56 protein-coding genes, 1 tRNA gene and 1 other annotated feature (1 of these 58 only partly in view) are annotated in these 57,671 nt (G+C 41.2%); of the genes, 32 read left to right on the forward strand and 25 right to left on the reverse strand.

Annotation, left to right across the window (positions count from 1 at the left end):
• The 4 genes from V7K61_RS31900 to V7K61_RS31915 form a co-directional block, all read left to right on the forward strand.
• Nucleotides 1-497, forward strand: partial view of a hypothetical protein gene (locus V7K61_RS31900; RefSeq protein WP_229476184.1) — the 3' portion only. 124 nt of this gene lie to the left of the window's left edge; 497 of the gene's 621 nt are visible here — the last part of the coding sequence; the start codon falls outside the window, past its left edge; it ends in the stop codon at nucleotides 495-497.
• A 272-nt stretch (nucleotides 498-769) separates the two neighbouring features.
• Entirely contained in the window at nucleotides 770-946 is a 177-nt protein-coding gene (locus V7K61_RS31905; protein ID WP_335059859.1) for a hypothetical protein, read from the forward strand.
• A 112-nt stretch (nucleotides 947-1,058) separates the two neighbouring features.
• The gene (locus V7K61_RS31910) at nucleotides 1,059-1,571 is read left to right on the forward strand and encodes an outer membrane beta-barrel protein (RefSeq protein ID WP_335059861.1); all 513 of its coding nucleotides are present in this window, start codon (nucleotides 1,059-1,061) and stop codon (nucleotides 1,569-1,571) included.
• A gap of 204 nt (nucleotides 1,572-1,775) precedes the next feature.
• Nucleotides 1,776-2,069, forward strand: a complete 294-nt coding sequence (locus V7K61_RS31915; RefSeq protein WP_335059863.1) for a hypothetical protein — start codon at nucleotides 1,776-1,778, stop codon at nucleotides 2,067-2,069.
• Here the strand turns inward: V7K61_RS31915 and V7K61_RS31920 are convergent.
• The 4 genes from V7K61_RS31920 to V7K61_RS31935 form a co-directional block, all read right to left on the reverse strand.
• Nucleotides 2,066-4,975, reverse strand: a complete 2,910-nt coding sequence (locus tag V7K61_RS31920; protein ID WP_335059865.1) for a DUF3769 domain-containing protein — start codon at nucleotides 4,973-4,975, stop codon at nucleotides 2,066-2,068. The two genes, V7K61_RS31915 and V7K61_RS31920, sit on opposite strands and share 4 nt — an antisense overlap.
• A gap of 197 nt (nucleotides 4,976-5,172) precedes the next feature.
• Nucleotides 5,173-5,289: a photosystem II reaction center protein I gene (locus V7K61_RS31925; RefSeq protein WP_041566417.1), complete on the reverse strand. Its 117-nt coding sequence runs from the start codon at nucleotides 5,287-5,289 to the stop codon at nucleotides 5,173-5,175.
• A 347-nt stretch (nucleotides 5,290-5,636) separates the two neighbouring features.
• The gene (locus tag V7K61_RS31930; protein WP_335059867.1) at nucleotides 5,637-6,338 is read right to left on the reverse strand and encodes an acyltransferase; all 702 of its coding nucleotides are present in this window, start codon (nucleotides 6,336-6,338) and stop codon (nucleotides 5,637-5,639) included.
• A gap of 663 nt (nucleotides 6,339-7,001) precedes the next feature.
• Nucleotides 7,002-7,139 carry a hypothetical protein gene (locus tag V7K61_RS31935; protein ID WP_174707946.1) on the reverse strand — a complete coding sequence of 46 codons (138 nt, stop codon included), beginning with the start codon at nucleotides 7,137-7,139 and terminating at the stop codon, nucleotides 7,002-7,004.
• 609 nt (nucleotides 7,140-7,748) lie between these two features.
• On the opposite strand from V7K61_RS31935, the gene V7K61_RS31940 reads away from it, so the two are divergent.
• The 4 genes from V7K61_RS31940 to V7K61_RS31955 all read left to right on the forward strand — a co-directional run bounded on the left by V7K61_RS31940 (nucleotide 7,749) and on the right by V7K61_RS31955 (nucleotide 11,955).
• Nucleotides 7,749-8,072, forward strand: a complete 324-nt coding sequence (locus V7K61_RS31940; RefSeq protein WP_335059870.1) for a hypothetical protein — start codon at nucleotides 7,749-7,751, stop codon at nucleotides 8,070-8,072.
• A 635-nt stretch (nucleotides 8,073-8,707) separates the two neighbouring features.
• Nucleotides 8,708-11,275 (forward strand): alpha-glucan family phosphorylase, encoded by a 2,568-nt coding sequence (glgP, locus tag V7K61_RS31945; RefSeq protein ID WP_335059872.1) that lies wholly within the window; start codon nucleotides 8,708-8,710, stop codon nucleotides 11,273-11,275.
• 130 nt (nucleotides 11,276-11,405) lie between these two features.
• Nucleotides 11,406-11,681, forward strand: coding sequence for a BrnT family toxin (locus V7K61_RS31950; RefSeq protein WP_335059874.1), 276 nt, complete (start codon nucleotides 11,406-11,408; stop codon nucleotides 11,679-11,681).
• Nucleotides 11,662-11,955 (forward strand): hypothetical protein, encoded by a 294-nt coding sequence (locus tag V7K61_RS31955; RefSeq protein ID WP_335059876.1) that lies wholly within the window; start codon nucleotides 11,662-11,664, stop codon nucleotides 11,953-11,955. The genes V7K61_RS31950 and V7K61_RS31955 overlap by 20 nt, the downstream gene beginning before the upstream one ends.
• Before the next feature lie 36 nt (nucleotides 11,956-11,991).
• Here V7K61_RS31955 and V7K61_RS31960 read toward each other — a convergent pair whose 3' ends face one another.
• Entirely contained in the window at nucleotides 11,992-12,459 is a 468-nt protein-coding gene (locus tag V7K61_RS31960) for a DUF29 domain-containing protein (RefSeq protein ID WP_335059878.1), read from the reverse strand.
• A 37-nt stretch (nucleotides 12,460-12,496) separates the two neighbouring features.
• On the reverse strand, nucleotides 12,497-13,237 hold the full coding sequence (locus V7K61_RS31965; RefSeq protein WP_335060118.1) for a DUF429 domain-containing protein: 741 nt from the start codon (nucleotides 13,235-13,237) through the stop codon (nucleotides 12,497-12,499).
• Nucleotides 13,238-13,388: 151 nt separating this feature from the next.
• Here V7K61_RS31965 and V7K61_RS31970 point away from each other — a divergent pair, with 151 nt between their 5' ends.
• From V7K61_RS31970 to V7K61_RS32040, 15 genes are all read left to right on the forward strand, one after another.
• A complete protein-coding gene (locus tag V7K61_RS31970) occupies nucleotides 13,389-14,648 on the forward strand; it encodes a glycosyltransferase family 4 protein (RefSeq protein WP_335059880.1) in 1,260 nt (419 codons plus the stop codon).
• Between the two features lie 392 nt (nucleotides 14,649-15,040).
• A complete protein-coding gene (locus V7K61_RS31975) occupies nucleotides 15,041-15,907 on the forward strand; it encodes a calcium-binding protein (RefSeq protein WP_335059882.1) in 867 nt (288 codons plus the stop codon).
• 1,059 nt (nucleotides 15,908-16,966) lie between these two features.
• On the forward strand, nucleotides 16,967-17,335 hold the full coding sequence (locus tag V7K61_RS31980; protein WP_335059884.1) for a YqeG family HAD IIIA-type phosphatase: 369 nt from the start codon (nucleotides 16,967-16,969) through the stop codon (nucleotides 17,333-17,335).
• 385 nt (nucleotides 17,336-17,720) lie between these two features.
• The gene (locus V7K61_RS31985; RefSeq protein WP_335059886.1) at nucleotides 17,721-18,698 is read left to right on the forward strand and encodes a decaprenyl-phosphate phosphoribosyltransferase; all 978 of its coding nucleotides are present in this window, start codon (nucleotides 17,721-17,723) and stop codon (nucleotides 18,696-18,698) included.
• Nucleotides 18,699-18,794: 96 nt separating this feature from the next.
• Entirely contained in the window at nucleotides 18,795-19,178 is a 384-nt protein-coding gene (locus tag V7K61_RS31990; RefSeq protein WP_335059888.1) for a hypothetical protein, read from the forward strand.
• A gap of 5 nt (nucleotides 19,179-19,183) precedes the next feature.
• Entirely contained in the window at nucleotides 19,184-20,668 is a 1,485-nt protein-coding gene (locus tag V7K61_RS31995; RefSeq protein WP_335059890.1) for a GMC family oxidoreductase, read from the forward strand.
• Between the two features lie 4 nt (nucleotides 20,669-20,672).
• Nucleotides 20,673-21,725 (forward strand): NAD-dependent epimerase/dehydratase family protein, encoded by a 1,053-nt coding sequence (locus tag V7K61_RS32000; RefSeq protein WP_335059892.1) that lies wholly within the window; start codon nucleotides 20,673-20,675, stop codon nucleotides 21,723-21,725.
• Nucleotides 21,722-22,300 (forward strand): hypothetical protein, encoded by a 579-nt coding sequence (locus tag V7K61_RS32005; RefSeq protein WP_335059894.1) that lies wholly within the window; start codon nucleotides 21,722-21,724, stop codon nucleotides 22,298-22,300. The genes V7K61_RS32000 and V7K61_RS32005 overlap by 4 nt, the downstream gene beginning before the upstream one ends.
• Before the next feature lie 84 nt (nucleotides 22,301-22,384).
• Nucleotides 22,385-24,229, forward strand: coding sequence for a hypothetical protein (locus V7K61_RS32010; protein ID WP_335059896.1), 1,845 nt, complete (start codon nucleotides 22,385-22,387; stop codon nucleotides 24,227-24,229).
• A 12-nt stretch (nucleotides 24,230-24,241) separates the two neighbouring features.
• Nucleotides 24,242-25,273: an NAD-dependent epimerase/dehydratase family protein gene (locus V7K61_RS32015; protein ID WP_335059898.1), complete on the forward strand. Its 1,032-nt coding sequence runs from the start codon at nucleotides 24,242-24,244 to the stop codon at nucleotides 25,271-25,273.
• 15 nt (nucleotides 25,274-25,288) lie between these two features.
• The gene (locus tag V7K61_RS32020) at nucleotides 25,289-25,642 is read left to right on the forward strand and encodes a DMT family transporter (RefSeq protein WP_335059900.1); all 354 of its coding nucleotides are present in this window, start codon (nucleotides 25,289-25,291) and stop codon (nucleotides 25,640-25,642) included.
• A gap of 13 nt (nucleotides 25,643-25,655) precedes the next feature.
• The gene (locus V7K61_RS32025) at nucleotides 25,656-25,925 is read left to right on the forward strand and encodes a hypothetical protein (protein WP_335059902.1); all 270 of its coding nucleotides are present in this window, start codon (nucleotides 25,656-25,658) and stop codon (nucleotides 25,923-25,925) included.
• Between the two features lie 551 nt (nucleotides 25,926-26,476).
• Entirely contained in the window at nucleotides 26,477-27,487 is a 1,011-nt protein-coding gene (gene trpS / locus V7K61_RS32030) for a tryptophan--tRNA ligase (RefSeq protein ID WP_335059904.1), read from the forward strand.
• A 58-nt stretch (nucleotides 27,488-27,545) separates the two neighbouring features.
• A complete protein-coding gene (locus V7K61_RS32035) occupies nucleotides 27,546-28,475 on the forward strand; it encodes a methylenetetrahydrofolate reductase (RefSeq protein WP_335059906.1) in 930 nt (309 codons plus the stop codon).
• Nucleotides 28,476-28,601: 126 nt separating this feature from the next.
• Entirely contained in the window at nucleotides 28,602-29,429 is an 828-nt protein-coding gene (locus V7K61_RS32040; RefSeq protein WP_335059908.1) for an Rpn family recombination-promoting nuclease/putative transposase, read from the forward strand.
• A gap of 283 nt (nucleotides 29,430-29,712) precedes the next feature.
• Here V7K61_RS32040 and V7K61_RS32045 read toward each other — a convergent pair whose 3' ends face one another.
• The 3 genes from V7K61_RS32045 to V7K61_RS32055 all read right to left on the reverse strand — a co-directional run bounded on the left by V7K61_RS32045 (nucleotide 29,713) and on the right by V7K61_RS32055 (nucleotide 31,743).
• Nucleotides 29,713-29,958, reverse strand: coding sequence for a hypothetical protein (locus V7K61_RS32045; protein WP_335059910.1), 246 nt, complete (start codon nucleotides 29,956-29,958; stop codon nucleotides 29,713-29,715).
• Between the two features lie 225 nt (nucleotides 29,959-30,183).
• On the reverse strand, nucleotides 30,184-30,738 hold the full coding sequence (locus V7K61_RS32050) for a phosphate-starvation-inducible PsiE family protein (protein WP_190240812.1): 555 nt from the start codon (nucleotides 30,736-30,738) through the stop codon (nucleotides 30,184-30,186).
• A gap of 81 nt (nucleotides 30,739-30,819) precedes the next feature.
• Nucleotides 30,820-31,743 carry a tetratricopeptide repeat protein gene (locus tag V7K61_RS32055; protein ID WP_335059912.1) on the reverse strand — a complete coding sequence of 308 codons (924 nt, stop codon included), beginning with the start codon at nucleotides 31,741-31,743 and terminating at the stop codon, nucleotides 30,820-30,822.
• Between the two features lie 266 nt (nucleotides 31,744-32,009).
• On the opposite strand from V7K61_RS32055, the gene V7K61_RS32060 reads away from it, so the two are divergent.
• From V7K61_RS32060 to V7K61_RS32075, 4 genes are all read left to right on the forward strand, one after another.
• Nucleotides 32,010-34,055: an elongation factor G gene (locus V7K61_RS32060; protein ID WP_335059914.1), complete on the forward strand. Its 2,046-nt coding sequence runs from the start codon at nucleotides 32,010-32,012 to the stop codon at nucleotides 34,053-34,055.
• 396 nt (nucleotides 34,056-34,451) lie between these two features.
• The gene (locus tag V7K61_RS32065; protein ID WP_335059916.1) at nucleotides 34,452-36,506 is read left to right on the forward strand and encodes an ATP-binding protein; all 2,055 of its coding nucleotides are present in this window, start codon (nucleotides 34,452-34,454) and stop codon (nucleotides 36,504-36,506) included.
• Nucleotides 36,507-36,517: 11 nt separating this feature from the next.
• Nucleotides 36,518-37,213: a hypothetical protein gene (locus tag V7K61_RS32070; protein WP_335059918.1), complete on the forward strand. Its 696-nt coding sequence runs from the start codon at nucleotides 36,518-36,520 to the stop codon at nucleotides 37,211-37,213.
• On the forward strand, nucleotides 37,206-38,210 hold the full coding sequence (locus V7K61_RS32075) for a ComEC/Rec2 family competence protein (protein ID WP_335059920.1): 1,005 nt from the start codon (nucleotides 37,206-37,208) through the stop codon (nucleotides 38,208-38,210). Before V7K61_RS32070 ends, V7K61_RS32075 begins: the two co-directional genes overlap by 8 nt.
• 202 nt (nucleotides 38,211-38,412) lie before the next feature.
• On the opposite strand, the gene rplL is transcribed toward V7K61_RS32075, so the two are convergent.
• The 8 genes from rplL to rplS all read right to left on the reverse strand — a co-directional run bounded on the left by rplL (nucleotide 38,413) and on the right by rplS (nucleotide 42,737).
• Nucleotides 38,413-38,802 (reverse strand): 50S ribosomal protein L7/L12, encoded by a 390-nt coding sequence (gene rplL / locus V7K61_RS32080; RefSeq protein ID WP_335059922.1) that lies wholly within the window; start codon nucleotides 38,800-38,802, stop codon nucleotides 38,413-38,415.
• Between the two features lie 93 nt (nucleotides 38,803-38,895).
• Nucleotides 38,896-39,510, reverse strand: a complete 615-nt coding sequence (rplJ, locus tag V7K61_RS32085) for a 50S ribosomal protein L10 (protein ID WP_335059924.1) — start codon at nucleotides 39,508-39,510, stop codon at nucleotides 38,896-38,898.
• Nucleotides 39,511-39,573: 63 nt separating this feature from the next.
• Nucleotides 39,574-39,742 (reverse strand) — a sequence feature (ribosomal protein L10 leader region).
• 76 nt (nucleotides 39,743-39,818) lie between these two features.
• Complete coding sequence (gene rplA / locus V7K61_RS32090; protein WP_335011160.1) at nucleotides 39,819-40,532, reverse strand: 50S ribosomal protein L1; 714 nt, start codon at nucleotides 40,530-40,532, stop codon at nucleotides 39,819-39,821.
• Between the two features lie 130 nt (nucleotides 40,533-40,662).
• Nucleotides 40,663-41,088 (reverse strand): 50S ribosomal protein L11, encoded by a 426-nt coding sequence (rplK, locus tag V7K61_RS32095; RefSeq protein WP_099102703.1) that lies wholly within the window; start codon nucleotides 41,086-41,088, stop codon nucleotides 40,663-40,665.
• A 6-nt stretch (nucleotides 41,089-41,094) separates the two neighbouring features.
• On the reverse strand, nucleotides 41,095-41,745 hold the full coding sequence (gene nusG / locus V7K61_RS32100; protein WP_094348919.1) for a transcription termination/antitermination protein NusG: 651 nt from the start codon (nucleotides 41,743-41,745) through the stop codon (nucleotides 41,095-41,097).
• Nucleotides 41,745-41,966, reverse strand: coding sequence for a preprotein translocase subunit SecE (secE, locus tag V7K61_RS32105; RefSeq protein WP_099102704.1), 222 nt, complete (start codon nucleotides 41,964-41,966; stop codon nucleotides 41,745-41,747). Before secE ends, nusG begins: the two co-directional genes overlap by 1 nt.
• A 189-nt stretch (nucleotides 41,967-42,155) precedes the next feature.
• Nucleotides 42,156-42,228: transfer RNA gene (locus tag V7K61_RS32110), tRNA-Trp, on the reverse strand.
• 146 nt (nucleotides 42,229-42,374) lie between these two features.
• Nucleotides 42,375-42,737 carry a 50S ribosomal protein L19 gene (gene rplS, locus V7K61_RS32115; protein ID WP_196527330.1) on the reverse strand — a complete coding sequence of 121 codons (363 nt, stop codon included), beginning with the start codon at nucleotides 42,735-42,737 and terminating at the stop codon, nucleotides 42,375-42,377.
• 153 nt (nucleotides 42,738-42,890) lie between these two features.
• Between rplS and V7K61_RS32120 the strand changes: the two genes are divergently transcribed.
• Both V7K61_RS32120 and V7K61_RS32125 read left to right on the forward strand, forming a co-directional pair.
• Nucleotides 42,891-43,835, forward strand: coding sequence for a glycosyltransferase family 2 protein (locus V7K61_RS32120; protein ID WP_335059926.1), 945 nt, complete (start codon nucleotides 42,891-42,893; stop codon nucleotides 43,833-43,835).
• 368 nt (nucleotides 43,836-44,203) lie between these two features.
• Entirely contained in the window at nucleotides 44,204-45,262 is a 1,059-nt protein-coding gene (locus V7K61_RS32125) for a glycosyltransferase family 4 protein (protein ID WP_335059928.1), read from the forward strand.
• Between the two features lie 133 nt (nucleotides 45,263-45,395).
• Here V7K61_RS32125 and V7K61_RS32130 read toward each other — a convergent pair whose 3' ends face one another.
• Nucleotides 45,396-46,052, reverse strand: a complete 657-nt coding sequence (locus V7K61_RS32130) for a hypothetical protein (protein ID WP_335059930.1) — start codon at nucleotides 46,050-46,052, stop codon at nucleotides 45,396-45,398.
• Between the two features lie 343 nt (nucleotides 46,053-46,395).
• Between V7K61_RS32130 and V7K61_RS32135 the strand changes: the two genes are divergently transcribed.
• Nucleotides 46,396-46,578: a hypothetical protein gene (locus V7K61_RS32135; protein WP_335059932.1), complete on the forward strand. Its 183-nt coding sequence runs from the start codon at nucleotides 46,396-46,398 to the stop codon at nucleotides 46,576-46,578.
• A gap of 8 nt (nucleotides 46,579-46,586) precedes the next feature.
• Here the strand turns inward: V7K61_RS32135 and V7K61_RS32140 are convergent, their stop codons facing one another.
• Complete coding sequence (locus tag V7K61_RS32140; protein WP_335059934.1) at nucleotides 46,587-47,414, reverse strand: ABC transporter permease; 828 nt, start codon at nucleotides 47,412-47,414, stop codon at nucleotides 46,587-46,589.
• Between the two features lie 604 nt (nucleotides 47,415-48,018).
• On the opposite strand from V7K61_RS32140, the gene V7K61_RS32145 reads away from it, so the two are divergent.
• Nucleotides 48,019-48,558 (forward strand): DUF3172 domain-containing protein, encoded by a 540-nt coding sequence (locus V7K61_RS32145; protein WP_334840063.1) that lies wholly within the window; start codon nucleotides 48,019-48,021, stop codon nucleotides 48,556-48,558.
• A gap of 128 nt (nucleotides 48,559-48,686) precedes the next feature.
• On the opposite strand, the gene V7K61_RS32150 is transcribed toward V7K61_RS32145, so the two are convergent.
• Entirely contained in the window at nucleotides 48,687-49,451 is a 765-nt protein-coding gene (locus V7K61_RS32150; RefSeq protein ID WP_104906232.1) for a DeoR/GlpR family DNA-binding transcription regulator, read from the reverse strand.
• A gap of 295 nt (nucleotides 49,452-49,746) precedes the next feature.
• Here V7K61_RS32150 and V7K61_RS32155 point away from each other — a divergent pair, with 295 nt between their 5' ends.
• Nucleotides 49,747-51,666 carry a transketolase C-terminal domain-containing protein gene (locus V7K61_RS32155; RefSeq protein ID WP_335059937.1) on the forward strand — a complete coding sequence of 640 codons (1,920 nt, stop codon included), beginning with the start codon at nucleotides 49,747-49,749 and terminating at the stop codon, nucleotides 51,664-51,666.
• Between the two features lie 331 nt (nucleotides 51,667-51,997).
• Here the strand turns inward: V7K61_RS32155 and V7K61_RS32160 are convergent, their stop codons facing one another.
• From V7K61_RS32160 to V7K61_RS32180, 5 genes are all read right to left on the reverse strand, one after another.
• A complete protein-coding gene (locus V7K61_RS32160; protein WP_335059939.1) occupies nucleotides 51,998-52,132 on the reverse strand; it encodes a hypothetical protein in 135 nt (44 codons plus the stop codon).
• A 229-nt stretch (nucleotides 52,133-52,361) separates the two neighbouring features.
• Nucleotides 52,362-53,192 (reverse strand): AMIN domain-containing protein, encoded by an 831-nt coding sequence (locus V7K61_RS32165; protein WP_335059941.1) that lies wholly within the window; start codon nucleotides 53,190-53,192, stop codon nucleotides 52,362-52,364.
• A gap of 131 nt (nucleotides 53,193-53,323) precedes the next feature.
• Nucleotides 53,324-53,806, reverse strand: coding sequence for a hypothetical protein (locus V7K61_RS32170; protein WP_335059943.1), 483 nt, complete (start codon nucleotides 53,804-53,806; stop codon nucleotides 53,324-53,326).
• A gap of 4 nt (nucleotides 53,807-53,810) precedes the next feature.
• Nucleotides 53,811-56,000 carry a cation:proton antiporter gene (locus V7K61_RS32175; RefSeq protein WP_335059945.1) on the reverse strand — a complete coding sequence of 730 codons (2,190 nt, stop codon included), beginning with the start codon at nucleotides 55,998-56,000 and terminating at the stop codon, nucleotides 53,811-53,813.
• Between the two features lie 270 nt (nucleotides 56,001-56,270).
• Nucleotides 56,271-57,557, reverse strand: coding sequence for a cation:proton antiporter (locus V7K61_RS32180; RefSeq protein WP_335059948.1), 1,287 nt, complete (start codon nucleotides 57,555-57,557; stop codon nucleotides 56,271-56,273).
• Nucleotides 57,558-57,671 lie beyond the last annotated feature (114 nt).

Here is a 57,671-nt window from a genome sequence, read left to right on the forward strand (position 1 = left end):
ACTCAGGCGAATTGGATAGGTTAGTCGAATTGAGAGAAAGGATAGAAGAAGCACTTCCTTATGTAGAACTAAGTACCGAGTTGGCTAGAAGAGAAGTAATAATTTCTAGAATAGTACTAGAGTTGATTCATTACACGAAGGCAAAACTAAGAATAGAATTTAGTTTGAGAGTCAATAATCAACTTCAAGGTACACTAGATTATTTAATTAGAACTACCCAACCAAATCAACTATTAGTTATAGAAGCAAAACAAGCTGATTTAAGTAGAGGCTTCACTCAATTAGTAGCCGAAATGGTTGCACTGGATTTGTGGGACGATTCCCCAACTCTTGCAGAACAACCTATATTAACTGGTTGTGTCAGTACAGGGAGCTTATGGCAGTTTGCTTGTCTTGATAGAGTAAATAAACATTTTACTCTAGGGATTAATAGCTACAGAGTTGTCGAAGATATTGATGAATTGATGAGAATATTAGTAAGGTTGTTGAAAAATTGAATGACCCCACGCCTTGCTAAAACCTGCCCTAACATCATTCATTAAACCCAATCAATCATCCAATTCCCATAATTCAAATTTTTACCCAGTTAGCACGCATAGTGAATGTATCAAGCTGAAAACAAGACAGTCAAGGGTTCATACAAAACATCCTACTTTTCCCACTTTTCCCATCTACCAGAAGCTACAGGAGACACTAAAAGAGGCAGAATTGCCTAACGACCTCGATTAATACCCCATTCCCCCACCCACCCAACCTGGATTTCTCACAAGTGAGAAATCCAAGGGGTGTGGGAGGTGTGGGAGGTGTGGGAGGATGGGGAAGAAGTCTTACCCCCCACACTCCCCACACTCCCCACACTCCCCACACTCCCTCTGCCTACACTATGCGTGAGAAATCCGGGCCAATTCTCACCCCGTACCGCCTCATATTACACCCAGGTGGGTGAGAAATAATTCAACCACTTGGGTGAACCAGATGCGTGAGGTTACATTTTGTAAAAAAAGAGATTCTAGTACTAGAGAACATTGATTTTACTTAACTCTAGTGAGAATAATTCTATGAAATTTACAAAATTAGCTGCCTCTGCACTTGCTGTTGCTTCCATTGTCCTCTCAGCCGGTATTGCATCTGCTCAAACAGCAGGTACTAACGGTAACTACATCGGTGCTGGTGTTGCGGTTGGTGCAACCAGTGGCGGACAAGGAAACGATGAAGCCCAAATTGGTGGTAATATTCAAGGACGATACGCCGTACCCAATGCCCCTGTTTCAGTGCGGGGTTCTGTGTTGTATGGTGGCGATGCTGCTGCAATTATGCCCATAGTGACTTATGATGCGCCCATCGCCAAAAATACTAACGTTTACTTCGGTGGTGGTTATTCCTTTGTAACTGACGAAGGTCAAAAAACTCCATTGGGCAATCGGAATTCACCTGTAGTCACCCTTGGGATTGAATCAGAAGTTAGCAAAAATGTCATTGCCTACGGCGATACTAAATGGGGTATTGACGCCTACAAAAATAGTGATGCTGATGCCGTCAGCTTCCAAGCTGGATTAGGCTATCGTTTCTAGTGATTACCACCTAGAAAACGGCTTATTCGGAAGCTAAAGCAATGATCTTTTCCAGCCGTAATAGTAATTCATTCTTTCATGCCCAAGTATTAATACTTGGGCATGAATCATTTTTAGTGATTATTTTGATAAAAAATGATATTGGCTACTATTGATACTTTATCTTAAAGTTAAGCAAATACATATACGTATAAGATATTACTCATGAAAAAGATTAATCCCATTCCAGAAATAGTTGGTGAAACAACTGAGGTAGAATCCTGGCTGATGCGAGCAGGGCTAAGATTTTCAGACTTAGGTGATGATGCTGCAAGTATTGCAATCCGTAGGCAATGGCGAGAGTATCAAGCCGCAGTTCATAGATGCTGTGTAACCCTACACCAACCACCATCAGGCGTTCAACTAAGCGGCGACTATGCCAACTTGAGAATACCTGGCGCGGCATTTACTAATTGTGCGATCGATCGCCTGTCAAGTCGTCCCCAGTCCTTAGACTAATTATCCTGTTGCACGCCGTTCACTACTGGCTTAATTTCCGAAAATGGATCGGTGCCGCCACCCCAGTTAAAATCACTAATTCGGATGCTGAAGCCGCCTAACTCCAGCACCGGATTGTAACGTAAGGTAATGCCATAGGTGCGACGGCTATATTCCAAAATGTAGTCGGTGCTACTTTCTTTACCAGTATCTAAGTTAACAGATGTTTGAAAGCCTAAACGAACAGGCCCGTAGATTTGCTGTGATATTCCAGCAGTCAATACTGTGTTATCAACGGAGCGGTCAAACAAAAAGGGTGATAATCCGTTATTTAAGCCTTGAGAGTAACTAATATTAAAGGCGGTATAGTCGAAAAAAGGTCGAGAAAAATGACCAATTTGCCCTTGTAAGCCAATTGTACCAATTAGAGTGCTTTGGTTATCACCATTGCTGTAATAACTGGTAGTGCCTGTAAGGCTAGCGATCGCTTGCAAGTAAGGAACTACAGGGGTAGCGGTGTATCGTAATCCCTCAGTAGCAGTAGGTGGTAATGGTTTTCCCTGCCACAGCAACAGCCCTCTACTGAGGGTAGCACTGCCTTGTAAACGACCAAGTGAAATGCGATCGTTTTCCCGTACTGGTTCTAACAAGTCTTGGCGATCGGTGTTGGCATCAATATACTGGGCACTTGCCTGATAGTTGAGGTTGATGCCACTTTTTCCTAAAGGAATCACAGGAGAGCTAATAATGCCGCCAAAACTGCTCTGGACAGTTTGAAAACCCAGAGTACCGTTATAGAGGCGATCGCGGTAGTTATATTGCACATTCAATGTGTGGGGAAGAGAAGTACCTAATGTCTGGCGCACTCCTAAATTCATTCGCAAATTCTCTTCCACATCATTCAAGTTAAAACTAGTTAACTCCCCAGTTCCCTGAATTATCGTCCGTGGACTCAAAACAGAATTTATCTTGGTCTTCACACCAAACAGTGCGCCTAAGTCACCCGTGCCTTCTTGCACAGCTCTCTGTAATAATAACTGAGGCGTAATCGTCCAGCGTGTCTGCTCTGTATCGATTACTGGAAAGCCACGCTCAACATACAAACCACCCCGATCTTTTCCATCGTAGCCGGGGGAGACTATTGCAGGTGAAACGTCCCTCTCTCGGCGGTCAATAGTACGCTCATTCAGGGGAATTGGTAAGGAGACTTTTTGATCCAATACCAAACGCTGCCCCTGTGTCCTGATGCGGTCTACCAAGGGTGATTCTCGTGTCAAAGTTACTGTATTTGCACGTAATTCCAATTCAGGCGGCGAAAAAGGATCGTTGGTGATGCGGACATTGCTTGCTTGCCAACCTTGCGGATAAAAGTCAATTTGTTCGGCTTCAAATCTAAGCCGATTGACTACACCCCCTGATTTCGGTGCTGGTATGTTGGTAGCGCCTGCTTGACCACCAAATGTCACATCAATTCCTCCAGGGCTGCTGACACCGGAAAGGGGTTGATTGGCTCTAATGCGATCGCTGGGTGGACGTTTTGAAACTCCACCAGTACTTACAGCCGTGGGTGAAAAAGCAAAATCTGTTTGTGCTGAAGGTACGTAAATTTCTCCTCTACCATTTTCCAGTTCCCCACGATCTTGAACGAAGTTATAGGTAAAGCGTTGTCCACGTAGTATCTGATCGCCCCGTGTTAAGGTTACGTTGCCTTCTCCCGCAGCGATCAAGTTGTCCAAATTGACTTGTAAGCGATCGGCATCCACCACCGCCCCATCAAATCGCACAATTACATTACCTACAGCTGTAATAATTCGCTGTTTCTCGTCATACTCTTGCCGATCTGAAGTGACTTCTACAATTCTTGGCCCGGCTGGCGGTGTGGTAGCTGGCGCAGTTGTACCAGATGGTTGAGCTTGTGGCTGAGTGGTATTTACTTGTGGTGTAGGCGTTGGGACTTGGCTTTGTTGCTGGACTTGGGACTTAAATTCTACAGTGATCGGTACTGAGAGTTGGTTTGTGGGCTTACGAGATTTAAATGTTATAAAATTTTGTACTGATTGAGAACTCGGTGCTAGATCGGCAGCAGATACAGAGATATTGTCTTGTTTTAGAGACTGTTGTGCAGTAAGGTCGCGTTGCTGTTTTTGTTGAGTTAACTTCTCAGCTAAAATTTCTGCTTTGGATTTGCCTAACTTGTTGCTGTTGGTGACAGTTGGGGCAATTTGAAGAGGGTGTTGAGATTGGGCGACAACGGGGCTTGGAGAAACTCTATAGGTAAAGCTAGAAGAGTCCAAAAAGGTTGGTTTTTCTCCACCATTAGAGTTTGGATTTAGCGTAGATGCAAAGCAGCTTGTCGTCAGACATCGCTGACTGAGTTTTTGAGCAGGCTCATCTTTTGCGTCTTGGTCTAAAGCCTCCGCTCCAACTTTTCTTTGCAAGGCCGCAGTTTCTCTTTGCATCTCCCGTTTACGCAGTGCCGACATCAGAAGAAGTTCCGAGTGGCGGGGTTCGACGCTCGGACTTGTCTTTGTGTATTCTTTAACTTGGCCATTAGAGGTTGTAACCTCCTGCGTGGGATAACCAACAACCACCGGCTGTCCCAAAAGCCCAGCAGTTACAGAACCGGGGAGTGGGGAACTTTCTGGTGGAAAGGTTTCTGGTGAATGAGGTACAGAAGAAGTTTTGGCAACTACCAAGTCATCTTGAGTTGAGTCGATCGGAGTTGACAATAAAGGATCGCTCTTAGTGTTACCCGAAATTGCCAACTGAGCCAAATTCTTGGGCTGCTTGGATTTGTCTGTCTTTTCGTGTATTCCAGTATCTACACCTGAAAGAAACTTTGTATGACTAGCAGATGAGGCGGGATTTACAGGTTGTAAAGATTCAACGATAGGAGGCGGATTAGGTGGCAGAACTGGATGAAGCATAAGTGAGCAAAATCGGGCTAACAAACAGCCAAATGACAAAGGGAAGGATTAAACATACATTTTGCCTTCCGACTGTCGCCTTCTGCTACCTACAGCAAGCTACTTGGAGGAAGAAACTTACTAAATTTTCGCTTAGTAAGTTTCCGTGGCGTTTAGTATTTTCCGCCTTCCAAAGTCGCGGATGATTTATCGCCCTCTTACTCTAAGTCCCGACGGCCGGGGTTACGAGCTGGATCGTTCGACAAAAATCCGAAGATGAAGATAGTTACGAAGAAGGCAACAACAATATAAACAGCGATTTTTAAAGTCAGCATAGAAATATCTCCAACGGGTAAAACAAAGAAAGCTTTTCTTTCAGTATCTGCAATGCAGAAAAGATAGCTACTTTATATTACCCAAATCTCGTCCCTTTTTTAGAGGACTTCGGGGACTGGAGATTGGGGACTGGAGATTGGGGGCTGGGTACTAGCAGTGTCTATCCTATCCTACGCTTATTGAGAATAGTGCAAGATATCAGTTGTCTGACTTTTAGATGACCCTAAGAAATAACTCAGAGGACTATTGACTCTTCTGACGTTGACTGATGGCAAAGGTTTCCCAACAAAAAGGGTAGAGGTTGCAGGTTACAGGTTACAGCAAATAATCCCCAATCCCCAATCCCCTATTTCTCAGCTTGAACTTTTGCTATATCTTTGCCAATTCGGTTTTTAATTACTCGTGCAGGTATGCCTACAGCAACGGAAAAAGGAGGAATATCTCGATTAACAACTGCTCCCGCACCAATAACACTGCCTTTGCCGATAGTCACGCCATCTAATACTGTTACTCCATGTCCTAGCCAACAATCATCCTCAATCACAATTCCCTTGCGAGTAACACCCTGGTATTTAATCAGCTCCATCGGATCGGCAAAATTATGATTATTGGCATATATCCCTGAATGGGCAGCAATCATGCAATGTTTACCAATTTTAATGTCTCCTGGCCCCTCAATAGACACGTTGGGAGCAATGAAGGTGTCTTCATCAATATGTATACACGTATCTTCCAAAGACCCGATATCAACGTTACGCTCAATTGCGACTCTATTTCCTACATGAATTCTATTATTTTTGTGTCCTCTCGCATCTATTCGCACACCCTTGAAAATATAGACTCCTGCGCCGATCTCAATACAAGAAGTACCGTTAAATTCAACACCATTTTGAATATACACGGGGCTGCCTATCTGGGCAAAAATACTACGATATCCTAAATTACGCAACTTTGGGCCAAGAAGAAGTGTTGGAATATCTGCTAACACTGTAGTTACTAAAAGTTCTTGCACGCGCTGCAATTTGGAAAAATATTGCTCGTTCTGCATGGCTACATATCTCTTTAATCAATTGTTGTTGACAGTGTTTCAAGTTGTTTTTGCTGTATGCTAATCTTTTGCCAATACCAATAGGCTCCGTGTGTATTAATACATGAGCGAAGGTAGCAGTATCACCAAAATTCCCCAAGATTTTTAGATGGTTTTCCAACATTTGAAAAACCAGAGTCTGGCTTTGACTATGCAAGCAATTCTTGAGGTTAGGTGTGTATACTTACTCAAGTAATATGCACAATTACGTTAAGTCGCTAGCAGATTTTGTACTATATGCACGTAAAACTTTGGCTTATTTTTCACAAAATCAATTAACAAAACAATTTCAGTGCATTGCCGGCTCAAAACTCAGACTTTTAAATTGTCTGATGGAAAATTTGCTGATTTAGATAGACTACTATTTTGGTTCTCTGGCAAATTTGAAAAGCTTGCTACCGCTAACAGCACTCCTAAAGTAAATAGGGATAGTGTTGTTTGTCTTGAAGCTATTTGCTCTCAAGCGGTTTTAGTCTTTTGAAACAATTCAGTTTCACAAGCTATTTTGCAACAAAAAATACATTTAACTAGACTATATTCAAAGTTTAGATAAAATTTCTGCCTAGCATGACAATGTAATTATTGTTGGATTTATATGGGTATTTGTGCCCAAATAAAATCCAATTAGGGTGGATTATCTCCCACATCAGCCATCACATTGAAGTTAACCATCGGTGCAAACAAGTAAGCGCTTCCCCGACTGCTATGACGGCTTTCTTGCAACGAATTTCTAGAGTATGCTGCTCCAATCATGTTGCACACGGATGATTTACAGACTAGCCAATTCACGTTTGTAATGACATGAATGGTTTTTAATAACAATTGTTTTCAACGATAACACATTTTATTTTTAGTGGAACACTCTCATTAAATAAGTTGATTTCCAGATTTATTGTTGATGATAATACTGGAGATAAGTTAACTTTTTTACTAGAGCTATGCCTACGGCGGGCAAAGCCTACGCTACTCTGAAATATTTTTATACACTTAGATAGCATCCATTAAGGAGGGAGATTTAAAAATGCTGTAAGTAGTTATTGGCATTTTGGTCTATATTTCTATCGATTACTATTTTATAATTGGGGGTTCAACTCAGAATGATATCTACTATACTTGTGACACCCTCTTCGTTAAAAAGCCAAAGTAGCTGAAAATTTTTCTCTTTTTTATTACTTGTATCTAAAAGTATCTAAAAATTTATAAATCACCCGAATGGGTGAGCCAAGCGGGTGATGCGTGCTTGGTACTACTCATTATAAATTTTATTAAAAGAAAGCTAAAAATAGCTTAGTTTCGAGGATAAATCTACAAAAAAACATCTAATTTCCCAAATTGAGGTATCGGTTTTAACTCACATACTTGGTTCAAATTATGGCTTTAATTAAAAAAATCGTAGAAGAAGCTCTAACTATCGGCTATCTGAGTGTTGTAGCCGATGATCAACTGCGATCGCAGCTTCAAGGTAATTATGACTCAGAAGACCTAGATGCCTGGATCATTTTACAACGAGCGATCGCAGCAGGTGATGTAAAACTTGAGTCGCGCCGAAAAAAAGCTTCCCCATCTCCTAAAGCCAAGGACACTTCATCAAGTATCAAACTAGCTTATCAAATGGCAGCGGAACTCGCTTATGCAGCAGCTGTAGCTCTGACAATGACAAAAAACACTAAAGATCAGCCTTCACTAGGTGCATAAAATAACACCTTTATAAGTTATTTCCCTGATTTAGTGAAAATATTTCATACCAAGTAGTTACCATAGGCGAGCATTTACCGCAGGCATCGCTTTTCTTGGTTAATTGCTTGGTAGGGTTTTCATCCGATTAATTATTTATGGGGTTTCCTTTCTGCCTCCTGGCTTGAGAGTGCTGAGTGCTGAGTATAAATCCCAGTCTTTAGAAGATTTTCATGCTTGGCTTTTGAAACTCGTTTTATCGCGACTGTCTTCTTTGACAGCGCAATTTTATTAAAAAATAATTAAAAAATTTCACTTTACTGGACACAGCTATGGGGAATTTTCACCCTCAGTCAAGAATCTCCAATTGATCCCCGGAAGCAATACTAAAATAAATATAAATTATTTATTCAAAATTAAACTTTTTTAAGTGATACATACCAGTCAATGATTAAATTTTAATATACCAAGTACATGGCTCAGAGTAAGGCATAGAATTAGAAACACCTTGGTGTAAACTTTAGCAACGAGGTTAAAAATAATTCTCAATGCTTAACAAAGTCATCGCTTTTTCACAAACTACAGTATAAAGAATTGGCAACATTGGTAAAGAGAGTAAACAATAACCATAGCTAAACTTGGAGTTTTGCCAACTTATGCAGCCAATTCGTACATTTAACGTATCTCCTTCACTACCGCCGCGACTCGAACCACTACGGCGGCTGGCATATAACTTGCACTGGGATTGGAACGTTGATACTAAAGATTTATTTCGTCGCTTAGACTCTGACCTGTGGGAGTCTAGCCATCATAACCCAGTGTTAATGTTGGGTACAATCTCTCAATCGCGGCTTCTAGAAGTTGTCGAAGATGAAGGCTTTTTAGCGCAAATGGATCGAGCTGACCGTCAGTTAGACGATTATTTGCAAGAGCGCACCTGGTATCAGAAACAACGGGAGCAGAAACCCAAAGAATGCTACGCCTATTTTTCGGCGGAATTTGGACTTGTAGATTGTTTGCCCGTCTATTCTGGAGGTTTGGGCGTTCTGGCGGGGGATCACCTCAAATCTGCTAGTGACTTGGGTTTACCACTTGTGGGTGTAGGTTTGCTCTATCAGCAAGGCTACTTTGCCCAGTATCTCAATGCTGATGGCTGGCAGCAAGAACGCTACCTGCTCAACGATTTCTATAATATGCCCTTGCATCTAGAGCGCAATGCCGATGGTTCTGAACTGCGGATTGCGGTAGATTATCCAGGACGCAAGGTATATGCCAGAGTTTGGCGCGTACAGGTAGGAACAGTCCCCCTGTATTTGATGGACACCAATATTGAACCGAACAATACTTACGACCACGACATTACAGACCAGCTGTACGGTGGCGACATCGATATGCGTATCCACCAGGAAATCATGCTGGGAATCGGTGGTGTGCAAATGCTCAAAGCTTTGGGGCTGAAAGTTACCACTTACCACATGAATGAAGGCCACGCCGCCTTCTCTGCCCTAGAACGCATCCGCTTGCTGATTCAGGAAGAGGGACTGAATTATGTCCAAGCTACACAGGTGGTCGCTTCCAGCAATATCTTTACCACCCACACGCCAGTACCAGCAGGAATTGACTTGTTTGCTCCCGACAAAATGCTGCACTACCTGGGGTACTATGCAGAGATATTTGGGTTGCCCAAAGAGCAATTTTTAGGACTGGGACGCGAGAATACAGGCGATTTATCTGGGCCTTTCAGTATGGCGGTGCTGGCGCTGAAAATGGCAACATTTTCTAACGGTGTCGCCCAACTCCACGGTGTGGTGTCGCGGCAAATGTTCCAGGGTTTGTGGCAGAAAGTGCCAGTAGAGGAAGTGCCGATCGCAGCAATTACCAACGGTGTCCATGCTCGCAGTTGTGTGGCGAAATCGACTCAAGAATTGTACGATCGCTACCTCGGCCCAAATTGGTCATCAGCACCACCAGATAGCCAATTGTGGGATCGGATGGACGCCATACCTGATGAGGAGTTGTGGCGCAATCACGAACGCTGCCGCTTAGATATGGTTTTGTATGTGCGAGAGCATTTGGTCAAGCATTTGACCGATCGCGGCGCTTCCGCTTCCGAAATTGTCCAAGCCCAAGAAGTTTTAGATCCTTACGCTTTCACCATTGGCTTTGCCCGTCGCTTTGCCACCTACAAACGCGCTACCCTCTGGATGCGCGATTTGGATCGCATTAAGCGGCTTCTGTTGGCTAACAAAGACCGGAAAGTGCAATTTGTGATTGCTGGTAAGGCACATCCCAAGGATATACCCGGTAAAGAACTGATCCGCGATATCAATCACTTTATCCGCGAACAGCATCTAGAAAAACAGGTAGTGTTTGTTCCCAATTACGACATTCACATCTCGCGGTTGATGGTTGCGGGTTGCGATATCTGGTTAAATACACCGCGTCGTCCACGGGAAGCCTCTGGTACTAGTGGCATGAAAGCCGCAATGAATGGCTTGCCAAATTTAAGTGTGCTAGATGGCTGGTGGGATGAAGCTGATTACGTCCGCACAGGCTGGGCAATTGGACATGGAGAGAATTACGACGATCCTAACTACCAAGATGAAGTAGAAGCAAATGCTCTCTACGAGTTGTTAGAAAAGGAAGTTGTACCGCTATTTTATGAACATCGGGATACTGATGGTTTGCCCCGTCCGTGGGTTGCCAAAATGAAGGATGCAATTCGGTTGAATTGTCCGTTCTTTAATACAGCGCGGATGGTAGGAGAATATGCACAAAGGGCTTATTTCCCAGCTAGCGATCGCTATCATACTCTGACTGTTGATAACTATGCCCCAGCGAAAGAACTAGCTGCTTGGAAAGAAAAACTGAGCGAACACTGGTTCAATATCAGAATCAAAGATGTTGACGTATCGGCAGCTTCAGACGACATTGAGGTTAACCAAACCGTTGCTGTCAAAGCCAAGGTTGACTTGGCGACTTTAACCAATGATGATGTGCAGGTGGAGTTATATCAAGGTGCGATCGATGCCAATGGTGAGATTGTCAACGCTGTGCCAGTAGTGATGGATTACCAAGGCGAAGATGGACAGCAATTGAGTATTTACACTGGTAATATCATCTATACCGCTTCTGGTTTACAAGGCTTGTCTTTGCGTGTATTGCCGAAAAATCCACACTTGGCTAATCCTTATGAACCAAGGTTGATTGCTTGGGCAGAATAAGAGTGCTGAGTAATTATTGAATACTCAAGAATAGGCGTTGCTGATTTAACTTGAGCAACGCCTTTTATTGTGCGATGCAGTCACATCTCAAAAATAATTATTGCTAGAATGATGAGGAATTATAAGGGAAATGCGATTTGACTGGGATAATCAGAAAAGTCAGCTTCTTAAGCAAAATAGGGGATATTCTTTGGAAGAGGTCGCTACTATTTTAGCAGGCGACTATGTAGAACGAATAAAACCAGATGATCCAGAACAATTTATTGCTATTGGATTTCTGGGAAACACCCTTTTGTCGGTCATTTACGAAGTTCGTTATGACGGCGAAGGGGAATATATTTGGTTAATTACTTATTGGAAAAGTACGAGACGGGAGAGAGAAATCTATGAACAATATTTCTATTGAAGAACTTGAAGAAAAAATTGCGAAGGGAGAGGAAGTGGTTGATCGTTATTTTGACTCCACGACAACAAGAGTCGGAACACCTCGTCAAATGACCTCACGAAGACGACAGGATATAGTCACAACAAACCTTGAAATTCCTAGTCCGATGCTCAACGAACTCGACAAAATGGCAACCGAACTCAATATTAGCCGTCAAGCTGTGATTAAAATGATGCTAAGACGCGCTCTCGATGAACACTATTTGGCCAAGAAGCAGATTAAATCAGAAATTTAATTGCGTAGCTTGCCGCCGTAGGCAACGCTTTTTATTTTACAATTTTTCAGGTAGATAATTAATATCTAATAGCTGTTCTAAGGTATAAATACAATATTGAGGGAAGTTATCTAGTTTACCCTCAGTTTTCTCAATTACATACCCTAAAGCATCATCATAAATTGATGCTAATGCATTGTCTAAGTATTGATATAAATTAGTTGTCAAGTTACGTTTTAATTGATTCCTAAAGCTTCTAATTTCTGCTTTCCAATGTCCCGAATTATATTGATATTCTTGTGTCCAATATTGCAGCAGCAAAAGATGTCTAATAATTTGTTCTAATAAATTAGCAACTTTAGCTTTGTCTCTACGACCTAAATTTTCTAGCTCCTCAATTAAGTTTTCTAAATCTAATTCTTCTAAATGGTTAGCTTTCAAGAGTTTGATTGTTTCCTCTAACCAGAGATGCTCATCAATTTCATAAAGTTGTTTTAAACTCAAATTAGAACTAACTCCTTGCATAAAAACTCCTTGAGTTAAATCTTAAGATATTACAATTTTAGGATAATATTCTCTGGGGAATGATAATGTAGCCAGTGGTGCGATCGCCTAATACTAAATTACGTTGTTCTCCCCAGTACCACCAGTATGCAGCAACATAGGCGCAAATTAAGCTATCTAGTTTATCTTCAGTTGCTTTGAGGGCTGCGCCTGTGGTGGGGATTTCTGGAATAAACGAACCGCAGAGGCGCAGAGAACGCAGAGGAGGAGAGAAGGAGGGGAGGATATCGAGAAGATAATTTTGGAGTTTGATTAGTTCTAGGCGGCGCTCATTGAGGCGTCCTTTTTTGTATTTGAGGATGCGTTCTAAGTTGAATAGGTTAACGATTGCTGGGTGGGGGAAGACTTCTATTTGATATCTGCTGAGTTTTTGCGGTTCTATGGTGGGTGCATGTGCAAAGCCACGTGATTCTAATTCTAAGCCAAAGTTGACGGTGCGCTCTGCGAAGGGTAGGTTTTGATTAGCTGGGTAGCATCCTGCATGATATTTGCCAAAGTATTTGTGGCTGAGTTTGTCGGGGAGGCGACTCCCGTTAGCGTTGGGTATAAGGGTAGGTGCATCTACAGCGATGATGGCTGGTTCATCTGGTTGGACGCTTTGATCGATCCAGGTGAGGATATCTGCAATGGCATCTTTGCGGTCTAGATCGAGTAATTGTAGTTGTCCATCTATCCATTCTAAACAGCACAATCCACTTGGTTGCGATCGCCAGCCTAAATCAATGCCAATAAATTTCATGGTCATAACACGAATTTGCGATTATTTTCGCATTTCCGGGCAACCATTTATCTAAATTTACTTGCTAAAAGTTGTGATAAATAATCTTATAATATTAAGCAGCTTGTCTTAATTTATTTTATCTGGCAATAATTTAATCAAGATTATTCCAATGAAAGTTTTATTTTTACATCCCAATTTCCCCTCACAATTTCGCAACCTAGCAACAGTTTTAGGTAAAGATCCTAATTGCCAAGTCGTCTTTGGGACAAATCGTCGGGAAGGGGAAATACCTGGCGTTTTCAAAGCTATTTATACTCCTTCTCGTGAAGCGGCTCCCCAAACCCATCACTACGTTCGTAATCTGGAAAATGCTGTTCTCACCGCTCAGGCTGTCTATCGCGTGGCAGAAAAATTAAAATCTGAGGGTTTCTTTCCAGATATAGTTTATGGTCATTCTGGTTGGGGGCCGACTTTATTTATGAAAGATGTTTTCCCCAAAGCAGAATTATTGTGTTATTTCGAGTGGTTTTATCACGCTCACGGTTCCGATGCAGATTTCGATCCCAACGATCCGCTAAATGCTGATGATGAATGCCGTATCCGCGTGAAAAATGCACCGATTTTAACTGATTTATATAGCTGCGATCGCGGTCTTTCTCCAACTAATTGGCAGCGTCAGCAGTTTCCCAAAGAATACCATAGCAAACTCACTGTCATTCATGATGGTGTTGATACCAATTATTTTGTTCCCAAACTAGGCGCAAAGTTAGTTTTACCAAGAATAAATCTGGATCTTTCTCATGTGGAAGAGTTGGTAACTTATGTAGGACGAGGAATGGAACCTTATAGAGGTTTTCCGCAGTTTATGGAAACGGTAGCGCTACTTCAGCAGCGACGACCTAAATGCCACGTGGTAGTTGTCGGAGAAGACCGGGTTGCTTATGGTAAAAATCTCCCCGATGGTCAGACTTATAAACAATTAATGCTAGAAAAATTATCTTTAGATTTATCGAGGCTGCACTTTACAGATAGGCTTCCTTACAATGAGTACCTTCAGGTTTTGCAAGCTTCTTCTGCCCATGTTTATTTAACCCGTCCTTTTGTATTATCTTGGTCAATGTTAGAAGTAATGGCAGCAGGATGTTTACTAATCGCTTCTAAGACTTCCCCAGTCTTGGAGGTTGTACAGGATGGGGTGAATGGACTGCTGGTAGATTTCTTTTCTCCCCAGAATATTGCTAATCGGGTTGAAGAGGCGCTGAATAATCCTCAAGAGATGAAAGCAATTCGTGCGAATGCACGAGAGACTATTTTGAAGCGTTATGATTTGGCGAAACTATTACCACAGCATTTGCAATGGATGTTCGCTGGTAAAACTTCTGATAGTTTGAAAAAGCGTCCAAGTTCTAAAGGATTTGGCAAAAATTAGTCATTGGTCATTGGTCATTGGTCATCTGTCATTTGTAAGTTGCATAAACATTTTTGCTTGAAGCAAAGGTGCAAATAAAAGCATGAAAATAAAGACTTTTGCAAGAAGTATATTAATCATTAGCTATTGATCGAGAGCAAACGACAAATGACCAATACAACTCTTGAAGAGGCTGCACCAACGACTAAGTTAGTACAAATGACCAATGATAAATGATATCATGTCCGCTAAATTACTTATTAAACCTGAAGAACCCCACCCCGCCAAAGCTATGCTTTGTCTCCCCTCCCGAAGAGCGGGGAGGGGCTGGGGGTGGGGTGCAATGACTTTGGAAATCATAACTAAATTATACGGACATGATATGACAAATAAAGATAAAAGCGATATGTAAAATGCGAATTATTTTTACCATTGCCCATTTTTTCAAACCTAGCAATGAGGGTCGTCATGCTTCCCAACGCAAAGACCCACAACCCCGTTTGGAGGCGTTAACTAAAAGTATTACCGCTTTACACCAATTATTTGGTAAATCTCAAAGTATTATCAATATTGCTCAACGACTAGCTTTTCCTGCTAATCAGCCACAGTCTCACGAACTAGATATTGTTATTTGTACAACTCAAGATAATCATCTTCTGAATCAGCTTCCCTTAGCACCCCATTTATATAAGCATCATTCTAGCAATGCAGAGCCTCTACTTTTGGGGTTTGAGTGTCAAGCTGTTCTGCAAAGTTGTCTCGGTCAGTATGATTATTACTGCTTTCTTGAAGATGACTTAATTATTCATGACCCTTGGTTTTTTATAAAATTAAACTGGTTTACCCAACAAACGGGTGATTTAAATTTGCTCCAGCCAAATCGTTATGAAATCTCTTCCCACGGTTTGGTTCACAAAGCTTATATTGATGGGGATTTGGCTTTACGAGTAACTGCTCCTTTTCAAAATGTTCAGGAACAACAGGAACTCAAAGGTACAATTTTGAATACACCAATTACCTTTCGTCGTGCCCTCAATCCTCACGCAGGCTGCTACTTTTTAAATGCAAATCAAATGGCTCACTGGACTAATCAAACCTATTTTCTTGACCGAGATATTAGTTTTGTTGGCCCTTTAGAAAGTGCTGCTACTTTAGGAATTATGAAGACATTCCGAATTTACAAAACCTCGCCGGAACAAGCAAGCTTTTTAGAGATTCAGCATTTTGGAACTGGATTTCTGGGGCTAATTGGAGGACAGGTGGGTTTGGCAAACAAGTAAGTTTAATTTAAGAGTTTAGCTGAATGATTATTGTTAACTCAATTGCAAAACGGCTAAAGTACTTTTCGTCAAAATTTATTTGTTATCAGTTTAGATGCAACCCTAATATACAGATGCTATCACTATGACAATAAAATAGTGATTTATATTTGGATAAATAAAATAAATATCGAAATTGTTGCAACTAATTTTCATTTAATCTTGATTAGATTATTAAGAATAAGTGGCTTTAGCAATATATACGTCATAGTAATTTCCTATCAAAAAAAATACAATTCATCATCTAAACTTATTAATTTCAATCTTTAGATAGATGACATTGCCTACAAGGTTTGAAAAATCTCTCTTCAGAGAGTGATGAAAGAGCGTTAAGTAAGTCGGCGCGAAAAAACCAAACTATGTAAAGAGATGCTTGCTGGGCTGCATGTACTTATAAATGGACTCCGCCGACGAGTGGGCTGCATTAAATTAACAACTGGCGAGAATAATAAGCTTGGTTGATGATTGTGATACTTTATACTTTTTTGCCAATCTTCATAACCTAAATTCTTACTTTAACATCTATCAAAAGTTATAAATTATTTAAACCACTTGAAATTGATAGCTCCTCAAGTTATTGATAAGAATTCTCTATTAATTATCGCTTGCTAAATTATATATATTGTCATTATAGTTAGGTGTAGAGGTGAGAAGAAACCAAATTAGGAAGATATAACTATTACTCCTGCTGAAATTATTTCTAAAAAATATAAACAAATATTTGAATTTTTCAATTTCAAAAGTAATATAATTTTTGCTATTTGAGTATTGCTAATATGGTACTTAATTTTTGGATTTAGCTGGATTTGTAAAAACCCCTTTTGCAATTCTCTGGCTAAAAACTTGAGGATAAATCGAATAAGTTTTTCGGGTATTTATAGCTTTTGGTAGTTAGGTATGTCAAATTCAACAAAGCTGTTATTCTCAATTCTCTCATTTCTTCACGCCTTAATACAGATAGGAAAAAGTTTTTTTATAAAATCTCTAAGTACATCCACTTTTCCTTGTCAACTAAATAGATTGGCTGATTTAGACATTGATCTACTAAAAAATGTTGGAATTAAAGGTATCATTCTCGATTTAGACAACACAATTGTTTCTGAGGACGATCATTACACATCTCCTGGTGCTGAAGCTTGGGTCAAACAGGCCAAATTGCAGGATTTTAAATTTTTTATCCTCTCCAACGGTAAGCGTAAATGTCGAGCCAAAGCTTGGTCCAATCGTCTAGATATCCCAATTATCAATCCAGCAAGGAAACCGTTTTCTTTTGCATTTCGTAAGGCATTAAATGAGATGCAGCTTGAACCCAAACAAGTTGTTGTTATTGGTGATAGTCGTCACACAGACATTTTAGGAGCATGGCTTGTGGGCTGTCCTAGTATCTAAGTTGCAACCCTTCCTCATCCCTTTCGATGGTGGGAGAAACTTTTTGGAAAACGAGTACAAACCCCATATCCCTCTGGACACGAACTTTGGGATAATGATTTCTCATTGAGATTATAACTTTATTTTTCAGTTAATTTATCAATAATCGATAAATGGAATTAAGTTTGGCAGGAAAACCAGCACAGAACTTAAATATTATGGTTTATTTATTTGTTAATAATGCGTTTGTAAACTCAAGATAACAACTTACCATAGAGTAGTCTAAAAATTCAAAAGTTTCATCCTCAAAATAACCTCATTTTTGTGAACTTAGCTTGAAAATTGCTTCAACGATTTTCAGTTTAGACGAATATTTTTAAGCAGCCATATGAGTAAATTAGAAATTATGGTTCGTCCCAAATCCGCCCCGGAACAAGCTCGAATTAAAAGAGGAATTAGTAGTACAAAATTATTTTACTTAACTGCTCTCAGACCCCGCCAGTGGACTAAGAACTTGGTTGTTTTTGCCGCACCCTTGTTTGCTTTTAATTTAACTTGGCAATCAATTCTTGGGTGTTTATTGGGGTTTGTTTTGTTCTGCTGTGCTTCTAGTGGCTTCTATCTAATCAATGACATAGCAGATGTCGAATCAGATCGCCAACATCCTATCAAATGCAAACGCCCGATCGCAGCCGGATTAATTAGTATTCCGGCTGCGGTAGCCATATCAATGGTTCTGCTGGGAGCCGCGCTGAGTATCAGCTGGCTACGATCGCCTGCTTTGGGAATCACTCTCACTGGTTATGTGTTCTTGCAAATTGCCTATAACTTGAAGCTGAAGCGCATCCCTATTTTGGACATCGTAGCGATCGCTACAGGATTTGTACTACGAGCCTATGCTGGTTTTGCGGCAACTGAGATGGCCCTATCTGCATGGTTTGTATTATGCACAGCGATGCTGGCTCTGTTTTTAGGGATTGAGAAGCGTAAAGCAGAACTGAGGTTATCTGAAATATGGGGTGGAAAAACTCGCGCTGTTCTTAAATGTTACTCCCTGCCGCTCTTGAGTCGAATGGAGAGTACAGTGACCACTGGTGCATTTATGAGCTATGCCCTTTGGAGTGCTGGACCTATAGTACGCGGTGCAACAACACCTTGGATGATGCTGACAATTCCTTTTGTCTTGTATGGCATTTTCCGTTATCAGATGCTCAGTGATCCAAAAGATATTGTTTCTGGAACCGAAAATGAGTTAGGACAAGGACAACACACCGAGCGACCAGAAGAAGTTTTATTGACAGATATACCAATTCTACTAACTGTTATCAGTTGGGTAATCACGGTCTTCATGATTTTATTGCTTAAACATTATGGACTTATCTAATAAACTTTTTTGAGAGATAAGCTCAATAAATTAAAATACATTTATTGAATTGACTTAAGCAAAGTTTTATTAATCAATTTTGAGAAATTCTTGCCAGTGAGACTTGAAAAGATTATGGGTTTGAGCTTCCAAAACACTGCTTCCGCACTCTGCTACTCAATTATTGATCAGCGTTGTGAACCAGCAAATTCAACATTGACTTTTCATCATAACGAGGTTGTGCGTTTTGTTTTGCAACAACATAGCCGGATGTCTGACTTCCTACAATTGCCCATCGTCGTTCTCACCTTGATTTTTGATATGTGGGGAATCGTTCAGGGAGGCGCTTTATTCCATCGATCGCCCCCTTTAGTTCGGTGGCTTCAAATCCAATCTTGGCGGCGCTCTCCCATTGTTTTTTGTCGAGACTTGATTCGTTTTTATGAAAGTTTAGTTTTATTTAGCTACTACACAAGTACAACCTATATTGTCACTGAGTAAACTGTATGCCTGAGTGTTTGAGTCACAAAGTTATTACCAATCCTCAGCAACACATTCAGTGTGAGATTGCAGTGGTGGGTTCTGGTCCTGGTGGATCAATTACGGCTTGTTTGTTAGCTGAGGCAGGATGTGATGTACTCCTAATTGAAGAAGGTTCTTACCTACCTCTTGAGTCCTGCACTCCTTTTTCCCTGGATGAAATGGTGCAGAAATATCGCAACAGTGGTCTAACCGTTACTATGGGTTCGCCTAAGATACAGTACGCAGAGGGGCAATGTGTAGGAGGGGGGAGTGAGGTCAATAGCGGACTTTACTACCGTACACCAGCAGATATTCTAGAAAAGTGGAGGCGGGAATTTGAAGTAGAAGCCTTAAATCAACAGGATTTACTGCCGCACTTTGAAGTTTGCGAACAGGATGTTAATGTCTGCTATATGCCTGGGAAACCACCAGCAGCTTCCCTCAAGTTACATGAAGGGGCAATTTATCTGGGATGGAAATCAATAGAAGTGCCTCGCTGGTTCCGCTACGAGGAACCCGCCAAGCCTACAGATGTACCTAAGGGAACTAGGCAGTCCATGACAAAAACTTTCATCCCTCGGGCTTTGCAGGCTGGTTGCCAACTCCTTGCCAATACTAAAGTTCAGTCAATTCGCCAGGAGGGGAAAAAATGGCTTGTGAAAGGGTATCACTCTCCCTCAAACTTCCCGTCAGGCTCTTTAGAGATTGAAGCAGAAACTGTTTTTATCGCATGTGGAGCAGTTCACACTCCTGCCCTGCTGCGCCGTAGTGGCATCACTCACAACATTGGTAATTCTTTGCAAATGCACCCCACTGTCAAGGTGATTGCTCAATTCCCAGATCAGTTAAACTCGGCAGATATGGGAGTGCCAGTTCATCAAGTCAAAGAGTTTGCCCCAAAATTTAGCTTTGGCTGCTCCATTAGCTCTGTTCCCTACCTAGCATTGGGGATGAACGACCATCCCCAATACCTCCATGAGGTTAACCAACATTGGCAAGAGATGGCGATTTACTACGCAATGATTACAGGCTCAGGTTGCGGTACAGTCCGCTGTTTGCCTGGATATCGCGATCCGTTAGTTCGCTATCGGATCACGGATGAAGACATGAAAAACCTGTCAGAAGGCTTACAGCAACTATGTTTACTGTTGTTTGAGGCAGGTGCGATCGCCCTTTATCCTAGCATCACCAATGGATCTCGCTTAACTCATTACATGGATCTAAAGCAGTTGCCTGATTCTTTGTCCCGAAAGCTGACCAACCTAATGACCATCCATCTGTTTTCTTCCTGCCCAATGGGTGAAAACAAAACCATTTGTGCGACTGATTCTTTTGGAAAAGTTCATGGATTTAAGAACCTATATGTCGCTGATGCTAGTTTGTTATGCACCGCACCAGGGGTGAATCCCCAAGGTTCAATTATGGCGATCGCTCGCCGGAATGTATTGAAGTTTCTCACAAAGCTGTAGAGATATGAATTTTGGCACAAATATAGTATTGGTGACTGGAGCGCTGGGTTGGTTGGGGATTAGCCTAATCAAAGCTTTAGTTAATGGACTGGCAGATTGTGAGGCTTTGAGTCAGCCCCAAATAAATCTGCAAATTCGCTGCCTGATTCTACCAGGTCAAGATGGTTCAATACTGGAAAAACTTTCAGAACGTCTTGAAATTGTCACTGGAGATTTGCGTAACCCTGAAGATTGCGATCGCTTCTGCCAGGGCGCTAAGGGAGCTATTTTGTTCCATACAGCAGGCATGATTCATCCGAAACGGGTGGCAGAATTTTATCAAGTCAATGTAGATGGCACTAAAAATCTTCTAGAAGCTGCTATTCGCTCAGGAGTTAAACGGGCTGTTGTTGTCTCTTCTAACTCTCCCTGTGGCTGTAATCCTCACCCTGACCATTTATTTGATGAAGAGTCGCCTTACAATCCCTACATGAATTATGGTCGCTCTAAGATGCTGATGGAAGTAGCAGTGAAAGAGCGCCAAAAAGCTAGGCAAATCGAAACTGTTCTGATTCGCGCACCGTGGTTCTATGGGCCAAATCAACCACCTCGACAAACACTTTTCTTTCAAATGATCCGAGATGGGAAAGCTCCAATTGTGGGTGATGGAAAGAATCTGCGATCAATGGCCTATATGGATAATCTCTGTCAGGGATTAATTCTTGCAGCGATCGTTGAAGGGGCAAACGGTCAGATTTATTGGATTGCCGATAAACACCCTTACTCGATGAATGAAATCATTGATACGGTTGAGTATTTATTAGAGTCACAGTTTAACCAAAAATGCGTACATAAACGATTAAAGTTGCCAGATTTTCTCAGTGAAATTGCTTTAATACTTGATGCATTAGTCCAGAAAACTGGATTTTATCACCAGAAAATTCATGTTCTTTCAGAAATGAATAAAACGATTGTTTGCTCTACTTTGAAAGCGCAACGAGAGCTTGGTTATACTCCACAGGTAACTTTAAAAGAAGGGATGCGTCGGAGTTTAAAGTGGGTATTTGAGCAACAATGAGGTATCAAAACTTAATGGTTTCTCACATTGTTGTCACTGAGGGATTAGCTTATGTTGTGGAACCAGGAAGAAGAAAATGTTGTTTGTCTGACTATTTTGAAGCCGTTTTAGACAGACTGCTTAAGACTGTTCCTGCTAATGAATCAATTTTTATATCACCTGGAAATTCTTTTGGCTGTGAGTTCTCTGAGGAGGAGTATGCTGTTCAGTATTTATTAAGTCAGCGACCGAATTTAAATGTATTTGTTCCATCTAATGTCCACGATCGTGCTTATCTGGACACATTTGATAATGCAAGACTTTTACGCATTTGGTTACAAAAACAGGGGCTTTGGCCTCTGGGAGAAGTGACTTTGTACTGCAATGCGCCACATTTATTTCGGAGTTGGTTGCTGTTTCGACTTTGTGGTTTTAACGTACAGCAGACCGTTGGCTGCCGTCCTGAGAAAGTTTCTAGAATAATTATTAGCCGCTTGTGGTTTTATGACTATTTTGTCATTCAGATTTTCTACGAGATGTTCGGAACTTTCTATGATTTGATGAGGTGGTTTTTATGGATGTCATTGAGGAAATAGAAACTTCCTGTTAATTCGATAAAATATTTGATAAATTTTACACTTTTGTTAAACGAATGAGATTGCATTTTTAAGGAGATAGGGATGATTTATCAATTACAGTCTCAAAGCAATATACAGATAGTAGAAGATATATTTAATCTTTTTCCATCTAAAAACATTGGTATAGTTCTATGGATTGTTTCATTAGCTTTAACATTTTTTTATTTAGCGTATAGAATAAAAAAAGAAGAGAATAAAATTGATAACTTATTATCTTTATTAATTCCAAGTATCATTTATATCGGGACTTTTATTAATACTTTTGGAATTCTCGATGAAGTAGCAGTAAACTTAGAACATCCTTATAACCTCTATCACTTCGGAAAATTTTCTATGTCACCAGACATGATGATAGATGGAACTGTAGAAGTTTTATATTATCTTCTCCATACACCTTTTGCAAAATCACAATCTAGTTTAATACTTGGAAATTTTTTAATTTCATTGATTTTTGGATGGTTACATATTTTTGTGATCTGGCAATTAAAATTAACTAGATGCTTTTTAAATAACCTGATTTTACTCTCTTGCTTTTCCTTAAGTTTTCCAATAATCTCAATATTCTCTAGTGGCTTCGGAAATAGTCTATTATCACTTTTGTTCTTAATTTCAATCTATTTTTATTTAAAAAATAAGTTAATATTTTCGCTTTTGGTTTCAGGTTTATTGCCGCTTATTCGTCCAGATGGAATTCTCTGGTCTTTCACTAACATTGCAACTATTACTCTTACTTTAAGAAGAAAAAGAATATTTTACTCTAAAATTCATTACATATTAATAAGTTTACTTCCTTTATTTTCTACACTTATATATCTATTTTTATTTTATAAATTCTATGGTCATTTTATTCCAACACCAATTTTGTTTAAATCATTTAAACTTTCAATGCTGCCAATGTTTAACCAATCTTTGTTTTTAGACAATATCTCAAATTGGCTGGGAGCACCTTTAAATAGTGTTGCATTTTTGGTTTTAGTATTACTTGTATATTTAGGAATTAAGAAGCATAGCTGGCTCGAAAAAAATGAGATAATTAACATTTTAATTACATATACAATGTTTACTAGTTTAATCTTTGTATTCTATAACTTTACAAGAGCTACAATAGGTGACTTTACTGAAGATATTTATTCAAGATATTGGCTTAGTTTTGAAGTGACATTAGTTCTACTGTTATTAGTAACAATTACAAGGTGTAAACCATTAATTAATCTATATATAGAAGAACACTACTTAACAAAGATTCACTTCTTACCTATCTGCCTGATGTTTTTTCTTTTTTTTACATCCCTCCAGCAAGGAATACAGCAAGTAAATCATACTTCCAAATATAGTTTTAATAGAACTGACAATGTATTTGCTGGAGCACTTACAGAAAAAATATTGCCTAATCATTTCTCAATTTCAGCTTCCGAGATCAATACCTTTGGTTTAATGATCGACAGACCTGTTCTTGACCTATGGGGTTATACAAATCGAGATATAGCTAAATCTAAAGTTTGTAATAGCTTTAAAGTAAGAAATAATGAATACTTATTTTTAGAAAAACGTCCTAATATCCATTGGGTTTTTTGGTTTCCCTCAGAGGAATACAGCTTTCATACTGTTGAAGAAAATTTTGCAACTGAGTATGGGTATACGGAAACTGATAAGAAATGGAACATACTTGGCGACATGAATAAGGTTATAATAAACTATGATGTTTTTCTAATACAAACTAATGGAAAAGCAATCTCATACCTCGTCCGTAAAGATAGTAGTGATTTACTAATCAACCATCTCAAAGACAAATTTGAATTCCAGCTTCTCAATTCTAGAGAAATAGATGTAAAGTATTTTAGTTATTTATATAACTCGCAAAAGAAAATTCAATACAACTGTTCCTAGTAGGCTTTCTCAATGACTAAGCATCTTGTAACTGGTGGCTCTGGTTTTTTAGGCAACTTAATTGCTAGACGCCTTTACGAACGTGGTGAATCAGTAAAAATTCTGGATATTTGGGAAGACCCAACCCGTCCTAGAGAAATTGAGTTTATTTACTGTGATATCCGCGATCGCTATGGTGTGGCAGCAGCTATGCGCGATGTAGATGTTGTGCATCACAATGTGGCTCTCGTTCCCTTAACAAAGTCAGGTAGTAAATTTTGGGAAGTTAATGTTGAAGGCAGTCGGATTGCGGCTGAAGAAGCCGTAAAAGCTGGAGTACAGAGTTTCATCCACATGAGTTCCAGTGCCATCTTTGGAGTGCCTAAGACTTGCCCAATTACTAATCAAACCCTAACCAACCCAATAGAAATTTATGGTAAGGGAAAGCTGGCTGGCGAATTAGCTGTACGTAAGATTTGTGAAAGAGCCAATCTTCCACTGATTGTGATTCGTCCGCGTACAATTCTTGGCGAAGGAAGACTGGGCATTTTTCAGATTTTATTTGAATGGATTCAGGAGGGCAGAAACGTCTACGTTATTGGCAGTGGTAATGTTCAATTCCAATTTGTCCATGCTCTCGACCTGATGGATGCTTATATGTTGGCCTTAGATCGAGGCAAACCTGGAATTTACAATGTCGGCACAAATCGCGACAGTACACTCCGCCAAGGTTTAGAGAATCTGATTGAATATGCAGGCACTGACTCAAAGGTTAAAAGTTTGCCAGCGTGGCTAACGATTAGTACCCTCAGAGTCCTGGATTGGCTTGGTCTAAGTCCTTTGGCTCCCTGGCATTATCTAACCTATCATAAGGCATTCCACTTTGATGTCACTCCCCTACTGGAGTTGGGGTGGAAACCTAAATACTCTAACGCTGAAATGTTCCGCGAAAGCTATGACTGGTTTAGGCAAAATTATGACCAGCTTGCGGCAGAGAAAGCAGGTTCAGCTCATCGTCGTCCAGTGAAAGAAAAGCTATTGTGGGTTGTCAAGCAATTTTCCTAATCAGGTTTGATTGATATGAACTTTACTTTGAGTGCATGGGGTTTAGTCTTCATTGCTGGCATTAATACCTGTATTGGAAATTTGCTCCTCAAACGATCTCGCCTCGAAGCCCCAGATCCCGGCTTACTGTCATTGCTCTTTTCCCCTTGGTTGATTGCTGGGTTAGTGTTCTATGGCATCAACGTCGTACTATTCGCCAAAGCATTAGATAAATTGCCAGTTTCAGCAGCCTATCCTGTCTTAGCGGGAATGGGATTTGCTTTGATTACCATTACTGGGAATTATTTCTTTGGGGAACGCCTTGGGCTTAACCAATACGTTGGGCTAGGGGTAATTCTAGCTGGAATCATTATCATGTCCAGCTCCTGATAGGAAAAAAGATATGGAAAAGGTCAGTCATTCTTGTCTATGTGTGGTTCCAAAAATGGTCTGCCTACTTTCAGTAGACCGAAAAGTTTTCCAGAAGCCTTACCAGTCCTTAATTTCCGCTTGGATATACCAGGAGCCGAAATCAGCTTTTAATCTGCGTTTCAAGAACTTTCGTTCTGGGTGGACTTCAGAGCGATCGCAACTGGCTATGATTGCCAGTTTCAAAACCGACGGCTGCAACCCTTATTATTTCGTCAACTTCCAAAAGTTTTCGATCTACTGACTTTCAGTAGACCTAAAAGTTCTGCGATCGCTAAAAAATAGTAGTGTATGATACCATTTTTAGAGGAATGGACAAAAGGTGTTCATCTGCGATAAATGATAAGATGGGCTTATTGATTAGCGACAAAAATCAACCAAAATTACCCAGATGGTAAACAAATTTCGCAGGCTACCCCATAGTTGCGGTCTACTGTACCAGAACAATCTTGTGGTGCGAGAGCTACCCTTACCTTTGTATCCAAATCATTAGTTATATTTATGTAATATTTGTCAACGCTTTTTCCAAAAACTGTATCATAAATTACAGCTTTTCAGACAACAATTAGGTTTCCACGTATTCATCACAGAGCAATCACAGAACTAACTTTTCGGTCTACTGACTTTAGCAAAGTTTCTATAGCAATTGGAGTTGAGTTAAAATCTCTCATCCCATAACGGCGAGTTGACCTGGAAAATGTCAAAATTAAATGAGTTTTGCGTAGGCGCAAGCAACTTGTCGCCAGACATCGCCACTTGACATAGCGCGGATTTGAGATAACTAAGTTGGAATTTATGGGCAAGCAACGTGTTCTTTCTGGAATTCAACCAACCGGCAATTACCATCTAGGTAACTACTTGGGAGCCATTCGCAACTGGGTAGAAGGTCAGAGCGAATACGAAAATTACCTTTTTGTGGCTGATTTGCACGCGATTACAGTGCCACACAAACCAACACAGTTGGCATCTGATACCTACACCCTTGTTGCTCTCTATTTAGCTTGTGGTCTTGATTTAAATCACTCCACTATCTTTGTACAATCTCACGTTTCGGCCCACAGTGAACTCACTTGGTTGCTCAACTGCATTACACCTCTAAACTGGCTGCAAGATATGATTCAGTTTAAGGAAAAGGCCGTCAAGCAGGGAGAAAATGTGAGTGCAGGCTTATTGGATTACCCTGTGCTGATGGCAGCGGATATTTTGCTTTACCAAGCGGATAAAGTGCCAGTGGGTGAAGACCAAAAGCAACATTTGGAATTGACACGGGATATTGCAGCTCGGTTAAATCACCAATTTGGTAAACCAGATCAACCAGTTCTGAAGTTACCAGACCCTTTGATTCGCAAGGAAGGGGCAAGGATAATGAGTTTGGCGGACGGTACACGCAAAATGTCGAAGTCCGATCCTTCAGAGTTAAGCTGGATAAGTTTGCTAGATTCACCGGAACAGATTCAATACAAAATTAAGCGTTGTAAAACCGATCCGATTCGTGGGCTGACTTTTGACGATCCAGCGCGTCCAGAGTGTAATAATTTGTTAACGCTCTATACATTGCTTGCTGGGAAGAAAAAGGAAGATGTGGCAGTTGAATGTCAGGATATGGGTTGGGGACAATTCAAGCCATTGTTGACAGACACGATAATTGAGTCCCTAAAACCAATCCAAGAAAAATATCACTCGATAACGGCGGATAAAAGCTATTTGGAGTCTGTGTTGCGGGATGGAGGGGAAAAAGCTAGAGCGATCGCAAATCAAACCTTATCACAAGTCAAAGCTGCTTTAGGCTACTCTCTTCCTCTATAAGTTTTCACCTTTAGGTGTGATTTGTTATACCATTTAAGAAATTGAACAGCTTAATGTTATGCATCACACCCACAGCCCCACAGGTTTAAATGACTTTCGCAGAGCTGTACGAGCAGGTGAATTTCTAGTTACCGCCGAGGTAGCGCCGCCAAAGGGGGGAGATCCAGCGCACATGATTCAAATGGCGGCGACTCTTAAGGGGAGAGTTCATGCCGTCAATGTAACTGATGGTAGCCGCGCCGTGTTAAGGATGTCTTCGTTAATGGCGTCGGTGATTTTGTCACAGAATGGTATAGAGCCGATTTGTCAAATTGCTTGCCGCGATCGCAACCGCATCGGTTTACAAGCTGATTTGATGGGCGCTCATGCTTTAGGTATTCGTAATGTTTTAGCTTTGACTGGCGATTCAGTAAAAGCAGGCGATCATCCAGATGCCAAAGCAGTGTTTGACTTAGAAGCTGTGCGACTGCTGCAACTGATTCGGAAGATGAATCAAGGTGTTGATTTTAATGAGAAACCCTTGACTGATGGAGCCTTAGATTTATTTGTTGGTGCAGCAGTAGATCCGCAATGTAAAAGTTGGTCGGGTTTACAAAGTCGATTTGAACGGAAAATAGAAGCTGGAGCGCAGTTTTTTCAAAGTCAGTTGATTACCGATTTTGAGCGACTGGAAAAGTTTATGGATACGATTGCTGCTGGTTATAAAAAACCAATTTTGGCAGGAATTTTTCTGTTGAAGTCAGCAAAAAATGCCCAGTTTATTAATAGATGTGTTCCGGGTGTAGATATTCCCCAACATATTATTGATAGATTGGCAAAAGCCAAAGACCCTTTTGAAGAAGGGATAAAAATTGCTGCCGAGCAAGTGCAGATAGCACGGCAATTATGTCAGGGTGTACACATGATGGCAGTGAAACGAGAAGATGCGATCGCGCCAATTTTAGATTTGGCTGGGATTGCTCCAGTGAATCAGTTGGTATCTATGTAAATTAGAGAATGAATCTTTTCTTAAAGCAGATGGTTATTCCTATCTGCTTTTTTTGTGTTGAAACAGATGCGGTTACACTATTTTTGATAGACTTTCAATATCCAATGTTCCCTTGACTAAATCTAGGTGCAAACTGACAAAATATTTTATAGCTTATTTCAAGCTTTTCCTAGCATATTTTTTGCCATAATTGGCGACACGACTGCCAATGTCAACGCATATCAATTTGTTTCAGTCGAGCTAAAAGAAACTACTTTTAGGATTGATGGGGTATTCATCCCCACAAGTGAAACTACAAACCAACCACTTTACTTTGTTGAAGTTCAGTTTCAATTAGATGCAAATTTTTATAGACGCTTCTTTGCCGAAATCTTCCTTTACTTGCGTCAAAACGAATCAGTCAATTTTTGGCGTGCTGTTGTTATCTATCCGCAACGAAGTTTAGATCCAAACGATCGGCTACCATATCAATTGCTGCTAGACAGTTCACAAGTGCAACGCATTTATCTGGATGAATTAGATACAGGGGAGAACTCACTGCAAGTTGCGATCGTTAAATTAATTATCGAAAGAGAAGAGACAGCCGTTGACAAAGGTAGAGAATTGATTTTACAAGCAAGGCAACAACTGGCAGATGAATCTACCAGCAAGCAAATTGTAGAATTGATAGAGACTATTCTGTTGTACAAATTTACCCGGTTAAGCCGAGAGGAGTTAGCAGAAATGTTGGGTATAGACGACGAATTCAAAAAAACACGGATGTATCAATCAATCAAGGAAGACGGCTTAGAAGAAGGTCGCCAGGAAGGTCGCCAGGAAGGTCGCCAGGAAGGTCGCCAGGAAGCTAAGTTAGAAGCTATTCCCCGATTGTTGGCATTGGGATTGAGTATAGAGCAAGTGGCGGTGGCTCTCGATTTAACGGTGGCGCAAGTACAGCAAGCAGCTCAAAATTAGTCATCTGAATAGTGAGCAGTCCTTGCGTCTAATTTAATTAGCAAGTGCAACGCCGATAGGTACTCCTTTCCTGCGGAACGCTACGCGAACGGAGAAGCAAGCTACGCGCCGCGTCTCGTAGAGAAGCGTTAGCGAGTCCGCGTACTCTGTAAGAGTTGCAAGCTACGCTTTTAGCGTCTCGTAGAGAGCGTCATAGCTTGTTTTAGAGATCGCCTCTTTTTGTTTTAGCTAAACCAGAAGCGATGTCTACAACGGGCTTACGCCTACGAACTTAAAATCTGGGTTACATCTTACCGTGTTGCAGCACTTGTTGTAGATGTTGGCGAATCTCTTGTGCGTGTTCAATATCAGATTGCCGCAATTTTTGGAATAACTCTACACAAGGTTGAGAACCTACTTTTTCTGCATCTTTGATGTAAGTATCGTAAGCTTTAACAGCTTCAGCCTTGTTCTGCAAAACGGTGACAAAATCATACTCCAAGTCGCTAATCGCTGTTTGAGATTGTCCGTTACCTGTATTTGTAACCATTGCTTGAACCTCTTTTAGGATTTCTAATTAACGTTATACTCACCCTTAAAGAGCGATTCATCTTCCAAAAAGAGTATATTTCAATACGTCGGAAGTACTTTGCAAAAATAATTTTCTGATACAGCCTCACACAAAGGAGTGGGGAGTGAAGAAAAAGTATTTTCCCCACTCCCCAGTACAAACGCGATTAATCACGTCTCTCCCACTCCCCATTTTCATAACAATTTATCCAAGCGGTTGATTCTCATCACATTGACGTGAATACTGTAATTCCAACTCGTTTTGGCGTTCTCTACCTCCCCTATACACAACCGGACAAAACTTAGTGTTAGCGCTCATACAATCCATGTGTGGTGTCTTAGCGCATACCACGAGTAGTCCACCCAAAACAAATAACAAACCACAAATTGCAAGCGTATTAACCCAAGAAATTTCCAGCGCTCCGTGAACTACTACCTCGCGCAGTAGAGATACTATTGTTACCTCAACTGCCACTCCCACAGAGATACTATGTTCTTGCAAATAGACCATTAATAGTCGAAATAACTCGACTAAAATCAACACAAATAGTATTTTTGCAGTCACGTGTTTATAGTCTAGTGGCTGCGTGAGGGCGATAGCTATCCCCCACAATTGGATTAGCATGACGGCGAACAAACCCAAACACAAAACAATCACAATTAAGTCTTGAAAGGCTTCCATGTTGCGAACAATTGATTGCCGATCAAGCCAGCGATCGCTAAATAAAAATCGACTTTTCTGGCGCTTTTGCATGTACATTTTTCCAATCGGGACAAGTTCAGACAACACCAGCGAGTCAACCCAATAGTTTTATGTTATGCAATATTAAGTTTTTCTGCCTCAGCGAGGTTGGTAATTTAAATTTTGTGCTTGTTGCAACAATTGCTCGGCATTTTTCGCCCACTGGGGATTTTTTTGAGCATTGTATAAATCTCTAGCAAATTGTAATACTTGTACTGCATCTCCATATTGCTGTAACTGCATAAAAACTAATCCTGCACCATAATAAGCGTTGGGATAGTTAGAGTTAGCTTCGGCTGATTTTCTAAAAGCCTCTAATGCCTCTTGTAATTTACTTTGTTGAAAAAAAATTGAGCCGAGATTGTAGAAAGCTTCTGGATACTTGGGATTAATTTTTAATGCCTGATAAAATGCACTTCTTGCTTGATCGAGTTTACCTTGTTGGAGATAACACATCCCGATGTGGTAAGGAGGTTCTGGTGCGTTTTTGCTATACTGCACAGCTTTTTTAAAAGATGCGATCGCTCCTTCGCAATCTCGTTGCTGTTCTCGTACTAACCCCAAGTTATAGTGGGCAAATCCGAGTTTGGGATCGAGTTCTAAGGCGCGTTGCAAATAATCGTTAGCTAACTTTAAATTATTCCCTTCTAACAACGCTCCGCCTAAATTAGCAAAAGCTGGAGCAAATTTCGGATCGGCTTGCGTCGCTCGATAAAATGCATCCGCAGAGGGTTGTAATTGTCCCGTTTGTCTGAGTGCTAACCCCAGATTATAATACGCTGGTGCTAATGCTGGATCTAGTTTGGTTGCTTGTTTAAAGGCTGCGATCGCATCTTGTACCCTTCCCGCCTGAATTGCTTGTAAACCTTGGTTTAACCAGTCTACGGCAGTTTTAGGATTAGACTGTGCTAGCTTTGAGGCGACAGGAGGAGATAGAGCAAGAGAGGGGGAGGAAATACTCATAATCAGCAAAGTTAAACTTACTAACCCTGCTATGCGATATTTAAAGAATGATAATCTCATTGATTTTCTGACTCGCAACACTTTCAGTTAAATTTACTTGATAAAAAGTTTTTTACAAAAGTTTTTGATTTAGCATAAAAATTTTTGATGCTTAACTTTTCTTAAGCTAAATCTTACGACAGGCTACAATTTTTTTAACTTTCGATTAAAAGGAGCATAATAACAAATTAAAGAAGGGGTAATTTTGACTCCAGAGAACCATTTTTTATCCCTTGATATCTACGGAATAATGCGGTTATGAATGAATTACCGCAAGGGAGGTTTTTATGAACGAAAAAGTAAAATCGGGTTCGCGGAACGTTGCAATTGTCGGGCCTTATTTAAGTGGAAAAACCACTTTACTAGAAAGCTTGTTATTTGTCACAGGGGCAATTTCCCGCAAAGGCAATATTAAGGACAGCAATACAGTAGGAGATAGTGCAGCCGAGTCGCGCGATCGCCACATGAGTGTAGAAGTCAGCGCCGCTAGCACTGAGTATAACGGCATTCGCTTCACTTTTATTGACTGTCCGGGAAGCGTAGAATTTGCCCAAGAAACCTACAATGCTTTGATAGGAGTCGATGCAGCAATTGTAGTTTGCGAACCCATCCGCGAACGAGTTCTCACCCTTGCCCCTCTATTTAAATTCTTAGACGATTGGGAAATTCCCCACCTCGTCTTCGTCAACAAAATGGATCGGGCAAATATTCACGTCCTAGAAACGTTACACGCCCTGAAAGCAGTATCTAGCCGTCCCCTGGTAGCGCATCAATACCCCATCATGAACGGGGAACAACTTACCGGCTTTATTGATATGGTGAGCGAACAGGCATATCAATATCATCCAGGCGCACCTGCTGACCCTATTCCCTTCCCCGAAAGTTTAAAAGAAGAAGAACATACAGCACGGGCAGAAATGCTCGAAGCCTTAGCAAATTTTGATGATCATTTACTCGAAGAACTTTTAGAAGACATCGAACCATCCCAAGAAGAAATTCTCAAAGATTTAAAAATGGAATTAGGGGCAGATTTGGTAGTGCCCGTTTTCTTTGGTGTGGCAGAACAAGATTATGGTGTTAGACCTTTATTAGAAGCCTTGTTACGAGAAGCCCCCGAACCAGAAACCACAGCAGAACGTCGTTTAAAAAACATCAAAGGTGATCCTCTAGCACAAGTATTAAAAACTTTCTACACTCCTCAAGGTGGCAAACTTTCTCTGGTGCGTGTTTGGCGGGGCAAATTAACTGATGGCATTGTCCTCAATGGCATCCGCACTGGTGGAATTTACCGTCTCATGGGACAACAGCAGCAGTTCGTTAATGAAGTTGGTGCTGGTGAAATTGTCGCATTGAGCCGTTTAGAAGGCATTAAGACAGGCGATACAATCTCCACAGAACAGCAGTCGGTGATGGAATTACCTAAAGCTGTACAGTTGGAACCTGTATATGCCCTCGCCATTACACCAGAAAAGCGAAACGATGAAGTTAAACTCAGCAGTGCTATTACCAAGTTGTTAGAAGAAGACTGCTCACTTGCTTGGGAACAACATGGCGATACCCACGAAGTAATTCTTTGGGGTCAAGGTGAGATTCATTTGCAAGTCACCCTAGACAGACTGCGCCGCAAATATAACTTGCCAATGACAACCCACTTACCGCAAGTGCCTTACAAAGAAACCATCCGCAAAACAGTGGCTTCAGTTCATGGGCGCTACAAACATCAAAGCGGTGGTCACGGACAGTTTGGTGATGTTTTTCTCGAAATCAAGCCTTTACCACGCGGTACAGGTTTCAACTTTAATGAAACCATTGTTGGCGGCGTGGTTCCGAAACAGTACATTCCTGGCGTAGAAATGGGCGTGCGGGAATTTTTAACACACGGGCCTTTGGGCTTCCCAATAGTGGATTTGGCGGTAACTCTGACTAATGGTTCGTATCACAACGTTGATAGTTCCGAACAAGCTTTTAAACAAGCTGCCCGATTGGCAATGCAAACAGGGATATCCCAAGCGGAACCTACCCTATTAGAACCAATTCTGCGGGTAGACGTTACCACACCGAGTGAATTTACCTCCAAAGTTTTGCAACTATTGAGTGGTAGACGGGGGCAGATTTTAGGCTATGAGGGGAGAAATGATTGGCAAGGCTGGGATAATGTCTCTGCATACTTGCCACAAGCAGAGATGCAGAATTTTATTGTAGAGCTGCGATCGCTCACCTTGGGCGTTGGTTCCTTCCACTGGGAATATGACCATCTCCAGGAAGTACCGGAAAAGCTTGCTGAACGTGTTATTCAAAGTAATGGTAATGGTGGTAACGGCAACGGCAAGTAGTTTGGGATTTGTTGAGAATCCATTGAGTTTATATTTAAGGACATCTCTTGTGGATGTCCTTGATTTTATGGAGATTTTTATTCTTTTGTAGCGTTTGCGATTGATAAGCAGGGATTAATATCATGTGCGCTTAATCACTTATCAAAAAAACTCTGCGCGTCCTTGCGTCGAGGCGAATATTAGCGATCGCTTAAAGATAGGTTTTGTTTGCTAGGCTAAAGCGGAAGATTTAAAATTTAGGTAGATAATCAAGGCTAAATAGTCTCTATGGCTTACTGCACTATGTCAACTGTTTATCCTTACTGAGTTATTGGCCTTAGATAAGACTAGACTTTTTCGCTAAATAATAGCGAATTAAATTAATCAAGTAGAAATTATTGAGATTGTAGCTAAACAATGATGCATTTTAAGTTTTCACCCAAAATTCTGCAAAGGCTGGGAGAAGAACTCATTCCAAATCCAGACCAAGGAATCATCGAATTGGTTAAGAACTCTTATGATGCTGATGCTACTGAATGCACAGTAGAACTTATCAAAACTAGCGCCATAGGTGGCTTGATTATTATTTCAGATAACGGTGTTGGTATGGATAAAGATGCCATTAGCGAGGGATGGCTGGTGCTAGGCCGCTCGAAAAAAGCTATCCGTGAAGTTACTCAATTAGGTCGCTTACCTGTAGGTAATAAAGGATTAGGTAGGTTAGCCGCTCTACAGATGGGTTCTCAAGTATTCTTAAAAACTAGACCTAAATATGAACCAGGAGTTGAATATTCTTTAACGATTAATTGGGATGATTTTCAGGAAGCTGATGTAGTAGAAGATGTTGCTTTTGATGTCCAAAAAAGTAGCACAGATAAACGGTATGGAACTGATATTATAGTTAGTAATCTTAAAAAGACATTTAATAAACGTGATATCCAAAGACTAGCTAAGGAACTTTTACTGCTAGCAGATCCATTTGACAATCATGCAGGTTTTAGCCTTAAACTTATTGCTCCAGAATTTTCTGAAATTGAAAAACAAGTAAACAATGCTTACTTTGATGATGCCGAATATCATTTGCAAGCTAGTATAAATGAATTTGGGATTGCTGAAGCAAGATTGCTGGACTGGCAGAAGAACGTAATTTTTCATGCAAAACATAGTGCTATTTCTCAACAAGAGCTTTACAAAACGCCTCGAACAGAATTTGAACTGTGGGTATTCTTTCTAAATCCTCAAACTTTTTCAGCTAGAAAGACTTCTGTTTCTTTCACACAAGTTAGAGAATGGCTTGCTCAAGTAGGGAATGTTCGTCTCTACCATCGAGGTTTACGGGTAAAACCCTATGGAGATTCGGACGATGATTGGTTGAACTTAAATTATGCACGAGCAAGAAATCCAGAGGTTCGTCCTTCAACAAAAACAGTTATTGGTAGAGTAATTGTTAATGACCCTGACGATATCTTACTTCAGAAAACTGATCGGCTTGGTTTTATTGAAAATGAAGCTTTTCTAGAGTTAAAACGCTTCGCAATTGATGTGTTGGAATGGATGGCGAAAGAAAGGCTTAAAGTCACTGAAACGCAAAGACAAAGGATTAAGAAACAAGTTCCTCGTGATCTTACAGAAGCTAAAGCCAGAATTGAAGAAGTTATTGAAGCAGAAGTTCCTCAAGAATCTCGTCCTAAAGTCTTAGAAGCTGTTCAGCAATACGAAACTGTAACAGAACGTGAAACCAAGGTATTACGTGAAGACCTTCAGTTGTATCGCAGTCTAGCTACAGCGGGAACAACCGCAGCAGTTTTCGCTCATGAATCTGCTAAACCAGTGACTTCAATTGCAAAAATAGCTAAGAGAATAGAAAAAAAGGGTAAAGAAATTCTCAAAGAAAAGTATGAACAATATTTCGGAGAACCAGTTAGAAAGCTTTATCAAGTAAGTAAGTCATTACAACGCTTTTCCAATTTTCCACTGCATCTGTTGAAACGAGAAAAACGTCGTGCAGGTGTTGTAGATGTCCATAGTGTTCTTGATGATATCGTCGCACTTTTTCAAAGTTTTTTTGAAGAAGGTGAAATTCAAGTTATCAAAGAAAAAATTGATACTAAACCTTGCATTTATGGAAGCGAGGCTTTGCTAGAAGCAATTATTACAAATCTTTTAACAAATGCTATAAATGCTTTTAATGTTGAAGGTGGACGTATAGAAGAACGTCAAGTAATTATCAGAACTGAAACTGAAGGAACTAATTTAAAAATTAAAGTTTTAGATAACGGTTCAGGAATTCATAATATAAAATTAGACGAAATTTGGCTACCTGGTACAACTACTAGGGAAGATGGTACAGGTTTAGGATTGACAATTGTGAGAGATTCCGTAACTGATCTGGGAGGCTCGGTAGATGCAATTGCAAAGGGTGAATTAGGTGGAGCAGAATTTATTGTAGAATTAACACTTATTATAGAGTAAGTTTTATGAGGATGACACAAGTTTTGAATAATCTAAAAATAGCTATAGTTGATGATGATAAAAACCTAGCTGAGGTAACAGCTTGGGAAGTAGAAGAAGCAGGCTATCAACCATTTTTATTAGACAATGGACACTTTCGCAATGTTAGTGACTTGGTATCACTTATTAGAGAAAATGCTCAAGGTGCTGTGTGCGATCACCGATTGAGTAATTCTGGATTTGCTAACTTTTATGGAGCAGAATTAGTTGCAAATCTATACGATTTTAAATTCCCATCATTGTTAATAACTCAGTATACAGAAATGGATACATCTTTTTCGATTAGAAAATGGAGACATAAAATACCTATACTACTAAGTCGAGAAGAAGCCGACGCTTCAAGCATTGCTAAGGGAATAGAAGATTGTAACTTAGAACTTTCTGGTAAAATACCGAGTACTAGAAAACCTCGTAGAACGATAGTTAGGATTACTAATATTGATGAAGAATCTCATGAACCTGTTGTAGATGCATTTGTTCCGGGTTGGAATCCCCATAAGGCTGTTCGTTTTCCAGCTTCTCTGATTCCAGAAAATATTAGAGTTGTATTAAAACCAAATATCCGTTTATTTGCTCACGTAAACACAGGAGCAGAAAAATCTGATGACCTATATTTTGAAAAATTTGAATTAGCACCTGAACCAGATGAAGATGATGGACTTGCCTGAATTGATTATTTTAGATGTTGGACATGGAAATTGTGCGTTAATCAGAGATGCAAATGATGCGATGGTTATTGACTGTCCACATGGGGGTACGTTGGCAGAAACTCTTGAGCATCTATCTATTAAAGAAATTTTACATATCCTCATTTCCCATTCTGATGCAGATCATATTGGAGGTATGATTGACTTACTCTCAAATGAAGATATCAAAATTCACAACGTACATATAAACCCTGATGCAATTAAGAAAAGTGCAATTTGGTTAGATTTCCGTATTGCTTTAAAAGACGCACGCCAACGTTTTGGAACTAACGTTTCATCAGAATTGACAACAACAAAAACAGGAAGTTTGAACATTGGTTCAGTTAATATAGAAATCCTGGCACCAACACCTGAATTAAATTTAGGTGGTGCTGGAGGAACAGATTTACAAGGAAGGCGATTAACTTCTAACTCAATATCAGCCGTTATCGGTATAGTTCACGATTCTCACAGAGTGGCTATATTAGCAGCAGATATTGATAATGTAGGCTTTGATAATTTGATTCAAGATCAAAAGAGTTTGAGTGCTGACATACTTGTTTTTCCTCATCATGGTGGAAAACCAGGGAGTGCAGATCCTAAAATATTTGCCCAGCAATTTTGTACTTTTATCCAACCAAAGTTAATAATATTCTCAATTGATCGTAATCGTTTTAATAATCCCCGTACAGAAATAGTAGAGGGTATTATTTCTTCAGTTCCCGATGCTCATATTTTATGCACTCAATTATCCCAACAATGTACTACTAGTCTTCCTAGTTCAAAGCCTACACATTTAACTACACTTCCTGCCAGAGGGCTTAATAGTAATAGCTGTTGTGGAGGAACTATAACTCTTAAAATAGATGGTAGCAGGACAACTTATGCTGAGATGGCTTTACATAAAGAATTTATTGTTAATCAAGTAGCTAGCCCAATATGTCGAAAGTTTTTATCTATCGTTAAACCGGATAAGTAGGTCGGTGTAAATAAAGCTAACTTTCGTCAATGGGTAAAAAAGCAAATTAAGCTAACTTAATCTAATCCTTGTTCTTTTTACAACAAATGAGCGTTGTAATACTTAATAGTATTTTTATATGCAACAGAAAACTTTGCGGCTCTAGAAAAAAAAAGGAGCCTAACTTAGGCTCCTTAATAAAAAACTGGTAAAAGAATTGTGACTACTTAACAGTCACCTTACCGCCAGCTTCTTCGATGCGCTTCTTAGCATCTTCAGCAGCATCCTTAGCAATACCTTCTTTAACTGCCTTGGGCGCAGCTTCCACCAAGTCTTTCGCTTCTTTCAGACCCAAACCGGTCAATTCCCGGACAATCTTCAGTACGGCAATCTTCTTATCAGCTGGGACTGATTCGAGAATCACTTCAAACTCAGTTTGCTCTTCTACAGCTTCAGGAGCCGCAGCAGCAGCACCAGGGCCTGCAAACGCTACCCCAACAGGTGCAGCAGCACTTACACCAAAAGCTTCTTCAATTTGCTTGACTAATTCAGAAGCTTCCAGCAAAGAGAGAGTTTTTAGTTGTTCTAAAATGTTATCGGTTGCAGCAGACATTGATATAACTCCTGTAATTTTGATTATTTATTTGTCATGGGTCATTGGTCTTTAACTATAGACTTTTGACTTTTGACTGATGAACCACGAAGTCTATTCAGCAGCAGTTTCAGTGCTACTATCACCTTCAGCAGTGCTTTCGGTGCTGCTATCTTGGACAGCAGCGGTTTCGGTACTACCACCACTTTGCTCTTGGTCGGCCACAGCCTGCAAAGCACGAGCCAGCGAACCAGGAACTTCGTTGATACCCACAGCAATCTTGGTAGCCAAAGCGTTGATAGCCCCAGCAATTTGTGCGATGAGTTGTTCCTTAGATGGCAAGTCTCCTAGTACCTTGACATCAGGTTCTTTTAGTAGGCGACCTTCCAGTACACCACCACGAAGTTCTGTCTTCTTGGTAACTTTTTGGAATTCTTGGTATGCCTTAATTGCCGATGAAAAATCTTCTTTTACCAGCAAAAAGGCGGAAGCACCGTTGAGTAATTCCGACAAAGGCTGCCATTTTTCATCACCTTCAATGGCAATGCCCATTAAGGTGTTCTTCGTAACCTTACAAACAGTGCCACTGGGACGTAACCGCCGCCGTAAGTCTGTGATTTCCGAAACTGTCAGCCCCTGATAGTCAATTACCAGTGCCAGAGTTGACGCACTCAAAGTTTCTTTGAGGTCAGCTACTATTTCTTTTTTATTTTCTAGTGTTCTACCCATTCCAATCTCACCTCCTTAAAACAATCGGTGATTGCCCTACTTTTACGTTTATTTCTCAACCTGAACCCAAACAACAAACCCCAGCTAATTTAGCCGGGGTTGAGTAGTAAGACTCGTGATGCCATAGTTATCACACCTTTATGCGTGATGATTTTGACAATTAGAGTTTTAACCTCGGCAGGATATTTAAGCTATTAGCACCTGCTGTCTCCGGCTTTGCCTATTTAATTTTGTCATTTGTCATTTGTCCTTCGTCCTTTGTTTTTGTCTTTACAAATGACTAATGACTAATGACTAATGACCAAAAATTACGCTGCTTCACTCAGTTTCAAATCTCGTAGGGCACTGATATCAACTTTAATTGATGGCCCCATAGTGGCTGACACATAAAATGTGCGCCAATAGCGACCTTTAGCTCCTGAAGGACGGTTACGGTCAATCGTCTCCTGCAATGCCTTCAGGTTGACTAACAAATCTTCGGGCGAGAAGGTTGTCTTACCAAACATAACATGGACAATACCAGTTCGGTCAGCCCGGAATTCTAATTTACCAGCTTTGAATTCTGCGATCGCACCTGCTAAATCAAATGTTACGGTTCCACCCTTGGGCGATGGCATCAAACCACGCGGCCCAAGCAATTTACCCAGCTTTGCCACTTGTGGCATCACATCGGGCGTGGCAATCAGCTTGTCAAAATCCATTCTACCTTTCTGGATTTCGTCAATCAGTTCTTCTGACCCAACTATATCAGCACCAGCGTTGCTCGCTTCGTTTACCTTTTCGCCTCTGGCTATCACCGCCACGCGGACGATTTGTCCTGTACCTTTGGGCAGTGCTACCGTTGTCCGCAACTGTTGGTCTGTATACTTGGGGTCAATTCCCAACCGGATATGCGCTTCCGCAGCTTCGGTAAATTTAGCTGTTGCTGTGTCTTTGAGAAGGGCTAAAGCCTCTAGCGGATGATAATCTTTTTCTTCTACTTTTGCTTGCAGACCCTGCAAACGACGCGATATTTTTGGCATTTGTTCTCCTGGGGTAATTCCGAAGCCTCGCCTCTCCCCCGATAAAATTTTGGATTTTAGATTAGGAAGTTAGGAATGAGGAGTTACTAATTTAAAACTCATAACTCATAACTCATAACTCATAACTTTCTTAGTCTGTGACTGTTACACCCATATTTTTAGCCGTTCCTGCCACAATCTTCATTGCCGCTTCGATATCGTTGGCATTGAGGTCGGGGAGTTTGGTTTGGGCTATCTCTTGCAATTGCGCTTTGGTTATTGACCCAACCTTCTTTTTGTTGGGTTCATTCGAGCCTTTTTCAACTTTCGCCGCCTTCCGAATCAGTACTGATGCGGGTGGCGTTTTGAGTACGAATGTAAAACTCCGGTCTTCAAAAACCGAAATTTCTACAGGTATCACCATTCCAGCTTGGTCTGCTGTTTTGGCGTTGTACTCTTTACAAAACATCATGATGTTGACACCATGTTGACCCAAGGCGGGACCAACTGGCGGTGCTGGGTTGGCTTTTCCAGCATTCAGGGCCAGTTTAATGACCGCCACTACTTTCTTCGCCATTTGTATTTAACTCTGTTTCTCTACCTGATTAAATTCCAATTCTACTGGTGTATCCCTGCCGAAAATTGAGAGCAAGGCTTTAAGTTTACTCCGTTCTGGAGAGACTTCAATTACCTCGCCTTCAAAGTCTTTAAATGGACCAGAAAGCACCATTATCTTATCACCAGTAGCCATGTCAATTTTGACAACAGCTTCTTGTTCGCTGGTTTGTTTGAATATACGTTCAACTTCTGAAGAACTCAGTGGTATGGGGTTGACATGACCGCGACCCTTACTGCTACCACGTTTTTGTTCTGAACCGACAAAGTTAATTACATGAGAGGTGTTGCGTACCACCTGCCAAGTATCATCATCCATCATCATCCGCACTAGCACATAACCAGGGAAAACTTTTTCTTCTGTATGCTGGCGACTGCCATCTTTACGGATTTTCACCGCTGGCGTCTGCGGAATTTCTACCTGGATAATTTTGTCAGCGACATCAAAAGTTTGAATGCGTTGCTCTAAGTTAGTCTTTACACGCTTTTCACAGCCTGAAGCTACTTGTACTGCATACCAGCGTGCTTCTTTTGACGCTGCTTCTGCTGCTTCTGCTGCTTCTGCTGTTTCCTCTGACTGCAACATTGAGTTGCGTGGTTCATCTGTTGCAAAACTCATTAGAACACCTGTTTTGCTGCCCAAGCAAACAATCCATCGACCAAGTATATCAAAGATGCGGAGAGTGCCACCATTAACAACACAGCGGCGGATTCGCTCACTATCTGTTTCCGACTGGGCCAAACTACTTTTTCAAGTTCTTCTTTGGTTCCCTGTATGAAGTTGCCAAAGCTAAACCCATTTGTGGTTTCTGGCAATTCTGCTTCACTTTTTTTGGCCACGACCTTTTATCCCCCGTTTCTTATACTAGATCCTGTTTAATTGTCATCTCGGTTTTGCAGTTTCGACTCTATTTCACTTACTGGAAGCAAAACAACTGCAAATACAATAAGTTTACCCGAAATTATTAGCGCTAACTGCTATATTAGCAGCCGCGTAATTATTTCGGGCTTTGTTTTTTTGCTCTTGAGCGCGCCCTGGAGGACTTGAACCCCCGACATCAGGTTTTGGAGACCTGCGTTCTACCAACTGAACTAAGAGCGCACAAGCTGTTTTTGATTCGCTGATTGCGCTGAACTAAATTTCAGTTTAACGCAATATGCGATTTATATCATACCTTAATTTTGTTGGGAAAACAAGTCAGCGGCAGATGCCGCTTGAGATTTCTCCCATAATGATTGAAGGACGAATCACAAAGGGCGGTCAAACCGTTGCTTGATTCGGGTTGCCTTACCTACGCGATCGCGGAGATAATAAAGTTTAGCACGGCGGACTTTACCGCGACGTAATACTTTGATGCTGTCAATGCGGGGAGAATGCAGCAAAAATACTCGCTCAACGCCCACGCCTTGGAAAACCTTACGAACTGTAATAGTTTCGTTGATGCCACCATTGCGCTTGGCAATTACTACTCCCTCGTAGGGTTGGACGCGGTATTTTTCGCCTTCTTTGATTTTCACTCCCACTTTTACAGTGTCGCCCACATAAATGTCGGGCAAATTCGATTTTATGTGTTCCGCTTCAATGGAGCGGATAATCTCTTGAGCGTTCATAGTCTTTCTGTCTGCTTAAAAAAAACTCACGATCATCAATGATAAATCGATAATCCTATTTCAGTCTACTTGTTGGGATTGATAATTTTACTGATACAACGGTCTAAAGATCAAAGCTATATTGCAGATTGCTGTACCATAGGGGTAAAATTTATGAAATTTAGCGTTGTCATCAGTACCTATAATCGCTTGAATTTGCTGAAAAGAGCAATTGATTCGGCTCGTAACCAAACAATTGAGTGTGAGGTGGTTGTTGCCGATGACTGTTCATCTGATGACACCCAAACCTATCTCCAAAGTTTAGGCGATAAGGTTGTTTACCATCGTAACGAAATTAACCTTGGTCATGCAGCAACGGTGAATGCTGGAGTTGCCAAAGCTAGCGGCGACTGGATTAAGTTTTTAGATGATGACGACTATTTAGCGCCCAACTGTATAGAAGAGATGGCAAAGGCGATCGCACTTCGTCCCGATGCTGTAATCTGCTCTTGTGTGGCGGCTCAGGTCGATGGCAATGAATTTGAACTCTCTCGCACCCCTCAAGTTGGCCCCGGTTTAGCTTTTTATATCCCCCAAGCCGATATTCACTACGGTATGCTTTTAGAGCTTGTACCTTTTGGCACGCCTGTACAAGTAGCTTGCCGGCGTGATGCTTTCCTACAAACTGGTGGTTGGGACTCCACACTCGATGCTAACTGTGATGACATCGATTCTTGGATTCGGATTGCCCAGTTTGGCGATGCGATTTTCTTCAACCAGTGTCTTGCTTACCGCACTATCTGGCCAGGTGCGTATAATCAAAAGTTTTCTCTATCTCGGCGATTGGCGACAAATATTTTGATGAAAGAGAAAATTTACGCCTTGGTAAACGAGGAACATCGGTCAAATATTCCTTTGCTTCAAGATATAAAAAATTACCTGAAACTCCATTGGATTTTAGTAGCACTGAAGCAAAAAAATCTCAAGAGTTTTCTTTCAATGATAGATCCGTCCATAATTTCTCCTCGGTCTTGGAAGTTTTTGCTAACTGCTGTTTCATCACGCCGCACTCAGGGGAACAATTCCCAGGTTCGTAAACTTGTGTTGATTGAGTCGTAATTATGATGTCTGGCAAAATCACTCAGAATAAAAAATTTATTTTATAGTGAGGGCTAAAGTCCTCACTATTTGTCTATTCACCACTATGAATTTATGAAATTTGTTACTGGTTGTAGGCATTGGGAAATAGCAAAGCGACTGAAATAGCAGATTCAGTCTTCAGAATTTTGGAGTTTTACCCCGATTTATCGAGCCGTTACTGAATAAGTCTTTAAGCTAAGTAACTGGTTAGAAGCGCTGTTAGTCAGTAGCAAGTGGTCAATTTTATACACTACTGGCTACTTTTGAGTTGTCACTAATAACCTCAACAATTATGTTGATTTACACTTAGTTACTTATCTTAAATTTTTATACATTTGTTAAACATTATGCGAATCATACATATTTTGAACCACGTTCAAGAAATAGGTAACGGTATTGTGAATGTGGCTGTGGATCTGGCTTGTCTACAGGCAAAATCTGGTTATGAGGTTGCGGTTGTTTCTGCTGGTGGTGAATACGAGGCTTTACTAGAGCTTTGTGGTGTCAAACATTACCATTTAGACCAAAGCAGGAAACCGCTAAATACGATTAAAGCAGCTATACGTTACCGAGCGATCGCAGCTGAATTTCAGCCGGATATTGTTCATGCCCACATGATGACGGGGGTAATATTAGCACGTATTTTCAAAGGAAACAAATATGCTTTAGTTTCTACAGTCCACAACGAATTTCAGCGTGCTAGCTTGCTGATGGGTTTAGCTGACAGAGTAATTGCTGTCAGTCAGGCTGTATGTGATTCTATGATTAGGCGCGGTATTCCAGAAAACAAGTTGCGGGTAGTATGTAACGGCACTTTAGGCAGTCCCCGCACCCGACAGATACAAGATTATCTACCTTTACCATTACAACATCCAGCGATCGCCACTGTAGCCGGAATGTATCAACGCAAGGGAATTGCTGAGTTAATTGCTGCCTTTGAACAAATTGCCTCAGATTTTCCCCAAGCCCATCTTTATTTGGTAGGAAATGGCCCTGATAAACAGCTATTTGAGGCGCAGGCACAAGCAACTTCTGTAAAAGAACGCATTCATTTTGAAGGCTTTCAACCGGAACCTCAACGCTATCTGATATCTTGTGACATATTTGTGCTGGCTTCTCACCGTGACCCTTGCCCTTTGGTACTTTCGGAAGCTAGAGAAACTGGAACTGCGATCGTTGGCACTCAGGTAGACGGGATTCCTGAAGCTTTAGACAACGGGCGAGCAGGTCTTTTGGTGCCAGCAAAAGATAGTCATGCTTTAGCTGGGGTTTTAGTGCAATTACTGAGTAATGCCGAGATGCTGCAAGAGTGGAAACAGCGGGCAAAGAAAAACCTAGAAAGGCTGAGTGTTGCCCGCGTCCATCAGGAAACAATGACAGTGTATCGTGAGTTAATTACAGAATGAGGGTATGGGCACAAGAGGCAGAGGTGCGGAGGGGCAGAGGAGCAGAGGGGAAAAACTTATTGCAACTTCTCCTCTGCTCCCCTGCTCCCCTGCTCCCCTGCTCCCCTGCTCCCCTGCTTCTTCCCCAGTCCCCTTAACAGAGCGATCGCTTTAATTTTAAAGCTACGCCTAAAGCGCCAAAAACCAGTACGCCCAAAACGTTAGTTGATTCAGGAACAGCTGTGTAATAAGAAGCCACCCTGATCGGCCCATCTTTATCTTCTTGGTCTGCTGGAATTGGTGGAATGATTCCAGCACCTGGCGCTAGATTAGGCAGGGTAGCGAATGGATTGTAAAACAGGGTTCCGTTTGGGATGACGCCACCACTAAAAGTGATAGTACTACCAGCAATGGTAATGTTTGTAAAAATATCCTTTAGATCGGGGTTAGCAGAGTTACCAATCTTCCCATCTCCATTAACATCTCCCCACTCCACTGTTTCATTATCAAGTGCTGGAGTAGAATTCGGATTACTATAAGACAGTGTTTTTAAATCAAAGACCAAGCTATTTATATCGTATCCGGTAGCATTTAGAAAGTTATTAGCTACATCTGGAACACCATATTCTATTACTTGCCCTGGTAAAAACCCTGTAAGGGTTCTTGGTTTTTTTGCGTCGAGTACATCTTGATTTTTAGTCGTCACAATGGGTTCTACAAAAATGACGGCTCTTGCTGGTGTCCAAGACAAAAAACTAATTCCTGCTGCTCCGAGAACAGACAAGGCTATTTTTGTGGCAATTCTAGTCATATTTGTGTCCTTTGGATATTGATTAACAGAGTGCTACACCTCGTGGTTTAAATCAAACAGCAAAAACTCACTTTTAAACTGCTATCTATCTGCTAGATAAATAGTGGTTAATGTGTGTTTGCTCGCTGAGTTGATATTTACTCATAGGTTGATTTATAAAGCAATTCTTGTAATGCTTTATCATGATAACTAGTAATTTCACGCAATCTTTATAAAAAATCCAAATTATAACTTATGCATTGACAGATTAGACAATGTGTGAATCATAAGTAATTACCCTGACTGCTAATGAACTGTGGTTTATTTTGTCTTAACGGGATGCTAGTAGCAGGTTTGAGATGAAATGGTTATAAGATTTAGAGACTATGGCAAACGACTTGCTGATTTTGAGCAAGAAATTATAGTACGTTGTCCCTTAGGCTGGCACAATGGCAGTCTTGCCAGTCGCCTACCGCGATGGATCGAGCTAACGCAGCATCGGGAAAAAGTTTTACAGAAAATTCAACAGTTAAAGCACAGGTTGTAATCAAGGCTTTAATCTTGTTGATGAGCAAATTTATAACCACCCCAGAGAGAAAGTGCGATCGCAACTACCAGCAAAATCGGTATACTGTACCAAGGAAACTGAGACAAGGGTAGATGTGCAACTGCACGCAATCCAATGCTGGTGTAGGTTAGTGGCAAAAGGTAAACTACAACTTTGAGAGCCGCTGGTAATGTCGCAGGGTCAAAGAACGTTGCTCCTAAGAAGGACATGGGGATAATGATAAAATTATTGTAGAGTCCGACTGATTCGAGCGATCGCACACTCAACCCTATAATCACCCCTAATCCAGCAAATACCGAACAATTCAGCGCCACCAACAGTAAAAATAGTGGGTTGAGAAAATTCCAGTTTCCAGTCAACAGCAGCGCTACCAAAATCACGGAACCGGAAGTCATCAAACCCCGCACGACTCCCGCCAGCATTTTCCCGATGTACAAAGCTAAGGGGTTTATGGGAGTTAACAACAATTCCTCAAAGGTTTTGGTAAATAGTCTGTCTCCACAAATTGAAAATGTCGTTCCAGCAAAGCTAACCGTCATCGACGACAGCGCCACCATTCCCGGTAATATAAATTCCAAATAGTTGTCATAATTACCACTAATTCCTGAACCGGGTTTGATGGAACTACCCAAACCCAAGCCAAAAGCTAAAATATATATCAGTGGCGATATTAAGCCTGATGCCGCAACAGGTAAAATTCTCACGCGTAAATCTAACCAATCTCCCCAAAAAATAGTCAGACTATCAGCCAGAAAGATTTGAAGTTGCGAAGTTTTGAACCTCTTGCCCGAAGGTAGCGCTCTTTGAAATGTCACGTGCTTTTAATTATTTGTTTAAATTTCATTAAATGTTAATTTACATTGTTTTACACATCAATTACTAGGGGTAACAAAAATATCTCATTCTCAAAATTTAAAATTAACAATACAAATTAGATAGTTTAAGCATTCTGACTAGATTACTTATGAAAATTAAGTTAGTTCTATCTGATAAAAATCACAACTATGCTACAATTGACAAATTAAAACCAGAATTTATTAATAAAATCAAGAGCGGCAACAAGCGCGCCAAGGTTATAACTAATAACAATTAGTTAATGAGCAAATAAAGGAAAATACTCACTAATTATTTCAGATGGAAACAATCAGCGACTAGTACGGCTTGGCATAAATTCAGCTATCATTTCAATTAGCCAAACAAGTTGCTTGACTAACTTGTATAAGGTAAGCAAACTTTCGCCACAGTGTATGATATTGAAATTCTGCCCAAAAATCTAGATAAATTCGTATTTTTCTCATTTAACAAGAAGATCGCAGAGAAAGTCACAGGCAATTACAGTCAAGAATAGGCATACTGAAAGAGGGAGAAAAAACTTTAGACCACTCCCTCCCAAATCGGCGTGAAGGTGATTAAGCAACAATGAGACGTAAATCTACTGGTAGATCGGCTACTACTCCTAAACCCTCTATTTTCCAATCCCCTCTATTTAACTTCACCACCATCGCAATTATGGGAGGGGTGTTGATTTTGGGAATTGGGATTGGCATTGCTTTTAGTTCTACAACCACATTGGCTCCATCAAATGTAGCTTCTCGTGAATTTATAGACACCAAAGCACCAAACCCGGAAATTTGTGTGCAGTACGGAGCCAGTGCGATGGTGATGGACGCTAGACTGTTCGTCACTCTCAACCCCTTCAATGTCTATGTTGCCCAGCCTAGTATGCGTCCTGGATGCGTGATCCGACAAAATAACTGGGCACTTTTAGAGCAACGTAAGTTGGTGACATCCGATCAGGTAAATGAGTGCAAAAATCGCCTGAACACCTTTGGCTTTACAGGTAACTTGGACAGTGACAAACCTGATATTAGGTGTATATATCAGAATGAAGCTGCTCAAAACTTCTTTACGGCTCAACCAGGAGCAGTTGGAACTCCTCAAGAAACGGACAGATTTTAGATTTGGGCATTGGGCGTTAGGAGTTAAGAGTTAGGAGTTAGGAGTTTTGTTTATCTCCTTGTGCCCTCATCTCCCTGCCCCCTTGCCCCCTGCTCCCCAATCCCAGCGATCGCCTCTTCAAAATCAGGTCACTCGTACTCATCACGTATAATTGTTAAACCTAAAGCTTTGTAGGCACTCAGCATATTATTAGAAACTGTTGGTGCTGTTACTAGGTAAGTCAGGGCATGAATAGACTCCACTAGATAAGGAGCAGCCGTGTCTAGTTTTTCTGCTGTCACTAATCCCACTACCTCAGCCGATCCAGCAATCATGGCTCGTTTGACATGGGCTTCGTCTAGGTTAGGTACACTAATCCCAACTTCTGGATGCAAACTGCAAACTCCCAACATACACAAATCTGCACGAATCATCCGTAATGTCTCAATTGTGACAGTACCCACGTTCACCAAAGCTTTTTTGTAGAGTTGTCCACCTAACATCACAACCTCTATATGGGGATGTTCTGCTAAAGCAACTGCTATTGGTGGACTATTTGTGATCACTGTTGCGTGCAAATCTAGGGGTAAATGACGGGTTACTTGGAGAGTTGTCGTACCTCCATCTAAAATCACCACTTGTCCTGTACAAACTAATTTTGCTGCTGTCCGAGCGATCGCTTCCTTTTCTTTTGGCGCTTGCTTTTGGCGATCGGCATAACTAGCGGTGGCTGGAGATTTGAGCAGCGCTCCCCCATGAACGCGTTGCAATAGTCCCGTTTCTGCCAGTTCTCGCAAATCCCGCCGAATCGTATCCTCAGAAACTTTGAGAACAGCACTAAGTTCTGTCGAAAGTACCTTTTTATCACGACGCAGAATTTCTAAGATGAATTGTCGTCGTTCAGCAGTTAGCATAATTAATTTTCCTGAAATTGCGTTTTTGGACTTGAAATTGCGTTTTTGTGAGTTTATACTTATTGATATGCAAGTTTTTGTACGGTAATCCGTAACTTCAACTGAATTCAAGCACATTCATGCACAATTGAATTTATTGATTTTGGCATTTGATGAAATCATACGGTTCCACAACGGTTCCGAGTGGTTAACTTGAGCTTGGATAATTGTTGCCCAATCTGGGTTTTAACAATTTTTTTGTAGTGCGATCGCGCATTCGGTCTGTTCAAATTGTTTTTCATTCAATCAATAAACCATGACTATTATTAATACCCAATTTCCGATCGATCTCAGTGCTTACAAACCTTTAGCGCTCAATCCAGCAAATTCCAGCCTTACCGCCCAACAGCGAGAGACTCTCAAAGCGAATATTCAACTCTGCCGGGATGCGATCGTCTTTTTTACAGCAACTGGCGCTGCTAGCGGAGTGGGCGGTCATACTGGTGGGCCTTATGATACAGTGCCAGAGGTAACGATCCTTGATGCCTTTTTTCGGGGAGCATCGGAGCAATTTGTACCGATTTTCTTTGATGAAGCAGGACATCGAGTCGCCACCCAATATTTAATGGCAACGTTGCATGGTGACTTACCTGCCGAGCAACTTTTACACTATCGCCAAGCACATTCCCATTTACCGGGACACCCCGAATTAGGGCTAACTCCTGGTGTGAAATTTAGTTCTGGCCGCCTGGGCCATGTTTGGCCTTACATCAATGGTGTGGCAATGGCGAATCCAGGCAAGGCTGTTTTCTGTCTCGGTTCTGATGGCTCTCAGCAAGAAGGCAACGATGCTGAAGCGGCTCGCTTGGCTGTTGCTCAACATCTCAACGTCAAGCTGCTCATTGATGATAATGATGTCACGATCGCCGGACATCCTTCTAAATATTTACCTGGTTTTAGTGTCGCCAAAACCTTAGAAGGGCACGGGTTGAAAGTACTTCAGGGAGACGGGGAAGACTTAGACGATTTATACCATCGTATTTGCGAAGCTGTAAATACTCCCGGAGCGATCGCTGTTATCAATAAACGTCCGATGTGTCCTGGTATTGAAGGTTTAGAAGGCTCTACTCATGGTCATGATGTAATTCCTGTAGATTTAGCAGTTAAGTATCTAGAATCTCGTGGACAAACTGCGGCTGTCGAATACCTTAAAAGTATTGAGAAACCCAAACAAACATATACATTTCTGGGTTCTAGTGACAAATGGGGCGCTAACCGCAATGTGTTTGGTGAAGCCGTGGTGGGTGTCCTCAGTCGCATGAGTGAGGCGGAGCGTAAAGAAAAAATTAAGGTCATTGATAGTGACTTAGAAGGCTCCTGCGGTTTGAAAAAAATTCACGATACATACCCGGAAATATTTATTTCCTCCGGCATTATGGAACGGAGCAACTTCTCTGCTGCGGCTGGATTTGGGATGGAGAAAGGCAAGCAAGGTATTTTTGCGACCTTCAGCGCCTTCTTAGAAATGTGTATCTCAGAAATTACAATGGCACGGCTGAACTATTCTAATGTTCTGTGTCACTTTTCTCATGCGGGTATAGATGATATGGCAGATAACACCTGCCACTTCGGTTTGAACAATATGTTTGCCGACAATGGCTTGGATGATGGCTACCAAACACAGTTGTACTTCCCAGCAGATGTTAATCAAATGACAGCTTGTGTAGAAGCCATATTCTTTGAGCCTGGACTGCGGTTTATTTTCTCCACCCGTTCCAAAGTCCCCAACATTAAGGACAGCAACGGCAATGACTTCTTTGGAAGTGGTTATAAATTTGTTCCCGGTAAAGATGAAGTTATACGAGAAGGGACGCAAGGCTACATTATCAGTTTTGGCGATGCTCTCTACCGTTCCCTGGATGCTGTAGAGCGTCTGAAGCAAGAAGGGCTAGACGTTGGTTTGATTAACAAAGCAACTTTAAACACCATTGATGAAGAAATAATTACCAAAGTTGGTAATACTCCTTTTGTGCTTGTAGTAGAACCCTTCAACCGTCGCACTGGCTTAGGTAGCCGTTTCGGTTCCTGGCTACTAGAGCGGGGGTTGACTCCCAAATATGCCCATCTCGGAACTCATAAAGAAGGTTGCGGCGGTTTGTGGGAACAGTACCCATATCAAGGTATCGATCCAGCGAGCATCATCAACAAGGTGAAGGAGTTAGCTGGAAAAAAATAATTCATTTATTAGGGCATGGTGCATTGGTTCGATTTTCCATGCCCCATTGGTGTAAACTTAAGCCGAAAACTATATCGGACAGGCGTTTTGCAAATCCCTCACGCCCTCATCCCCTAACCCCTTCTCCCAAGGGAGAAGGGGAATTGAATGTCTCGCTCCCCTCTCTCTTGGGCTACGGTGTACACACAAGTCCTAAAAACCTTGACTTTCCTCGTTCCCAGGTTCCACCTATTGGTCAATACGGTTCAGTTAAGGTTAAAACCTTTTGCCAAAGTCAATTTTTTTAACGAACCACAGAGGCGCAGAGAACACAGAGAGAACAAAGAAATGCTTAACTGAACTGTATTGGCTTATATACCAGTGGTGTTAATAGCTCTTCCATCCGCGCTGCCAGCACTTCGTTTTCTGCTGCGGGCATATTTCGCGATCGCTTGTGGTCTGGATTTCCTACCCGTGCCTTCCCCATCACTTTTTTCCCTTGATGCACCTCTTGACAACATTACCTTTTTCTTAAGTTGTCACCAATATGCAGAGCATGGGAACGAGATCAACGAGAAAACAATGGAAAATCAAGCTTTTTTCGACTTGTGTGTACACCGTAGCTCTCTTGGGAGAGGGGCTGGGGGTAAGGGCAAAACGTTCTCACCAAGCGGGTTGTTAAGTTGACACCTATGCCCATGCCCAATTCCCAATTTCTATTTAGTTTTGGGTAAAGGTTGACCAAACTCGATTACCTGGGGTTCGGGATCATTGGGGATTGTTGGAACTGGAAATTCCGACATCCCGAATGGAGGAATGTTATTTAAATTACTGGGTTGATTTGGGAAAGAAGGAGGGGGAAGACTTAAAGCAGGTTGTTGAGAGGATGTATTTGGATTTAAAGGGGGTACGGTGACAAAAGGCTGCCCTGAGTTAGTAGTAATTGTTGAGGGCAGTTCATTGGATGGAGGCGGAGCTGCGAGTGAGGGGGATTGTGGGTTAGTAGTTACGGGTAAGTTACTAGGCGGCTTTTGGAGTGTTTGAGGTTGTTTCTTGTCTGAAGGAGGGGAATTTCCCGATTTTACGGCAGTAGTTTTACCAGAAATAACCGGACGTAATACCCAGCGAGTAGAGTTTTTTCGAGAAATGGGTTGCAGTTGTACCTTTTTGGGATTAAAAACAGTCCCTGCTGCTAAATCTAGGACAATACGTGTGTCGTTTGCGTTGAGTTGAGAAATCCGAATGCTTTTGATTGCTCCAGAATAATTTTGTTGAGTACTAACTTTGCCCAACTTAGTATTCGGTAAATCTACAACCAAACGAGAGGGTTGGGCCAGGTAGAAATAACGAGGGGTTGTGGCTGCTGAGAGGGTGATTTCGAGTTGCTGTGTCTTGGGAGAAAAACGCCAATTATTTAGCTTTGCCCCTGGTGTAGCAGCAGTAGTGAAAGTTTCGAGGGCGATCGCTGCATAAAAACTTAATATACTGATGCTAAATAACTGCTTGCCCCATTGGTAAGATTGCGTAGTTTTTAGTTCCCGATCCATTCTTTTTATTTGCTCCATAAAACCCATACAATGCGCTGACATTGCTGTTTACTTCGCGCTTTTAATCCTGTAGACGCGATGAATCGCGTCTCTACAAACGTGATAAATCGCGTTTTTACCTACTCCCCAATTCAATTAGCTTTTTCGGGCACAGCAGTAAATTTCAGAGTTTGTGGAATACCATTTACGGTTAATTGACCCGTCATATTACCTTTATCCACAAGTTGCATTTGAATTGTGACTGAGGTTAGAGGATCGTTTTGGGGGCGAGGAATATTACAAAGGATTGATTTACCAACTTTTCCAGATAAATTTAATTGTTGATTTCTGAAGATGCCTGCCAGAGAGTGCTTTTCGTCAATGTCGGCGTTAGCGTTTGCCGGTAATACAGAGGCATTTAAGTAAATACCTGACTGTTCAATGTTTAACGTCAGAGTATCCGATTTTTCACAGTTAGGCAAATTCTCCGCTAGGGTTAGACGATAGCGACCGTTAACTGGCGGAGGAGCCTTGAGTTTGTTTTCTCCGTAAACAGTAACAGTTTTAAACAACAGTAGCACTGAAATTATTGCTACTCCGTAAAAAGCTAAAGATTTGAAGTTGAAATGATTCATGTTCTCAACTCCTAAGTGTTGGCTCTTGACTGGTAACATCAGGAAGCATGGAAGCCAGATGAGCAGTGACTTGACTGTAACGGCGAGCAATCAGCAAGGAAGAGGAACATTGAATGGCTAGTTGATCTGTATATCTTCCCAAGGTTTGACGCTCGATACCCCAAGTGCGGCTAGTGCCTGCAATTGTTAGGTCTACATTTTTTGAGGCTTCGACTACAGCTTGGATTGGATCTGGAGCTTGAACAATTTTGATTTCGATGCGATCGCGTACACTACTCGGTAATTGCTCCATCATCGTATTTAACTCGTAACTCAATTCATCTTTGAGGTGATTTTCGGGTACAACCTGTAAAATCTGTAACATACAAGTCTCACGGTTAATTAGCAGTCTCAGAGCTATGATTAGCGCTAAATCATCATGAATATTTGCCGAATAAGGCACCAACAAGCTTTCTAAGCGATCGCTTCCTCTATCCACAAACACTGCAACATCAACTGGCGCAGTAGTGAGCATTTGACCAACTCTTCCACCTAAGCGGTTGCTACTAAAAGCTGGGCGATGCCATCCCACAAGAATTAAATCAACTTGTTTGAGTGCGGCAATCTGTGCGGTTTCCCGTGCAACATTACTAGATATGCGAACGATGGGATGCACATGAGAGCGTGTTTCTACTGGTTCGAGAGTATTAATCAATTCTTCTAGCTGCTGCCGACGCTGGGCAATTAATCGGTCTGCTTCAACTGGCGTACTTTCAAAGGCGTAATCTTCTTCAAATTCAATCAGGCTCAGAGGGTTAACAACAGAGGGAGATCGGGAGTTGAGGGCAATGTTTGCTGCCAACTGTACCAAGCCTTTTTGGGTACTCGGATTAGCCACTGGCACCAAAATTCGGTAGGGACGAATATAAGTTTCGGCATCAGTAGCGCTGGTAGCTGTTTGTGCTTCTAACTCCGGTTCCACCACATCTAACCTGATCAGTCTCTTCGGATATGTCCATTCCAGTAGTGGCGAGGTCATGAAGGTAGTTACCAATGCCATAATTACCAGCATGGTAAATATTAAGGGGGAAATTACCCCTAACTCTAGACCAATATTTAGCACTATCAGTTCGGTTAAACCGCGCGTATTCATTAACCAACCAAGTGCCGAGGCTTCCCGTTTACTAATGCCACTGACACGAGCTGCTACATAAGTACCAACATATTTGCCTGCGATCGCTACAGCTAAAACCAACGCACACAAAAGCCACAATTCGGGACGGTTGAGCAAGCCAATCTGCGTTTTTAAGCCACTGTAGGCAAAAAATATGGGCAGCAAGAAAATTAGGACAAAATCTTCCGTTTTTATTGCCAATTCTCGCACTAAATCTTCATTTTTGGGCATGGCTGCTCCCAGCAAAAATGCTCCAAAAATTAAGTGAATCCCAATTAGTTCAGTGATTAGCGCCGACGCAACCACGCCCATATAAATCCCAGCTAGCAGCAATTGGCTGAGTCGTCCCGCACGGAGGTAGTGTTTGGCAAGGCGTTGCAGGAACCAACGACCGGCTGTCAACATCAAGCCGATGTAAACTATGCTGGCGATAATTGTGGGTACAGCACCAGCAAAGTCACCAGTTCGCGCAACTGCGATCGCAACTGCCAACAGACACCAAGCTGTGACATCATCCACTGCTGCACAAGTTAACGCCAACGTTCCTAAACGCGTTCCTTGTAAATTGTTTTCAGTAATGATTCGCGCCAACACTGGGAAGGCAGTAATCGACATCGCCGCCCCCAAAAATAAAGCAAAGGCGGTGAATGATACACTTGCATTAGAAACTAGGGGATAAAGTATCACCGCTAGCAATGTTCCTAGAGAAAACGGCACCAAAATGCTGACATGAGAAGTTAAAACTGCTACTTCTAATTGTCCGCCGAGGTATTTGGGATTTAGTTCTAGCCCAATCAGAAACATGAAAAATATTAGTCCCACCTGAGACAAAACATTCAGAAAAGGAAAAGTTTCTGGTGGAAACAAGGTAACTGCTAGATGGGGAGCAACTAAACCAAATAAAGATGGGCCAAGCATAATTCCGGCAACAATTTCACCAATTACTAGTGGTTGCTTAATAGAACGGAATGCTAGACCTACTAGCCGTGAAAGTCCAATAACAATCAGCACCTCAACCAGAACGAGAATAACTATGTGCATGGTTTCCTCAAAATTAACTATCTGGTTTCCCTAAGATAATTCTTTAAAAGACTAGAAAATGTCAAGCTTGTTAGATACAACCAATAGTAATTTGTGCTTCCTTGTTATATTAATTATTGTTACGATGTAATTGCAGCCGTTATGGTTAAGTAAGTTCGTAGTCAGGACTTTAGTCCTTAATTTTCTCAGCACTAAAGCGCTTACTAAAAACCCTCAAAACTAGCTTAGATATTGTACTAGATACTTAATTAATCTAATATTTAATTTTGCTTAAGTAGAAGATTTCTCATAGCTTGTACCGTGCAATAAAAAGGCAATTAGTGGTGATGCCATCAGAGTAGTAATGACTGCCATAATCACCATTATAGTAAATAAAGTTGGGGTAATTATACCTTGTTCCAGACCAATATTGAGGATGATTAACTCCATCAAACCACGAGCATTCATTAAAGCGCCGATAGTTGCAGATTCGCGCCAATTTTCCCCCGCTAATTTTGCAGCCAACATACAAGCAACACCTTTACCGAGAATTGCGATCGCAATAATTAATAGCGTCACTCCCCACAAAGTAGGTGTGTTTACCAATCCAATTTGAGTGTTTAGTCCAGAGAAGACAAAAAATATTGGTAACAAAAAAGAAGTAGTTAAAAACTCCGTATATTGACGAATTTGTTGGGCAAATTCTCCGCGTGGTGTCACTGCTCCCAACACAAAAGCACCGAATATTGCATAGATACCTGTAACATCAGTAAACCATGCACAAAACATCAAAATTATCAACATTAAAGTCAGGGTTTGTCTGTTCACACCTTCGCGTTTTGTCATGCGTGTGAATGCTTTTAGTAGAGGTTGTCCAAGAAAAATCGCAAATAGCACATAGCAAATGCCACCACCAATTGCTAATATGGCTATGCTTAAAGAATTTTTCACGCTAGCAAGCACAATCGCCAGTAAACACCAAGCAACTGCATCATCTACCGATGCTGCACCTAAAGCCAAAGTACCGAAGCGAGTTTGTGCAAGACCGCGTTCGTAAAGAATACGAGCTAACATTGGAAAAGCTGTAATTGTCATCGACGCACCCAGATACAAAGCAGCTGACCAAGGCATAACTTTTGGTTGAAAAAAATCGCCATTGTAATAAAACCAAAAAGATGCGATCGCTCCTAAAATAAAAGGAGTGATAATCCCAGCCGCAGATAGCAAACTTGCACTTTTGATATGATGTTTTAAGAGTTTGGTATTAAACTCTAAACCAATCAAAAACATATAAATTGCCAACCCAATCTGGCTGATAGCATATAAAATCGACATCGATGGATTGGGTATTTTGAGTCCGGCAGCAGTGATGATAGGAAGCTTAGGAAATAGCCATTGCTGAAAATCTGGTGCAATCAATCCTAAAAGTGATGGCCCTAGCATTACACCTGCGATCATTTCGCAAACAACATCAGTTTGACCAAGATAGCGGCGTCCTATAATCGTGACAATGCGACAAGTCGCTAAGATAACTGTGAGTTGCAGAAATAGCTGAATAACCAGATCAAAATTTGACATTGCACTTCCTTAATTTACGTCTCTGCATTGAAGAATCTCTCCAGACTCTAAAGTTTGTCCTGTTTTACTCATATATGACTACCTACTACATCAGCACAAATACCAATTTTGTAA

This window comes from Nostoc sp. (assembly GCF_036918015.1).
Classification (GTDB): domain Bacteria; phylum Cyanobacteriota; class Cyanobacteriia; order Cyanobacteriales; family Nostocaceae; genus Nostoc.

Excerpts from the sequence above, each read along its gene's own strand:
- V7K61_RS31910 (WP_335059861.1), top strand. The coding sequence starts at position 1,059 with ATGAAATTTACAAAATTAGCTGCCTCTGCACTTGCTGTTGCTTCCATT.
- V7K61_RS31915 (WP_335059863.1), top strand. The coding sequence starts at position 1,776 with ATGAAAAAGATTAATCCCATTCCAGAAATAGTTGGTGAAACAACTGAG.
- V7K61_RS31920 (WP_335059865.1), bottom strand. The coding sequence starts at position 4,975 with ATGCTTCATCCAGTTCTGCCACCTAATCCGCCTCCTATCGTTGAATCT.
- V7K61_RS31925 (WP_041566417.1), bottom strand. The coding sequence starts at position 5,289 with ATGCTGACTTTAAAAATCGCTGTTTATATTGTTGTTGCCTTCTTCGTA.
- V7K61_RS31930 (WP_335059867.1), bottom strand. The coding sequence starts at position 6,338 with ATGCAGAACGAGCAATATTTTTCCAAATTGCAGCGCGTGCAAGAACTT.
- V7K61_RS31940 (WP_335059870.1), top strand. The coding sequence starts at position 7,749 with ATGGCTTTAATTAAAAAAATCGTAGAAGAAGCTCTAACTATCGGCTAT.
- glgP (WP_335059872.1), top strand. The coding sequence starts at position 8,708 with ATGCAGCCAATTCGTACATTTAACGTATCTCCTTCACTACCGCCGCGA.
- V7K61_RS31950 (WP_335059874.1), top strand. The coding sequence starts at position 11,406 with ATGCGATTTGACTGGGATAATCAGAAAAGTCAGCTTCTTAAGCAAAAT.
- V7K61_RS31955 (WP_335059876.1), top strand. The coding sequence starts at position 11,662 with ATGAACAATATTTCTATTGAAGAACTTGAAGAAAAAATTGCGAAGGGA.
- V7K61_RS31960 (WP_335059878.1), bottom strand. The coding sequence starts at position 12,459 with ATGCAAGGAGTTAGTTCTAATTTGAGTTTAAAACAACTTTATGAAATT.
- V7K61_RS31965 (WP_335060118.1), bottom strand. The coding sequence starts at position 13,237 with ATGAAATTTATTGGCATTGATTTAGGCTGGCGATCGCAACCAAGTGGA.
- V7K61_RS31970 (WP_335059880.1), top strand. The coding sequence starts at position 13,389 with ATGAAAGTTTTATTTTTACATCCCAATTTCCCCTCACAATTTCGCAAC.
- V7K61_RS31975 (WP_335059882.1), top strand. The coding sequence starts at position 15,041 with ATGCGAATTATTTTTACCATTGCCCATTTTTTCAAACCTAGCAATGAG.
- V7K61_RS31985 (WP_335059886.1), top strand. The coding sequence starts at position 17,721 with ATGGTTCGTCCCAAATCCGCCCCGGAACAAGCTCGAATTAAAAGAGGA.
- V7K61_RS31995 (WP_335059890.1), top strand. The coding sequence starts at position 19,184 with ATGCCTGAGTGTTTGAGTCACAAAGTTATTACCAATCCTCAGCAACAC.
- V7K61_RS32000 (WP_335059892.1), top strand. The coding sequence starts at position 20,673 with ATGAATTTTGGCACAAATATAGTATTGGTGACTGGAGCGCTGGGTTGG.
- V7K61_RS32005 (WP_335059894.1), top strand. The coding sequence starts at position 21,722 with ATGAGGTATCAAAACTTAATGGTTTCTCACATTGTTGTCACTGAGGGA.
- V7K61_RS32010 (WP_335059896.1), top strand. The coding sequence starts at position 22,385 with ATGATTTATCAATTACAGTCTCAAAGCAATATACAGATAGTAGAAGAT.
- V7K61_RS32015 (WP_335059898.1), top strand. The coding sequence starts at position 24,242 with ATGACTAAGCATCTTGTAACTGGTGGCTCTGGTTTTTTAGGCAACTTA.
- V7K61_RS32020 (WP_335059900.1), top strand. The coding sequence starts at position 25,289 with ATGAACTTTACTTTGAGTGCATGGGGTTTAGTCTTCATTGCTGGCATT.
- V7K61_RS32025 (WP_335059902.1), top strand. The coding sequence starts at position 25,656 with ATGGAAAAGGTCAGTCATTCTTGTCTATGTGTGGTTCCAAAAATGGTC.
- trpS (WP_335059904.1), top strand. The coding sequence starts at position 26,477 with ATGGGCAAGCAACGTGTTCTTTCTGGAATTCAACCAACCGGCAATTAC.
- V7K61_RS32035 (WP_335059906.1), top strand. The coding sequence starts at position 27,546 with ATGCATCACACCCACAGCCCCACAGGTTTAAATGACTTTCGCAGAGCT.
- V7K61_RS32045 (WP_335059910.1), bottom strand. The coding sequence starts at position 29,958 with ATGGTTACAAATACAGGTAACGGACAATCTCAAACAGCGATTAGCGAC.
- V7K61_RS32050 (WP_190240812.1), bottom strand. The coding sequence starts at position 30,738 with ATGTACATGCAAAAGCGCCAGAAAAGTCGATTTTTATTTAGCGATCGC.
- V7K61_RS32055 (WP_335059912.1), bottom strand. The coding sequence starts at position 31,743 with ATGAGATTATCATTCTTTAAATATCGCATAGCAGGGTTAGTAAGTTTA.
- V7K61_RS32060 (WP_335059914.1), top strand. The coding sequence starts at position 32,010 with ATGAACGAAAAAGTAAAATCGGGTTCGCGGAACGTTGCAATTGTCGGG.
- V7K61_RS32065 (WP_335059916.1), top strand. The coding sequence starts at position 34,452 with ATGATGCATTTTAAGTTTTCACCCAAAATTCTGCAAAGGCTGGGAGAA.
- V7K61_RS32070 (WP_335059918.1), top strand. The coding sequence starts at position 36,518 with ATGACACAAGTTTTGAATAATCTAAAAATAGCTATAGTTGATGATGAT.
- rplL (WP_335059922.1), bottom strand. The coding sequence starts at position 38,802 with ATGTCTGCTGCAACCGATAACATTTTAGAACAACTAAAAACTCTCTCT.
- rplJ (WP_335059924.1), bottom strand. The coding sequence starts at position 39,510 with ATGGGTAGAACACTAGAAAATAAAAAAGAAATAGTAGCTGACCTCAAA.
- rplA (WP_335011160.1), bottom strand. The coding sequence starts at position 40,532 with ATGCCAAAAATATCGCGTCGTTTGCAGGGTCTGCAAGCAAAAGTAGAA.
- rplK (WP_099102703.1), bottom strand. The coding sequence starts at position 41,088 with ATGGCGAAGAAAGTAGTGGCGGTCATTAAACTGGCCCTGAATGCTGGA.
- nusG (WP_094348919.1), bottom strand. The coding sequence starts at position 41,745 with ATGAGTTTTGCAACAGATGAACCACGCAACTCAATGTTGCAGTCAGAG.
- rplS (WP_196527330.1), bottom strand. The coding sequence starts at position 42,737 with ATGAACGCTCAAGAGATTATCCGCTCCATTGAAGCGGAACACATAAAA.
- V7K61_RS32120 (WP_335059926.1), top strand. The coding sequence starts at position 42,891 with ATGAAATTTAGCGTTGTCATCAGTACCTATAATCGCTTGAATTTGCTG.
- V7K61_RS32125 (WP_335059928.1), top strand. The coding sequence starts at position 44,204 with ATGCGAATCATACATATTTTGAACCACGTTCAAGAAATAGGTAACGGT.
- V7K61_RS32130 (WP_335059930.1), bottom strand. The coding sequence starts at position 46,052 with ATGACTAGAATTGCCACAAAAATAGCCTTGTCTGTTCTCGGAGCAGCA.
- V7K61_RS32135 (WP_335059932.1), top strand. The coding sequence starts at position 46,396 with ATGGTTATAAGATTTAGAGACTATGGCAAACGACTTGCTGATTTTGAG.
- V7K61_RS32145 (WP_334840063.1), top strand. The coding sequence starts at position 48,019 with ATGAGACGTAAATCTACTGGTAGATCGGCTACTACTCCTAAACCCTCT.
- V7K61_RS32150 (WP_104906232.1), bottom strand. The coding sequence starts at position 49,451 with ATGCTAACTGCTGAACGACGACAATTCATCTTAGAAATTCTGCGTCGT.
- V7K61_RS32155 (WP_335059937.1), top strand. The coding sequence starts at position 49,747 with ATGACTATTATTAATACCCAATTTCCGATCGATCTCAGTGCTTACAAA.
- V7K61_RS32160 (WP_335059939.1), bottom strand. The coding sequence starts at position 52,132 with ATGGGGAAGGCACGGGTAGGAAATCCAGACCACAAGCGATCGCGAAAT.
- V7K61_RS32165 (WP_335059941.1), bottom strand. The coding sequence starts at position 53,192 with ATGGATCGGGAACTAAAAACTACGCAATCTTACCAATGGGGCAAGCAG.
- V7K61_RS32170 (WP_335059943.1), bottom strand. The coding sequence starts at position 53,806 with ATGAATCATTTCAACTTCAAATCTTTAGCTTTTTACGGAGTAGCAATA.
- V7K61_RS32175 (WP_335059945.1), bottom strand. The coding sequence starts at position 56,000 with ATGCACATAGTTATTCTCGTTCTGGTTGAGGTGCTGATTGTTATTGGA.
- V7K61_RS32180 (WP_335059948.1), bottom strand. The coding sequence starts at position 57,557 with ATGTCAAATTTTGATCTGGTTATTCAGCTATTTCTGCAACTCACAGTT.